The 53729-nt window shown below is 56.3% G+C and carries 62 protein-coding genes and 1 pseudogene (1 of these 63 running past the window's edge); 22 read left to right on the forward strand and 41 right to left on the reverse strand.

What is annotated here, in order from left to right:
• Nucleotides 1–76: 76 nt before the first annotated feature.
• Nucleotides 77–1168 carry a redox-regulated ATPase YchF gene (ychF, locus tag SynBIOSU31_RS04570; protein ID WP_186492293.1) on the forward strand — a complete coding sequence of 364 codons (1092 nt, stop codon included), beginning with the start codon at nucleotides 77–79 and terminating at the stop codon, nucleotides 1166–1168.
• A 79-nt stretch (nucleotides 1169–1247) separates the two neighbouring features.
• On the opposite strand, the gene SynBIOSU31_RS04575 is transcribed toward ychF, so the two are convergent.
• From SynBIOSU31_RS04575 to SynBIOSU31_RS04585, 3 genes are all read right to left on the reverse strand, one after another.
• Complete coding sequence (locus SynBIOSU31_RS04575) at nucleotides 1248–1826, reverse strand: hypothetical protein (RefSeq protein WP_186492294.1); 579 nt, start codon at nucleotides 1824–1826, stop codon at nucleotides 1248–1250.
• An 80-nt stretch (nucleotides 1827–1906) separates the two neighbouring features.
• Entirely contained in the window at nucleotides 1907–2476 is a 570-nt protein-coding gene (locus tag SynBIOSU31_RS04580) for a peroxiredoxin (protein WP_186492295.1), read from the reverse strand.
• A gap of 211 nt (nucleotides 2477–2687) precedes the next feature.
• Complete coding sequence (locus SynBIOSU31_RS04585; protein WP_255477361.1) at nucleotides 2688–3086, reverse strand: hypothetical protein; 399 nt, start codon at nucleotides 3084–3086, stop codon at nucleotides 2688–2690.
• Nucleotides 3087–3143: 57 nt separating this feature from the next.
• Here SynBIOSU31_RS04585 and SynBIOSU31_RS04590 point away from each other — a divergent pair, with 57 nt between their 5' ends.
• Nucleotides 3144–3413, forward strand: a complete 270-nt coding sequence (locus SynBIOSU31_RS04590) for a SemiSWEET transporter (protein ID WP_186492848.1) — start codon at nucleotides 3144–3146, stop codon at nucleotides 3411–3413.
• Here SynBIOSU31_RS04590 and SynBIOSU31_RS04595 read toward each other — a convergent pair.
• Together SynBIOSU31_RS04595 and SynBIOSU31_RS04600 are read right to left on the reverse strand one after the other, a co-directional pair.
• Nucleotides 3410–4087 carry a Coq4 family protein gene (locus SynBIOSU31_RS04595; RefSeq protein ID WP_186492296.1) on the reverse strand — a complete coding sequence of 226 codons (678 nt, stop codon included), beginning with the start codon at nucleotides 4085–4087 and terminating at the stop codon, nucleotides 3410–3412. The two genes, SynBIOSU31_RS04590 and SynBIOSU31_RS04595, sit on opposite strands and share 4 nt — an antisense overlap.
• Nucleotides 4053–5255, reverse strand: coding sequence for an MFS transporter (locus SynBIOSU31_RS04600; RefSeq protein ID WP_186492849.1), 1203 nt, complete (start codon nucleotides 5253–5255; stop codon nucleotides 4053–4055). Before SynBIOSU31_RS04600 ends, SynBIOSU31_RS04595 begins: the two co-directional genes overlap by 35 nt.
• Nucleotides 5256–5410: 155 nt before the next feature.
• Here SynBIOSU31_RS04600 and SynBIOSU31_RS04605 point away from each other — a divergent pair, with 155 nt between their 5' ends.
• A complete protein-coding gene (locus SynBIOSU31_RS04605) occupies nucleotides 5411–6961 on the forward strand; it encodes an alpha/beta hydrolase (protein ID WP_255477362.1) in 1551 nt (516 codons plus the stop codon).
• Between the two features lie 34 nt (nucleotides 6962–6995).
• Here SynBIOSU31_RS04605 and SynBIOSU31_RS04610 read toward each other — a convergent pair whose 3' ends face one another.
• The 9 genes from SynBIOSU31_RS04610 to SynBIOSU31_RS04650 all read right to left on the reverse strand — a co-directional run bounded on the left by SynBIOSU31_RS04610 (nucleotide 6996) and on the right by SynBIOSU31_RS04650 (nucleotide 14080).
• Nucleotides 6996–8015, reverse strand: a complete 1020-nt coding sequence (locus SynBIOSU31_RS04610; protein WP_186492298.1) for an ABC transporter permease — start codon at nucleotides 8013–8015, stop codon at nucleotides 6996–6998.
• Nucleotides 8015–9592 carry an ABC transporter substrate-binding protein gene (locus SynBIOSU31_RS04615; RefSeq protein WP_255477425.1) on the reverse strand — a complete coding sequence of 526 codons (1578 nt, stop codon included), beginning with the start codon at nucleotides 9590–9592 and terminating at the stop codon, nucleotides 8015–8017. Before SynBIOSU31_RS04615 ends, SynBIOSU31_RS04610 begins: the two co-directional genes overlap by 1 nt.
• Nucleotides 9593–9668: 76 nt before the next feature.
• Nucleotides 9669–9911, reverse strand: coding sequence for a hypothetical protein (locus SynBIOSU31_RS14735; protein WP_255477364.1), 243 nt, complete (start codon nucleotides 9909–9911; stop codon nucleotides 9669–9671).
• A 131-nt stretch (nucleotides 9912–10042) separates the two neighbouring features.
• Nucleotides 10043–11359 carry a homoserine dehydrogenase gene (locus tag SynBIOSU31_RS04625; RefSeq protein WP_186492300.1) on the reverse strand — a complete coding sequence of 439 codons (1317 nt, stop codon included), beginning with the start codon at nucleotides 11357–11359 and terminating at the stop codon, nucleotides 10043–10045.
• A 64-nt stretch (nucleotides 11360–11423) separates the two neighbouring features.
• On the reverse strand, nucleotides 11424–11870 hold the full coding sequence (locus SynBIOSU31_RS04630; protein ID WP_186492301.1) for a SufE family protein: 447 nt from the start codon (nucleotides 11868–11870) through the stop codon (nucleotides 11424–11426).
• A 7-nt stretch (nucleotides 11871–11877) separates the two neighbouring features.
• Nucleotides 11878–12342 (reverse strand): hypothetical protein, encoded by a 465-nt coding sequence (locus tag SynBIOSU31_RS04635; RefSeq protein WP_186492302.1) that lies wholly within the window; start codon nucleotides 12340–12342, stop codon nucleotides 11878–11880.
• Between the two features lie 66 nt (nucleotides 12343–12408).
• Complete coding sequence (locus SynBIOSU31_RS04640) at nucleotides 12409–13008, reverse strand: 5-formyltetrahydrofolate cyclo-ligase (RefSeq protein ID WP_186492303.1); 600 nt, start codon at nucleotides 13006–13008, stop codon at nucleotides 12409–12411.
• The gene (locus SynBIOSU31_RS04645; RefSeq protein ID WP_255477365.1) at nucleotides 13008–13787 is read right to left on the reverse strand and encodes a class I SAM-dependent methyltransferase; all 780 of its coding nucleotides are present in this window, start codon (nucleotides 13785–13787) and stop codon (nucleotides 13008–13010) included. Before SynBIOSU31_RS04645 ends, SynBIOSU31_RS04640 begins: the two co-directional genes overlap by 1 nt.
• An 80-nt stretch (nucleotides 13788–13867) precedes the next feature.
• Nucleotides 13868–14080 (reverse strand): hypothetical protein, encoded by a 213-nt coding sequence (locus tag SynBIOSU31_RS04650; RefSeq protein WP_255477366.1) that lies wholly within the window; start codon nucleotides 14078–14080, stop codon nucleotides 13868–13870.
• 841 nt (nucleotides 14081–14921) lie between these two features.
• On the opposite strand from SynBIOSU31_RS04650, the gene SynBIOSU31_RS04655 reads away from it, so the two are divergent.
• A complete protein-coding gene (locus tag SynBIOSU31_RS04655) occupies nucleotides 14922–15062 on the forward strand; it encodes a DUF2973 domain-containing protein (RefSeq protein ID WP_186492853.1) in 141 nt (46 codons plus the stop codon).
• A gap of 129 nt (nucleotides 15063–15191) precedes the next feature.
• Nucleotides 15192–15332: a hypothetical protein gene (locus tag SynBIOSU31_RS04660; protein ID WP_186492304.1), complete on the forward strand. Its 141-nt coding sequence runs from the start codon at nucleotides 15192–15194 to the stop codon at nucleotides 15330–15332.
• Nucleotides 15333–15422: 90 nt separating this feature from the next.
• Here SynBIOSU31_RS04660 and SynBIOSU31_RS04665 read toward each other — a convergent pair whose 3' ends face one another.
• The gene (locus tag SynBIOSU31_RS04665) at nucleotides 15423–15644 is read right to left on the reverse strand and encodes a hypothetical protein (protein ID WP_186492305.1); all 222 of its coding nucleotides are present in this window, start codon (nucleotides 15642–15644) and stop codon (nucleotides 15423–15425) included.
• A 354-nt stretch (nucleotides 15645–15998) separates the two neighbouring features.
• Between SynBIOSU31_RS04665 and SynBIOSU31_RS04670 the strand changes: the two genes are divergently transcribed.
• On the forward strand, nucleotides 15999–16178 hold the full coding sequence (locus SynBIOSU31_RS04670) for a hypothetical protein (protein WP_186492306.1): 180 nt from the start codon (nucleotides 15999–16001) through the stop codon (nucleotides 16176–16178).
• A gap of 163 nt (nucleotides 16179–16341) precedes the next feature.
• Nucleotides 16342–16731 (forward strand): lipopolysaccharide assembly protein LapA domain-containing protein, encoded by a 390-nt coding sequence (locus SynBIOSU31_RS04675; protein WP_186492307.1) that lies wholly within the window; start codon nucleotides 16342–16344, stop codon nucleotides 16729–16731.
• Nucleotides 16732–16900: 169 nt separating this feature from the next.
• Here the strand turns inward: SynBIOSU31_RS04675 and SynBIOSU31_RS04680 are convergent, their stop codons facing one another.
• From SynBIOSU31_RS04680 to SynBIOSU31_RS04715, 8 genes are all read right to left on the reverse strand, one after another.
• Complete coding sequence (locus tag SynBIOSU31_RS04680; protein WP_186492308.1) at nucleotides 16901–17242, reverse strand: hypothetical protein; 342 nt, start codon at nucleotides 17240–17242, stop codon at nucleotides 16901–16903.
• 370 nt (nucleotides 17243–17612) lie between these two features.
• Nucleotides 17613–19286 (reverse strand): DUF4114 domain-containing protein, encoded by a 1674-nt coding sequence (locus SynBIOSU31_RS04685; RefSeq protein ID WP_186492309.1) that lies wholly within the window; start codon nucleotides 19284–19286, stop codon nucleotides 17613–17615.
• Between the two features lie 377 nt (nucleotides 19287–19663).
• Nucleotides 19664–20128 (reverse strand): crossover junction endodeoxyribonuclease RuvC, encoded by a 465-nt coding sequence (gene ruvC / locus SynBIOSU31_RS04690; protein ID WP_186492310.1) that lies wholly within the window; start codon nucleotides 20126–20128, stop codon nucleotides 19664–19666.
• Nucleotides 20129–20147: 19 nt separating this feature from the next.
• Nucleotides 20148–21236: a magnesium chelatase ATPase subunit I gene (gene bchI / locus SynBIOSU31_RS04695; RefSeq protein WP_186492311.1), complete on the reverse strand. Its 1089-nt coding sequence runs from the start codon at nucleotides 21234–21236 to the stop codon at nucleotides 20148–20150.
• Nucleotides 21233–22591, reverse strand: coding sequence for a DUF3370 domain-containing protein (locus SynBIOSU31_RS04700; RefSeq protein WP_370593708.1), 1359 nt, complete (start codon nucleotides 22589–22591; stop codon nucleotides 21233–21235). Before SynBIOSU31_RS04700 ends, bchI begins: the two co-directional genes overlap by 4 nt.
• A gap of 65 nt (nucleotides 22592–22656) precedes the next feature.
• Entirely contained in the window at nucleotides 22657–23811 is a 1155-nt protein-coding gene (locus tag SynBIOSU31_RS04705) for a serine hydrolase (protein WP_186492312.1), read from the reverse strand.
• 24 nt (nucleotides 23812–23835) lie between these two features.
• Nucleotides 23836–24570, reverse strand: a complete 735-nt coding sequence (locus SynBIOSU31_RS04710) for an RNA methyltransferase (protein WP_186492313.1) — start codon at nucleotides 24568–24570, stop codon at nucleotides 23836–23838.
• 7 nt (nucleotides 24571–24577) lie between these two features.
• Nucleotides 24578–24964: a c-type cytochrome gene (locus SynBIOSU31_RS04715; RefSeq protein ID WP_186492314.1), complete on the reverse strand. Its 387-nt coding sequence runs from the start codon at nucleotides 24962–24964 to the stop codon at nucleotides 24578–24580.
• Between the two features lie 56 nt (nucleotides 24965–25020).
• Here SynBIOSU31_RS04715 and petG point away from each other — a divergent pair, with 56 nt between their 5' ends.
• Nucleotides 25021–25134, forward strand: coding sequence for a cytochrome b6-f complex subunit V (gene petG / locus SynBIOSU31_RS04720; RefSeq protein ID WP_006041770.1), 114 nt, complete (start codon nucleotides 25021–25023; stop codon nucleotides 25132–25134).
• Between the two features lie 10 nt (nucleotides 25135–25144).
• Here the strand turns inward: petG and rsmD are convergent.
• The 5 genes and pseudogenes from rsmD to SynBIOSU31_RS04740 form a co-directional block, all read right to left on the reverse strand.
• Nucleotides 25145–25687, reverse strand: a pseudogene (gene rsmD, locus SynBIOSU31_RS14740) (16S rRNA (guanine(966)-N(2))-methyltransferase RsmD); the annotation flags it as partial.
• Nucleotides 25684–26331 (reverse strand): imidazole glycerol phosphate synthase subunit HisH, encoded by a 648-nt coding sequence (hisH, locus tag SynBIOSU31_RS04725; protein WP_186492315.1) that lies wholly within the window; start codon nucleotides 26329–26331, stop codon nucleotides 25684–25686. The pseudogene rsmD and the gene hisH, both read right to left, overlap by 4 nt.
• A 44-nt stretch (nucleotides 26332–26375) precedes the next feature.
• On the reverse strand, nucleotides 26376–26699 hold the full coding sequence (gene trxA, locus SynBIOSU31_RS04730; RefSeq protein ID WP_066909933.1) for a thioredoxin: 324 nt from the start codon (nucleotides 26697–26699) through the stop codon (nucleotides 26376–26378).
• A 216-nt stretch (nucleotides 26700–26915) separates the two neighbouring features.
• Complete coding sequence (locus SynBIOSU31_RS04735; RefSeq protein WP_186492316.1) at nucleotides 26916–28079, reverse strand: GuaB3 family IMP dehydrogenase-related protein; 1164 nt, start codon at nucleotides 28077–28079, stop codon at nucleotides 26916–26918.
• 64 nt (nucleotides 28080–28143) lie between these two features.
• A complete protein-coding gene (locus tag SynBIOSU31_RS04740) occupies nucleotides 28144–28710 on the reverse strand; it encodes a CAAD domain-containing protein (protein ID WP_186492317.1) in 567 nt (188 codons plus the stop codon).
• A gap of 138 nt (nucleotides 28711–28848) precedes the next feature.
• Here SynBIOSU31_RS04740 and gyrA point away from each other — a divergent pair, with 138 nt between their 5' ends.
• Together gyrA and crtL are read left to right on the forward strand one after the other, a co-directional pair.
• Nucleotides 28849–31482: a DNA gyrase subunit A gene (gene gyrA, locus SynBIOSU31_RS04745; RefSeq protein ID WP_186492318.1), complete on the forward strand. Its 2634-nt coding sequence runs from the start codon at nucleotides 28849–28851 to the stop codon at nucleotides 31480–31482.
• A 2-nt stretch (nucleotides 31483–31484) separates the two neighbouring features.
• A complete protein-coding gene (gene crtL, locus SynBIOSU31_RS04750) occupies nucleotides 31485–32729 on the forward strand; it encodes a lycopene beta cyclase (RefSeq protein ID WP_186492319.1) in 1245 nt (414 codons plus the stop codon).
• Here the strand turns inward: crtL and SynBIOSU31_RS04755 are convergent.
• Complete coding sequence (locus tag SynBIOSU31_RS04755; RefSeq protein WP_186492320.1) at nucleotides 32719–34287, reverse strand: glycoside hydrolase family 57 protein; 1569 nt, start codon at nucleotides 34285–34287, stop codon at nucleotides 32719–32721. The genes crtL and SynBIOSU31_RS04755 overlap by 11 nt on opposite strands.
• A 129-nt stretch (nucleotides 34288–34416) precedes the next feature.
• On the opposite strand from SynBIOSU31_RS04755, the gene SynBIOSU31_RS04760 reads away from it, so the two are divergent.
• Both SynBIOSU31_RS04760 and SynBIOSU31_RS04765 read left to right on the forward strand, forming a co-directional pair.
• A complete protein-coding gene (locus SynBIOSU31_RS04760; RefSeq protein WP_186492321.1) occupies nucleotides 34417–36039 on the forward strand; it encodes a 2-isopropylmalate synthase in 1623 nt (540 codons plus the stop codon).
• Nucleotides 36040–36043: 4 nt separating this feature from the next.
• The gene (locus SynBIOSU31_RS04765; RefSeq protein WP_186492322.1) at nucleotides 36044–36904 is read left to right on the forward strand and encodes a carbohydrate ABC transporter permease; all 861 of its coding nucleotides are present in this window, start codon (nucleotides 36044–36046) and stop codon (nucleotides 36902–36904) included.
• On the opposite strand, the gene SynBIOSU31_RS04770 is transcribed toward SynBIOSU31_RS04765, so the two are convergent.
• Together SynBIOSU31_RS04770 and SynBIOSU31_RS04775 are read right to left on the reverse strand one after the other, a co-directional pair.
• Complete coding sequence (locus SynBIOSU31_RS04770; RefSeq protein ID WP_186492323.1) at nucleotides 36894–37316, reverse strand: signal protein; 423 nt, start codon at nucleotides 37314–37316, stop codon at nucleotides 36894–36896. The genes SynBIOSU31_RS04765 and SynBIOSU31_RS04770 overlap by 11 nt on opposite strands.
• Before the next feature lie 16 nt (nucleotides 37317–37332).
• The gene (locus SynBIOSU31_RS04775; protein WP_186492324.1) at nucleotides 37333–37809 is read right to left on the reverse strand and encodes a hypothetical protein; all 477 of its coding nucleotides are present in this window, start codon (nucleotides 37807–37809) and stop codon (nucleotides 37333–37335) included.
• 21 nt (nucleotides 37810–37830) lie between these two features.
• Here SynBIOSU31_RS04775 and SynBIOSU31_RS04780 point away from each other — a divergent pair, with 21 nt between their 5' ends.
• Nucleotides 37831–38130 carry a Nif11-like leader peptide family natural product precursor gene (locus SynBIOSU31_RS04780; RefSeq protein WP_370593680.1) on the forward strand — a complete coding sequence of 100 codons (300 nt, stop codon included), beginning with the start codon at nucleotides 37831–37833 and terminating at the stop codon, nucleotides 38128–38130.
• 76 nt (nucleotides 38131–38206) lie between these two features.
• On the opposite strand, the gene SynBIOSU31_RS04785 is transcribed toward SynBIOSU31_RS04780, so the two are convergent.
• Nucleotides 38207–38413: a hypothetical protein gene (locus SynBIOSU31_RS04785; protein WP_186492856.1), complete on the reverse strand. Its 207-nt coding sequence runs from the start codon at nucleotides 38411–38413 to the stop codon at nucleotides 38207–38209.
• 62 nt (nucleotides 38414–38475) lie between these two features.
• Nucleotides 38476–38946, reverse strand: a complete 471-nt coding sequence (locus SynBIOSU31_RS04790; RefSeq protein WP_186492325.1) for a hypothetical protein — start codon at nucleotides 38944–38946, stop codon at nucleotides 38476–38478.
• 85 nt (nucleotides 38947–39031) lie between these two features.
• On the opposite strand from SynBIOSU31_RS04790, the gene SynBIOSU31_RS04795 reads away from it, so the two are divergent.
• From SynBIOSU31_RS04795 to SynBIOSU31_RS04815, 5 genes are all read left to right on the forward strand, one after another.
• On the forward strand, nucleotides 39032–39289 hold the full coding sequence (locus SynBIOSU31_RS04795) for a hypothetical protein (protein WP_186492326.1): 258 nt from the start codon (nucleotides 39032–39034) through the stop codon (nucleotides 39287–39289).
• A gap of 68 nt (nucleotides 39290–39357) precedes the next feature.
• Nucleotides 39358–39657, forward strand: a complete 300-nt coding sequence (locus SynBIOSU31_RS04800) for an MTH1187 family thiamine-binding protein (RefSeq protein WP_186492327.1) — start codon at nucleotides 39358–39360, stop codon at nucleotides 39655–39657.
• A gap of 42 nt (nucleotides 39658–39699) precedes the next feature.
• Nucleotides 39700–40278, forward strand: coding sequence for a hypothetical protein (locus SynBIOSU31_RS04805; protein ID WP_255477368.1), 579 nt, complete (start codon nucleotides 39700–39702; stop codon nucleotides 40276–40278).
• Nucleotides 40279–40342: 64 nt separating this feature from the next.
• On the forward strand, nucleotides 40343–40744 hold the full coding sequence (locus SynBIOSU31_RS04810) for a hypothetical protein (protein ID WP_186492328.1): 402 nt from the start codon (nucleotides 40343–40345) through the stop codon (nucleotides 40742–40744).
• Nucleotides 40728–41405: an RluA family pseudouridine synthase gene (locus SynBIOSU31_RS04815; protein WP_370593681.1), complete on the forward strand. Its 678-nt coding sequence runs from the start codon at nucleotides 40728–40730 to the stop codon at nucleotides 41403–41405. The genes SynBIOSU31_RS04810 and SynBIOSU31_RS04815 overlap by 17 nt, the downstream gene beginning before the upstream one ends.
• Here SynBIOSU31_RS04815 and SynBIOSU31_RS04820 read toward each other — a convergent pair.
• Nucleotides 41402–43516, reverse strand: a complete 2115-nt coding sequence (locus SynBIOSU31_RS04820; RefSeq protein WP_186492329.1) for an HDIG domain-containing metalloprotein — start codon at nucleotides 43514–43516, stop codon at nucleotides 41402–41404. The genes SynBIOSU31_RS04815 and SynBIOSU31_RS04820 overlap by 4 nt on opposite strands.
• 59 nt (nucleotides 43517–43575) lie before the next feature.
• Here SynBIOSU31_RS04820 and folD point away from each other — a divergent pair, with 59 nt between their 5' ends.
• Genes folD through SynBIOSU31_RS04840 form a run of 4 tightly spaced genes read left to right on the forward strand, consistent with a single transcriptional unit; the run spans nucleotide 43576 to nucleotide 47445 of the window.
• On the forward strand, nucleotides 43576–44457 hold the full coding sequence (gene folD / locus SynBIOSU31_RS04825; protein WP_186492859.1) for a bifunctional methylenetetrahydrofolate dehydrogenase/methenyltetrahydrofolate cyclohydrolase FolD: 882 nt from the start codon (nucleotides 43576–43578) through the stop codon (nucleotides 44455–44457).
• Between the two features lie 53 nt (nucleotides 44458–44510).
• Entirely contained in the window at nucleotides 44511–45449 is a 939-nt protein-coding gene (gene crtE / locus SynBIOSU31_RS04830; protein WP_186492330.1) for a geranylgeranyl diphosphate synthase CrtE, read from the forward strand.
• Nucleotides 45449–45958, forward strand: coding sequence for a divergent PAP2 family protein (locus SynBIOSU31_RS04835; RefSeq protein ID WP_186492331.1), 510 nt, complete (start codon nucleotides 45449–45451; stop codon nucleotides 45956–45958). Before crtE ends, SynBIOSU31_RS04835 begins: the two co-directional genes overlap by 1 nt.
• The gene (locus SynBIOSU31_RS04840; RefSeq protein ID WP_186492332.1) at nucleotides 45955–47445 is read left to right on the forward strand and encodes an ATP-dependent DNA helicase; all 1491 of its coding nucleotides are present in this window, start codon (nucleotides 45955–45957) and stop codon (nucleotides 47443–47445) included. The genes SynBIOSU31_RS04835 and SynBIOSU31_RS04840 overlap by 4 nt, the downstream gene beginning before the upstream one ends.
• Before the next feature lie 38 nt (nucleotides 47446–47483).
• Here SynBIOSU31_RS04840 and SynBIOSU31_RS04845 read toward each other — a convergent pair whose 3' ends face one another.
• The 7 genes from SynBIOSU31_RS04845 to SynBIOSU31_RS04875 all read right to left on the reverse strand — a co-directional run.
• Nucleotides 47484–48170 carry a GAP family protein gene (locus tag SynBIOSU31_RS04845; protein ID WP_186492333.1) on the reverse strand — a complete coding sequence of 229 codons (687 nt, stop codon included), beginning with the start codon at nucleotides 48168–48170 and terminating at the stop codon, nucleotides 47484–47486.
• The gene (locus SynBIOSU31_RS04850) at nucleotides 48170–48763 is read right to left on the reverse strand and encodes a histidine phosphatase family protein (RefSeq protein ID WP_186492334.1); all 594 of its coding nucleotides are present in this window, start codon (nucleotides 48761–48763) and stop codon (nucleotides 48170–48172) included. The genes SynBIOSU31_RS04845 and SynBIOSU31_RS04850 overlap by 1 nt, the downstream gene beginning before the upstream one ends.
• Before the next feature lie 82 nt (nucleotides 48764–48845).
• Nucleotides 48846–49199, reverse strand: a complete 354-nt coding sequence (locus SynBIOSU31_RS04855; protein WP_186492335.1) for an acylphosphatase — start codon at nucleotides 49197–49199, stop codon at nucleotides 48846–48848.
• The gene (locus SynBIOSU31_RS04860) at nucleotides 49148–50542 is read right to left on the reverse strand and encodes a cobyrinate a,c-diamide synthase (RefSeq protein ID WP_186492336.1); all 1395 of its coding nucleotides are present in this window, start codon (nucleotides 50540–50542) and stop codon (nucleotides 49148–49150) included. Before SynBIOSU31_RS04860 ends, SynBIOSU31_RS04855 begins: the two co-directional genes overlap by 52 nt.
• A 58-nt stretch (nucleotides 50543–50600) precedes the next feature.
• Nucleotides 50601–51884 (reverse strand): glucose-6-phosphate dehydrogenase assembly protein OpcA, encoded by a 1284-nt coding sequence (locus SynBIOSU31_RS04865; protein ID WP_186492337.1) that lies wholly within the window; start codon nucleotides 51882–51884, stop codon nucleotides 50601–50603.
• 45 nt (nucleotides 51885–51929) lie between these two features.
• On the reverse strand, nucleotides 51930–53453 hold the full coding sequence (gene zwf, locus SynBIOSU31_RS04870; RefSeq protein WP_186492338.1) for a glucose-6-phosphate dehydrogenase: 1524 nt from the start codon (nucleotides 53451–53453) through the stop codon (nucleotides 51930–51932).
• 152 nt (nucleotides 53454–53605) lie between these two features.
• On the reverse strand, nucleotides 53606–53729 hold the final stretch of the coding sequence (locus SynBIOSU31_RS04875; RefSeq protein ID WP_186492339.1) for an FAD-binding oxidoreductase. The gene runs 1187 nt beyond the window's last position; the window shows 124 of its 1311 coding nt (coding positions 1188–1311); its start codon lies beyond the right edge, outside the window — the gene reads right to left on this strand; the stop codon is at nucleotides 53606–53608.

Below are 53729 nucleotides of genomic sequence, written 5' to 3' on the forward strand. Positions count from 1 at the left end.
CATTCTCACTCGTGGGCGGACCAAACGCGTTTTTACCGACGGTTGCGAAGACGCGCCTGCCGATAGATTTCACGCCATGCTCAAAGCCGGAATCGTTGGATTGCCCAATGTGGGTAAATCCACCCTCTTCAATGCCCTGGTGGCCAATGCCCAGGCCCAGGCAGCCAATTTCCCGTTCTGCACGATCGAACCGAATGTCGGGACTGTGTCAGTTCCGGATGCTCGGCTGGAGCAGCTGACGGATCTGAGCAAAAGCGCCGAAACCATTGCCACGCGCATGGAATTTGTCGATATTGCTGGACTGGTGAAGGGAGCTAGCCAGGGAGAAGGCCTAGGCAATAAGTTTCTGGCCAACATTCGCGAAGTGGACGCGATTGTGCACGTGGTTCGCTGTTTCGAGGATGACGATGTCATCCATGTTTCAGGTTCCGTTGGTCCGATTCGTGATGCTGAGGTGATCAATCTCGAACTCGGTCTTGCAGATCTGGCACAGATTGAAAAGCGTCGCGAGCGCCTCAAGAAGCAGATACGAACAAGCAAGGAGGCACAGGCAGAGGATGCGGCTCTTGAACGGATTCAAGTAGTCCTTGAGGCAGGTGGAGCCGCACGCAACGTTGAGCTGAGCGATGAAGAAGCGTTGATGATCAAGCCACTGGGGCTCTTATCGGCCAAGCCAATCATCTATGCCACCAATGTGAGTGAAGACGAACTAGCCGCAGGGAATGCTTTCTGTGAGGACGTGGTGGCTCTGTCGGCGAAGGAGGGCGCTGAAACCGTGCGCATCTCTGCTCAAGTGGAAGCGGAACTGGTTGAGCTTGGCGAAGAAGAACGAAAGGACTATCTCGATGGACTTGGGGTCAATGAAGGTGGCCTGAAAAGTTTGATTCGTGCCACTTATCGTTTATTGGGATTGCGCACTTATTTCACAACTGGTGAAAAAGAAACACGTGCTTGGACATTTAGGGCAGGGATGACTGCCCCTCAGGCGGCAGGAGTGATCCATACCGATTTCGAACGGGGATTCATCCGTGCTCAGACCATCGGTTGCGAGAAATTGCTTGAAGCTGGATCGCTTGCAGAAGCTCGCAACAAAGGTTGGTTGCGCAGTGAGGGTAAAGACTATGAGGTTAAAGAAGGTGATGTGATGGAGTTTTTATTCAATGTGTAACTGTCCAGTTCAATGCTGAGTCGGTCTGTCGATCGTGCAAATCAAGAGGTCTTCAATGAGTGATCTCGATGAACCATGGTCATCCGTCAACCGTTCTTCCTCCGACGCACTGGCTGGAAATTGACCAGATGCCCCCTGCGGCCTTCAACAAATCGCTGTTGTTTTTGAACACACTTCGCTGTTGTGCTGTTGTCCAATTCCAAAGCGCAGGTGCCAGTCCTGCAAAAAGAACCCGGTTGCTGTCTTGTGGTCGAGGTGATCGTCGATAGGGATTCCAGAGTTCCGTGTCTTTGAAGAAAATTGAAATGCCCTTGGAGCTTTGGGTGCCTTGCTGAAATGACCACCAAGGATCCTTTCCTTGCTTTGGTTTGCCCGAGTGAAAAACTCCTAATACTTGGTTGTTCTGAAGCAGCTCTCCTTTGAGCGAACCTGTTGTTCGTTCAGTGAGTCGAATCTTTACCGAAGACGACTCTTCACTAGTTAGATCGCAGACCAAAGGTAATGGTGTCGTCACTGCCGGTGCTCCAGCACAGGCAAAATAGGGGATCAGAATTTTTCTGACGATGTCGCCTCTCCTCATGTCTTGTCCTGACGCCTTTTGATGCTCAGCATCAATACAGGTGAAAGAGGGTTTACGGATTGAACCATCGATCTTCAACTCAAGCGATCAAGGCCTGTCTTTGATCAACAGGCCTTGTTTTTGAATCCAGTTCGGGCTGATGACGTTTTGCGTTGCAATTAGCCGACGAATGAATGCGGCTTGGCAATTCCTGATGATTTACTTCCTTTTAGGAATGCGATCATCGTGTCAGCATCAGAGGATTGAAAAGGATCTGTAGGACAGTTGTCTGAGAACTCAGGCTCAATAAACATTTTTTCAATGACCATGTCATTGACGATCATTGAATAACGCCAGGAACGCATTCCAAATCCCAGATTTGACTTTTCAACGAGCATTCCCATCTTTCTGGTGAACTCACCGTTGCCGTCAGGAAGCATGAAAATATTCTTGGTCCCAAGGTGCTTGCTCCATTGGAACATCACAAATGCATCATTCACTGAAAGGCAGATGATCTGATCAACACCGTGGCTTTTGAATTCGTCAAAGAGTTCGTCATAGCGCGGAAGATGGTTGGATGAGCAGGTTGGTGTGAACGCTCCAGGAAGTGCAAAAAGTGCAACTTTTTTGCCGCCAAAAATGTCTTTGCTGCTTAGCTCCTGCCATCGGAATGGATTATCTCCTGCGATGGATTCGTCTCGGACCCGTGTCTGAAATGTGGCGTCAGGAACGTGGGTTGGGTTTGACATGTTTGGGTGCAGCAGGTGTGGCAACTTCCCTCACGGTTTAATCATTCCGCTTCGCTCTGGAATGAGTATTTATTCTTAGGCCGTTAAGGCCTCGGCTTGGTTGCTCTGAATCTCAAAATGAGTGATGTGTGTGAATTTTGTGAGCAGCGGTTGAGCTTCCTCTGAGTACTGATGTGTTGTTGTTTGGGGTGTGTCAGTGTGGTGAATCGGTTCAGATGGCGTCGATCGCCTCCATGGCGGGAATGAACTGTGGGCTGTTCTGATCAAAGCCATTGCAGCTCTCGTTCATGGCTTCACTGGTCAGTGCGACAACCCGAATGGCTTGGGGTGATTGCAGCCATTCAGCTTGTTCCTCCAATCCCTTGTTTTTGATCCAGGTGTTCAGAATGTTCTGAGCTCTGTCTTTGCTGTAGCCGGCGTGCAGGACTTTGCATTCGGCAAAGGCAGCCATGGCAGCCATGGCGTGGCGTGTTTCTGTCTCGTTGGCGAGCAGTGGTGGTTGCAGTACTCCCAGAAGTGCGCTGAGCATCAACGCTGAGCGACAGCCAAGCTGCCAGCTTCGCGAATGGCCTTGCAGGAACCCAAAGCTGGCGTTGACAGCGATTGCCATGACTGCAGCAAGACTGGCGGCAGTTTATGGAGTGATTCCGCTCCAGTGACGTTCACGATGGATGTGGATTCAATCGGCTACCTGGCGGCGGCGCTGACCACCTTGAGTTTCTTCCCACAGGCGATCAAGACATTGCGCAGCGATGACACGCGCTCTATTTCTCTTTCGATGTACGGCCTGTTCACCAGCGGCGTTGCCATTTGGGCGGTGTTTGGTCTGCTCAGTGGGAATGGGCCAGTGATCCTTGCCAACGGCTTCACTTTGATCCCAGCATCATTCGTGCTTCAGAAGAAGATTCGCCATCGCCTGAAGGGTGGCGAGCGTTAATACTCAGCCCCAAACTCGCCGCCCACAGCGGGTTTGACCCCCAGCTCGTCGCGCCACTGATGGAGTGGTTTCTCCCAACCTTCCTCCCAGCGCTGCAGCACAAGAGGCGTCGCCTCGAGGCCGATGCGGCTGCCCACAGCGATCGATCGGCTGATCTTCTCAAACTCCTCCGGCTGGAAACGAAATGCGCGGAATCCAGCCAGTGTGTTCAGCAGAACGTAAGCCGGAAAACCGATCTGAGTTGCGGTGATCGACAGCACTCCCGACTCACCAGCCGGTTCGGTATTGAAGCCTCCGATTACGTGATGTAGATCATGGGTTGAGGCGATTCGTTGTGTCAGCCAGAGCGCTTCAGTGCTGGTATCTCTTGGCCGGAAAAAATCCGCGTCGTAGTTCAGTCGCCGGATCATTCCCGCATAAGCCCGACCCAGTGTTCCCTCCGGCAGTTTCTCTAAAGCCGGAATATCAGGTTGGAAGGGTGGATAACGCTGCTCCACCATGTCTTTGCCACCGGGCAATGCCTTAAAACGTTGCAGGCAGACCGTCATGGCCTCGCTGTCGATGAAGTTGTCGACTAGGTCACCGACGCTGCTGAGGCCGCCGTTGGTTTTGGCAAGTTCACGCAGGACGGAAAGATTTTTAACGGAGCGAAGCAATTCGCGGGCTCGGGACATCCTCGTCGCTCTCCAAGGGTGTTGCTTGTAGACCTGCTGTATAGCGAGGTCGCACTGTTTTGAGCAGTGGCATCACGGCCAGGCAGATCACAGCCATCAGCAACCAGAGCTGCACACCGTGACCTTGCTGGTCAAGCAAAGCTCCTGCGACCAAGGGAGCGCCTGTGGCACTGATGGCGAAACATTGGGAGAAAAGAGCCATGGACAGCCCTCTGTGTTTCAGAGGGGTTTCTTCGACCATGGCTTCGGCGGCACTAGGAAGGAAAGCCGCTTCTCCGAAGGCCAATGGCACCATGGCTAGAGAGATCAGGATCATTCCCCCGCTCCAGAGCGCGGAGCTGGCCAGAAGAAGGCTTCCGACCACAAAGCCCGTCAGTCCCATTCCTAGACCGAAGCGCAAGCTGCGCTTGGCAACCCAGTTACCGACAGGCCACTGCAAGACGACCAGTAGAGCTAGCTGTAAAGCGATGAGTGCACCGCTTCCGGCTTCGCTCACTGCTGGACGCGACAGTCCTCCGCGCACCAGATCCAGAGGCAGGGCGCTCTGCCTCAGTGCAATCATCCCTGTGGCAACGATGCTGATTGCTAAAACAGGCAGGAGCGGCGTCAGCCAGCGCCATCCGTCTGCTGCAGGAGCCCTCGCTGTGGATTGATCTTCACCGGATTCGTCGAGATGCAACAGGGCTGCTCGCCCATCGGGTAGAGGACGCCAGTTCAGCACCAGCAACATGACAACAACGGCCACAGCTTCCACCAAATAAATGGCGCGGATCAGGCCAAGAGCTGTCACGACGGCCCCGATCAGCGCGCCCGAGGCGACACCCAGTGCATCAGCGCTGCGCGCTAGTGCATAACCGCGGCTGGATTTGAAGCCCGCACAGCTGAGTGGAACAGCCAGCTCAATAGCTGGGAAGTACAACCCTGCAGCTAAACCGATCAGCAGTTGACCCGTGAGATAACCCCCAAAACCTTGAGCTTGCAAGAGGATGAAATCGGCGATGAAGGCCAGTACTGCCGCAGCACGTACCGGCCAGGAGCAGCAGAGGCCCCGATCGAGCAAGACGCCGCTCAGTAGGCGTGCAGCTGTTCCAATCAGGGCTGCAGCTGCCAGTCCCTGCCCTACTTGAGTCGCCGTAAAGCTGGCTTGATGGAACACGATTGGCGTCATGTAAATGACTCCACCCGCTCCCAGCGAAGCCAGAAGCCTGATTGAAGCCACTTCCTGCAAAGGTGCGGGAAACTGGTTCCACCAATGAACTGGCCTAGGCCTTGCGAAGACGCTCAACAGGACAACGGTTAGCCGTAGGAATGGTGTGCAGTCTGATGCTCGGTGCCCTGTCACCGCGACCAGCGCGTACAGCCTCCGAGTTGGTTGTTCGTTTGGATGGGATGGATCTTCCCTTCTCAATCAATGATTTGGGCGGATGGCTTCGTGGTGAAGAACGAAGCTCATCGGAGCTCAGTGTGTGGCTGAATTTGCTCGAGGAGGACAGCCGTCAGGGAGTGGTTGAACTGCTCAAGGCACCGCTGATCAATGACCGCAGCATGGCTCGCCAGATTCTCAACAGCTGGGCTGGTCGACGTTTGCTTGATCAGGTCAGTGATCTGGTGCTTGTTGATGAGGATGCAACAGGGAAAACCGTTCAGGTGACACTCGAGTCATTACTCGACAAACGCGCACAGGTGACGACACTGGATCTGCTTGAGGCACTGCCAGCGAAGCGCGTACGCCTCGATCTTGATGCTCTGCTCCCCGTTGCCAGCAGCTGGCGGCGTCAGCTGCAACGGCAGCAGGCTCTGGTTAAGACACTCAATCAACTTCCGGTGTCATCCCTCACTCAGAGGCAGGATCCGGCCTCTGACGCTGAGGCCGCCTCAGATCAAGCGCTTCAGCGATTGACGTTGCCTGTTGGACATCGAGATCAGCCGCTGCAGATTCAGCTGTGGCAACCGCTGATTGAAAACGGTCACGAGCGCAGTCATTGGCTGGTGCTGATGCCAGGTTTGGGCGGTAGTCCTGATCATTTTCGCTGGCTGGGACGAGCCCTTAGTCGTCAGGGATGGCCGGTTCTTGTCCTTGAGCATCCAGGAAGTGATGCGCTGGCCATGCAGGCTCTTCTGGAGGGGCGTCGTCCGCCGCCGGGTGCTGAGGTGTTGCCCGATCGCCTGCGAGATCTGGATGCGGTGCTGGCTGCTCGTCAAAGAGGGGTTTTTGAGCTTCCTGGGACCCGCCTGGTGCTCGGTGGACATTCCCTGGGTGCATTGACCGCGCTTCTCGCGGCTGGTGCTGGGCCGGAGGCAGGTCTTGGGCGACGCTGCGGACAGGATCTTGATGACCTTCCCCTCAGCAATCTGTCGCGACTTCTGCAGTGTCAGATCGAAGACGTCCCCCTTCCCGCCGTGCGTCCCCCCCAGGCGTTGGCCGCGGTCGTGGGTCTCAACAGTTTTGGCAGCCTGCTCTGGCCGCGGCGGATTCCCCTGCCGGGGGATGTTGCTGTGTTTTTGAGCGGCGGAACACTCGATTTGATCACCCCTCCGCTGAGTGAGCAGCTGGGACTTCTCCGGTCATTGCCAGCCAATCCTGCAACCCGGGCTGTGCTTGTAGAAGGAGCCAGCCATTTCTCCCCGGTGCGCGTGGAGGGGCAAAGCGGCGCTGGACAGGGAGATGATGTTTTCCAGCTCGGCGAAGAACTGGTTGGAGTTCAGCCTCTGCGGGTTCAGGCCCAGTTAGAGAGAGAAATCGTGCGCTTTCTTTTGGATCTGGAGCGTGGTCGTGTGTCGGGTTCCGTGCAGGGTGGTGTTGAGCACCTGCAAGTAGGAGATCTCCATTTGCACCGTCTGGATCAGGCTGGCGCATCCCGCTTATTGGATTGATTCGCAAGCCTGAAGATGGCCTCACTCCTTCAGGTCAGTAACGAACTCTTGGATCCAGAAGGGCGACGAGAAGATCGACCGCAACACTGATGAGTACGACTAGAGCGGCAACCACCACCACAATCCCCTGCACCACTGGGTAGTCGCGCTGGTTGATGCTTTCTTGCAAGCGCAGTGCGATGCCCGGCCAGGAGAAGGTCACCTCAATGAGGAGTGCACCTCCAATCAGAGAGGCGACGGTGATTCCGGCAATCGTCAACACCGGCAGAAGTGCATTGGGCATTGCGTGACGAAGAATCACCTGTGTTTCACTCAGTCCCCTGCTTCTGGCGGCCTCCACATAATCCGAGCGAAGACTGCGATTGAGATTCAGCCGCAGGGCATTGGTGAAGACACCGCTCAGGAGTAGTCCAAGGGTGCAAGCGGGAAGAACCAGATGCCGCAGAGTGCCCTGAAGCGCTGCCCAGTTACCGCTGATGACGCTGTCGGCGATCAAAAAGCCGCTGCCATCGGGCGCCATCATGCCTGGGGGGAAACGACCTCCAACAGGCAGCCAGCCCAGGGTTACGGCAAACAAAAGCTGGGCCAGCATCGCGACCCAGAAGGGAGGTAATGCGTAGGTGCCGATGCCGTAAAAGCGTCCTGCCAGATCAACCTTTCCCTCTGGTCGGGCAATCGCTGTGAAGCCAACCGCCAACCCTGTCACCGCTGCTATCAGCAGAGCGGTGACGCTTAATTCCAGACTGGCCGGCAGTGCCTGTCGGATGATTCGACTCACGGGTTCCTGATTGATCAGCGCCTGGCCCAGATCGCCATGCAGCAGTCCACCGAGGAAATCCAAGTATTGCTGCGCCAGTGATTGATCTAACCCCAAACGCGCCCTGAGTGCGGCCTTGGCTGCTTCCGGAGCTCGGCTTCCGAGTACGGCGTCCACGGGGTCGCCAGGAGCCACCCGCAACAGCAGAAATACAAGAGTCGCGATCAGCCAGAGCATCACTGGAGCTAGGGCCAGTCGCGTCCCTGTGTAGCGAAGCAACTCCCGACTTCGTCCCATCAGCGCACCTCCTTCAATCGGGCCAAAATCAACTGACCGTTGCCATCGAACTCAGGGGTGGCCACTGCGTTACTGCTCCAAGCCCTGGGCGTCACCAGCCAGACCGGGATATAAGCAGCACCTTCAGCGGCCAGCTGTTCCACATTCTCCAGATCGCGCTGTCGAGCATCCCCTCGGCTGCGGTCTGACTGCAGCAGTGTCCTTTCAAGCCCTGGCGCAGTCCAGAAGCTGCCGCTGATGGCGGCTTCCCCACGTTTGCAAATCGATCCCTGCGAGTCCTTGCAGCTGAGCAGAGGCGCCAGGTAGGCCTCTGGGTCTGGATAGGCGCCCCGCCAGTCGAGCATCACGGCCTGGAAAGCTCCCTCACCCAGCTGTCGGTACACAGTCGTTGATTCCACGCCATCGAGTTTGAGGGAAAGACAATCGGACAGGTCGCGTTGGACCTGGGCTTGCCAGGTGAGTGCCATCAGACGGTCCGCGGGCACATTCGATCGGTAAGTGAAGGGCAGATTGAAGACCTTTCCGTTGCAGTAGCCCGCCTCAATGAAAAGGTTCCTTGCCCGAGCGGCATCGTGACGTGGCCAGGGTTTGAGATCCCCTCCCGGCAGGCCTGGTGGAACCAGTGAACGAAGCGGGGGGCGCAATCCGTGGCTGACCCTCTTGTTGATCAGCTCTCTGTCGAGACTCAGTGCCAGAGCCTGACGCAGAACTGGATTCTGAAGTGGTGGAGTATTGCTCAGCAGCGTGATGTAACCGATCACCAGTGCGGGACCTTGTCCTTCCCGCAGGCGTCCCTCCGCCGCCATGCGATTCAGCGCAAGGCGCTGATCTTCGTCGATGGAGTCAGAGAGCAGAACATCCACTTCGCCGCTTCGCATCGCACCAAACAGAGCGGTGGAATTGCTGAGATAAATCAGGTCAAGGCCCTTGTTGCTGGGTGAGGGCCCCCAGTACTGCTTGAAGGGCTCAAGGCGTTGCTGAACTGCTCGGAAGCTGGTCAGCTTGTAGGGGCCCGTTCCAATGAAACGCTCGTTGAGAAATCGATCCTGATGATCCTGGTAGGCCCTCGGTGATACAGGAGTCAGGTTGGTGGCGGTGAGCAGATTCTCAAGTGAGCTTGAAGGGCGGCTCAAGCGCAGTCGTAATCGATACGCCTCGGGTGCCTCAACGGCAGTGATGCGATCTCCGACCACGTAACTGAGAGTCCCGATCTCCAGAAAACGGCGCAGGCTGAAGGCCATCGCCTCAGCATCAAAGCGAGTGCCGTCATGGAAGAGCACGTCCTCACGTAGGGGGATCGTCACGGTGAGGCCGCCGTCGCTGATTTCCGGTAGCCCCGACGCCAACGCCGGCGTTAACTCTCCTTCAGCAGTTCTCTTGTAGAGGGTGTCTCCAAGAGCACTGAGTAATTGCAGGGCGCCGAATGTGCTGGCCTGAGCCGGGTCTAATGAGGTGATGCGGCCTGCACTGGCCACCGTGATCCGATTACTTGGTCTGCCTGGCTGACAGGCGTTCTGGCTGACGCATAGAGCTAGGACTGTGCTGAGCGGCAGCAGCTGTTTGCAATGCCGTCTCACAGAGGCCAGGGGTGACTGTCTGGGTTGCTTGATCACGCCACTGGAGTCAGACGCAGCTATTCAAATGCCCTGCGTCTTAATCGTGACCTGCGGCTGGAGTGATCTGGTTGAGAGGGACCTCGAAGACTGGCGAACCCTGGGGCTTCAGCGGCCATTGGCGAACCCAGCAGCGATCGTGGTCGCCATCAATGCCGATGACCTGAAACAGGCCTGCATCAGTACGCAAGGTGATGCAGTCCCCCTGATGGAGCTTCATGACGGATCGAGATTCCGACTGGGTGCAGCGTTGCCCGTTAAGTACAGAGAGATCGTTCGGCATGAACGTTTTGCAGCATGAATTCGCGAATGCGAACCCAGGCTGTGATAGTTCTTACAACTCTGCCTCATCCAGGGGTGCGTTTGCCAGGGGTTGCGAAAATCCGTTGATCTGCCAACAAGCTCTTGGGCTGTTTAGAAGCAGCCGAAATGGGCAGCTAAAGAACGGACTCCAGGTAAAGACGCAATGGCATTTAGGGCGTTTTGCATGGCTCCGTTGCCGACCTCGTGTGTGATCACAACGATCTCAGCACCTTCGTCGCAGGCGTCGAATTGGACGATGGATTGGATGGACACGCCCTGTTCTCCAAAGCAGCTACCAATCCTGCCGATCACGCCGGGGGCGTCTTCCGTGTTGAAACGCACGTAGTTGCGCTGCCGGATACGGCTGGCATCCACGAGGCAGCAGGAGCGCCAGCTGCTGGCTGCTAGCAGAGGGTCCAGGCCACCATCGATGCTGTTGAGCTGTCGGATGCCGGCAATGTTGAGAATGTCGGCAACCACTGCAGATGCTGTTGGTCCTGATCCTGCGCCGGGACCGTAAAACATCACTCGGCCAATGGGATCGCCTTCCACAAGGATTGCGTTATTGACACCGCTGACGCCGGCCAGTGGGTGATCCTTCGGCACCAGAGTGGGCTGAACACGAACGCCCAGTGGCAGGGCTGCCATGGGATCGCCATCGCTTTCCAGGCGTTCTGCAACAGCAAGCAGTTTCACCCCATATCCAAGTTGTGTTGCGTAGTCCACATCCTTTCCCTGCAGATTGCTGATGCCTGTTGTTGGAACTGCACTGCGTTCGATCGGGCCGCCAAAGGCCAGTCCAGCGAGGATGGCGATCTTGTCCGCGGCGTCATGACCGTCGACATCAGCGGCTGGATCGGCTTCTGCGTAACCCAATTCCTGGGCTTCCTTCAAAACTGCGTGATAGTCAGCACCTTCGTCAGCCATCCGACTGAGGATGTAGTTGGTGGTGCCATTGATGATGCCGCTCACCCTGTCGATGCGATTGCCTCCGAGCGACTGCTTGAGCGGTTCGATGATCGGAATGCCCCCGCCTACGGCTGCTTCGATCAACACGTAGACGCCGGCTGCTGCTGCCGCGGCTGCGATTTCTTCACCGTGTCTTGCGATCACGGCCTTGTTGGCGGTCACCACCGATTTTCCGGCGGTGATGGCACGCATAATCAGGGTGCGAGCCGGTTCAATGCCGCCGATCACCTCCACAACCACGTGCACATTGGGATCGTCCACCACCTCATTGGGATCGGTGGTGAGTCGCTCAGAGGGGATTGCGACAGGGCGACTCCGTTGCAGATCTCGGACAGCCACCCTGATCAGCTCAAGGTCGGCAATCAGAGGGTGGCGACCTTCCGGACTGTTCAGGATGCTTGCCACGCCTGCGCCGACGGTGCCGAGGCCCAGTAGGCCGATGCCGATCCTTGTCGCCATGGAGCGGGTCCGTTAGTTGCGCTGAGGTGTCGACTTTAGGCAGCGGTCGGTCCGCTGGTTTTGTTCAACTCGATGCATTCAGAGCACTGGCTTGCTGCTGCATCATCCGCAGGATGTTGAGGAAACCGTTGGCGCGTGATGGTGTGAGGCTCGCTTGAAGGCCTGTGGCCGCGATGAAGCCTGGATCAACGGCCATGACTTGTGCAGGGGTGAGGTCGCCGAGACCTTTGATGAGCAGAGCTAGTAACCCCTTGGTGATCAGGGCATCGGAATCTCCCTGCCACTGAAGACGCCCATTCACCAGTTCCGAGGCGATGAAGACCTGTGACACACACCCTTTGACCTTGCGTTCGTCGGTTTGTAGCTCGGAGGGCATGGAAGGCAGCTTTTTAGCGAGCCACAGCACATATTCGTAGCGCTTACGCGGATCAGATGTGCTGTTCAGTCGCTCGGCGAGTTGGTCAAGTGACTGGCTGCCGAAGCGAGTCGTGGAGCTGCCTGGTTCAGCCATGGCAGGGTCAGCGTTGTCGAAGGCTGCGCACCCTAACCATCAGTCCCACCACGCCGACCAGGGCAGGTGCAACAGCCCAGTTCAGAGCAGTTCTGCTGCCGGGGCCCATCACCACTTCGTCCAGGTTGACTCGCCCTTGTTGAAGCGGAAGGGTGAGGTAGTCGCGGTGGCCTGGTCCTCCATCCACCTGCAGGTCCACCAGACCATCGCCAAGCTCTGGAAGGGTCACCTCCAGCCGGCCTTTGGCATCGATATGACCGAGTTCCTTACCGGGTGTTCCATCAGCCTGCAGAAGCCTGACCACCGCTCCTTTCACCGGCTCTCCGGTGGAAAAGCTGCTAGTGAGTTCAAGTTGCCCATCGAGATAGCGAAGGCTGCTTTCCACTCCATGGGCTTCAGCAGGGTGTGGCTGAGTCAGAGCCAGCCCCAGCGCTGTGGTGGCTATCAGTGCAAAACGGGATCGAATGTCCATGATGCGCCGGTTGTCGGAGGCGCCCATCGTGCTGGAAATTGCGGTACTGAACCAGCCCTGTTTGATTCAAGACAACGTTTGCTGGAAACCCTCTTCGCTTAACCAACCCTGAAATGGTCTGTCCCAGGAGTCTGAAGGCAGTGGCTGAGCACTCACGCAGGCTCCGGGGAGGACAACGAGTGCTGGTACTTCGCTCCAGGTCTCTTGGCAGCGCAGGCGGTCGTAATAGCCACCCCCGTAGCCGAGTCGGATGCCCATTCGATCGACAGACAGAGCAGGAACGAGCAACAGAGACAGGTGCTCAGCACTCAGGACCGGTTGATCCAAGGGAGCTGGAATACCGCAGCCGTCTTTCGTCAGCGGGGTTGCGGACCAGTGTCGATAGGTCATGCCGCCTTGTCCATCCGCAACAGGCAAAGCTGTGTTCAAACCGAGCTCGTTGAGAAGTTCAAGACGCAGAGGTGTCAGATCCACTTCTCCAGGCAAGGGCCAATACAGGCCCACGGACTGCTGCAATTCACCCTGTTGGTGCCGTCGCCTTAGGACCTGTCTGGCTTGATCTCGGATCCTGCTCTGCAAGGTCGGTTCAGCATCGAGGGCCAGCCGCCTTCGTGTTCTGAAAACCTTTCGCAGCGTGGATTTACTCTCGTCATCAAAAGCCTGCATCAGGGCAGGACCCCCCAGCGCCCCATCAGCGGCAACTGCAGGGTCAGTTGGTCTGAGCTCTGGGGCCAGATCTGACTCAGCTCGTCAGAGATGGTGTTGATCAGTGAGCGGGACTGGTCATTGTCATCGGCCTGCTGGTTGGCTTGCCTGAGTGCAGACCAGGTGCTGATGAAGCCCAGAAGGTCGCTTTGCGTCCAGTGCTCGGTGATGAGCAACCCCTTGGGTAGCGGTTGAGCGCAAACCGGGAAGTTCAGGTGTGCGTAGCAAGTGTCCACATGGATGCGTTCAGGTGGCCAGAACGGGTTGAGCCGCTCGTGATAAAGCCTGCTGAGCCAGTTTTGTAAATCCTTGGGTGCGCCCTGGATCGGTTCATAGCCCAACCAAACCAACAGCCCCCCGGGTCGGAGCACACGACGCACTTCTTGATTGAAACTCTCTACATCTAGCCAGTGAATGGCGGCTGCAACAAGCACCGCATCCACGCTGTCGCTGCGCAAGTCAGAGTGTTCCGCAGCTCCCTGACGGTAGTGAATGCGCGGGTGTGGCTCTGCTGCCGCAATCTGCTCGGGGCTGAGGTCTGTGGCTTCAACATGGTTGAACCAGCGGCTCAGTCCAATGGAGGCCTGGCCGCTACCACAGGCTGCATCCCAGCAACAATCCAATGCTGGTGACTGGTCTGCCATCCAGGCGAAAAATGCATCCGGGTAACGGGGCCTGCAGCGCGCATAGTCAATCGCCACAGAATCAAACCAGCCTTTGTCATTCGCTGGCATCAGCATTTGAACGGCATTTTCAGAATCGTTTCAACGCCTGGCGTTTTTGAATTCTTTTGTAGTTCAGCTGCCTCAAGCTTCGATCTTCAGTTGTCCTGAAAGGTGCATTCCAGAAGTGCAGCCGTCAGCAGTGTCTTCATGTCCTGCAGATTGTTCTGCTCAACAGGATCCCCGCCTGACCACCGATCGAGCTGATGACTCACTGCACCAAGAAGCAGGCGCAGCCCTGTGGCATTGAGGGTGAGATCAATCGTGCTTTCGGTTCGGTCCATCACAGCCCCACCAGGCGTTGCAACCATTGTGATTCTGCACCCTGCTCACAACCTCACCCTTCACAAAGAACAGAGCTTCATGACTCATGCTCTCTGCGCTCGCCTCATTGTCTTTGGGCTCGATGATCTTGTTCAACAGACCTGCTCAACAACCCTGCTTAATGATCTATTTCGGCTGTTAAACAGGTGATGATTGCGTTTTCAGTGCAAGATGCCCAAGTTGACAGATAGCTTTATGGTTATTTATGCGCTCTCTTCTCTTTTGTGAAAGGTATTTAAAGCATCAAAAAGAGCGCTGACTGTCAAGACTTACAATGATCAAGCCTAGAGTTGTTTTTTGATGTCCAACACTTTATCAATTGCCTGACTGCGCTAGTCAGTCAATTGATGGTGAAAATCCGGGGTAGCTGCTTCGTTAAAAGTCTGTCTTGAACAGATTGATTCCATGGATTGTCGCAGCCTGAGTCACGCAATCAAAAGCCATCGGCTTCCATGCCACCTCTGTTTCAGTGTCTGATTTGCGGGCGGTCAATCGAGCGCTCCAAGCGCTCTTACTGGAAGCGAAAAGGGCACCTGCTCTGCTCGACTTGCCGAGATCGGAGTAACAGCAGTGAAGACAATCCAGTTGATGATCCAACTGCGCAACGCAGCCAACGGAATTGATCAGAGCGAATGCTGCCTGCTGAACTCACTCAAAAGTCAGCTGATGGTGTCATTTGCATGATGGCCTTGAAAACATTGCTGCCAAGGCTGAAGGCTTGGTTTCACTAATGTTGCTCAAAGCACCTGTGAGTCAGTGTTTTCAGCTATTAACGCACTTGCATACACGGCATTTCTCACTTTTGTGGTTGTTCAGGCGGTTCGTTTGATGCGTCTATCCATCAAGGCAAAAGATAGAACTGGTCTCAAAACCACCCACCCAGAACTCCTCGACCAAAACGGCAGCGTGACCAAGGAAAAACTGCTTGTCGTTCGTTTCGATAGGCCGAAACCAGTCCTTCCCTCTTAGCTCCAGCTCCCGAAAGTCTGGTCAAGTGTCCTTCGATTCTGCTTGATCGACTGACTGTTGTTGCCACGTCACCATCTCGTCGGTTTGGATGGTCTATCTCGACTGCTTTGACCCGGGCATAATGGAACCATGATCAAGATCATTTGGCTGGTAGCAACGGTTTATTTCATGAGCCGCCTGGTCAAAAGGCTCATGTCTTCGATGAAGGAGATCAAGAGGGAAGAAGATTTCGATGCAGGCAATGCGGTTGTGGATGTGGAAGCGGAGTGAAGGCTCAGGCATCGGCTTTTTAAGGCGATTGGTACCTGATCAGGCGATGTTTGCTGCGATCGCAGCCATCGAATCTTTGGTGATATGCCTTTACTGCCAGGTGACGGTGCAGCGATAACGGATATTGAAGCCAGCGGTTCCAATTTCATCGCAAGATGTGTTTGTCAAAGTTGCTCCTTGAGGGATTTTTGACATCAGCCTGTTGATTGTCACGTCTTTGTCGACACCTTCTGCAGTGGCAGATTGGGTATTGGCGAATACATTTGTTCCTAGAAGTATTGACATTGCAAAAATATGAATGAATGCTTTCATGTATGCCTTGGCTCATTGGTTGAAAGTTAGCAGGTATTCCTAGGGTTCAACATCAGAACTGCTTTAAAGCATCAATATTGCTTTGCCCCTCAGTGATCAGCTGCTTGTTGTTGTCCTCTTTCCAAGGCCTCTGGCGGCCTTGGTCGATCCTTCTCAAGCTTTGCAACCCTGTTCTCGGATGCTCGAAGGAACAGAGCCACCTGTTGCTGGAAGACAACAATCTCGCCAGGCCTTTGTCTTGATTGGCAAGTGTTTGAAGCACCTTTGCGATTTTTTTCGTTTTTCTTAGGGCGTAGCTTCCACGGCTGAGGGGTTGTACTCGCCAGATTTACGGAAGTAAAAGACATGGTCGACGTGTCGTCCTCCGAGATTCCCCTGACCATCGAGCAACAGTTCCGCGTCGAACGTGCTTGTCGCAAGATCAATGAGTGCAATGACGTGGAAGCTCTCAAGCAACTATCGAAAGCGCTGATTGTCACCGCTGCTAGGGAGCGTGCTTTCTCGCGCGTTGTGATGGATCGTCTTAAGGAATGACCACACCTCGTCCATGCAGGTCGTGTGTTTCGGGGTCTTGCCCTGAAGCCACCTTATTCATGAACGATCTTTTCGCTGGTTAACGATCTTCATCCTTTCAGCAGACGTTGGCTCCCAGCTCGTCATGGCTTACGTAGTTTTTGGTCCTTAAGCAACTCGGGCCATGCGTCAGATCAATTTCACCCTGATCTTCGTGTTCGTCCTGAGCATGGTGTTCTTCACTCTGGAGAACACTGCTTCCACAACCGTTCATGTTCTGCCTGGCCTGAAGTACACCACGCCTCTTGCTGCTTTGTTGTTGCTGTCTGCGGGGATTGGTGCAACGTCTGCCTGGATGTTTGCTGTATGGAGTGGAATGCTTAATAGCGTGGATCGCTTCAAGCAATCAAGTAATTTTGATGCTCAGCAAGTGCGTATCCAGGAATTGGAGATCGATCTGAATCGGTACCGGGCAACCGTTGAAGCCCAGTTAGGTCTTCTGCCTTCAGCCAGTTCCGAAGACGAATCAGAGGCGGCAGAAGCTGTCCAGCTTTCGGATATAGAATTAACCTGAGTTCAACTTCTTGAAAGTTTTATTCTGTGGTTGACTGGCGATCTGTCTCCAGCGTCGTAATTTAGTTCCAGTCAAAATCCTTGTTGAGCGGAAAAATCTGGCTGGAAATGTGTTGCTTTTGTCTATTTTTGTAGAACGTTATACAGGTAAAGCCATATTCTCATGATGTTTATATTCCTAGACTCTGGATGTATGGATCCTGGATTTGAAGCATGTCTTTTACCGACAAAATGTATTTCTTATTTCTCTCGGGGAGTCCATTCAGGTATTCATCCAAGGGTGTTGCTCTGGTGATGCGAAGCTTTTTCAGACACCTGATCAGCGGGGCTTTCCCCGAGGAAATGTAGTAAAGCTCCTTAACCCCGGTTCGTTCAACGGGGGCCCCATAAAATCTATAAACTCCAGGGCAGGAGTTCACCGCTGCAATCTTCTCTGCATGAGCTGTATTCATGCAGAGTTCGAGAAGGGCAAGCGCAATCAGTGTCTTCACTGGGTGGGATGAGTAATTCATCGCTGAAACCATCCGATGACCGGTAAATTGTGGCTTTGACATACGTTGCTATGACTGGGTTTTGTTTGGCCGCGGCCTTGGTCTAGCCGCAACGTTGTCGCAACGGTTGTCGCAACAGGTTGTCGCAACAGGTTTGCTCAAATGTGTCTTACATAAAGCTTCTAAAATAGATTTACTGCCCGTAGTCTAGATCTCATATGGTTGGTTGCAGGAGCGGGTCAATATCTTTTAGGACTAACCAAAAGGTTTGGCGGCAATATTGGCTCTAATTTTGCTCAAGCTAGGAGAGACATGGGTACTGCGTAAAAATTGCTGCATCAATTATTCCTGGTATAGAGATTGATGATTTCTATAAAGCAATATATGGATACTAAAGAATCTCAAGAAACCGAAATGAAATCTCAAGATCATTGAAGTCCATATCACCTCCTCCTTGAGTATCTTCCATGCCAAATGAGTTTGTAGATAACTGTTTGAAATGGCTAATGCCATCTGAATTGGCAGCTGCGTAGCTGAAGAAGGTGTTTTCTTGGCCAGGTTCAGTGATCACAGCAAAAGGAGCCATCATTACCCCTCCGTTGATATCAATTGAATAGGAATTTGCGCCGTCCTTATTCAGAGAAATATTGCTTAAATTATTAATTATATTTTCACTCGACAATGCGGCTTTCTTGTATCCCGATTCTCCAGGCACAATTAATTGGCCAGTGACTGGGTCTTTTACGGTTCCAGCGGCATCCTGAACACGGTAAAAACCTGAGTAAGACTGATGCTCAGCTTCGCGACTTGTATTAATTGATATTTGAACTGAGTTGGTACTAGCTAGCGTTGTTAAGTCGATTGCACGATGACCTCCCCCAGTAGCATACTGATATTGACTTGCGTTTACGGAGATTAGGTGTTTGGGAACTGGCGTGAAGTATTGATCCGGTTTCAACGCCAGAAAATCATCTTTACTTTTGTCGTGAATGAAATACATTGCTGAATCGAGTGGCATCTTGCCATGGAAGCCTATTTGGATTTTATTGTTTAACGTCGGTGAATTGGGCATGTCTGCACCATCGCCATTCCAGTAGCCCATTAATGCGTAGGGAATATCATACGTAAGATTGAATGGAGCAGCGTTTGAATTTATCGACAGCTCATCTCCAGGTTTCAAAGTTTGCGATCTTGTTTCTTCACTAATAAAGCCATCGATAATACCATTCATCTTCAGATATGACAAAAGACTCCATGATGTTCTTTTATGAGGGCCTGCTGGCGGTACATCTCCCTGTTTAAAATATTTAAGACCATTTCCTTCCTTGTCTGTCAAAATGGGCTCAACCATATCGTGAACGGTTTTCAAATTAACCAGCTCATCGCCTGTATTATTCACTAAATTGGTCAAAACACTTTTTGAAATTACGGGTATGATTTTGAAGTCTGATCCAAGATGATGCCGGCCAGCCCATAGGGCTGCAATGATTCCAGCAAATTGCTCGTTTATTGTTTTGATTTTCGTCGAGCCTGCTTCAATATCTTGAGTCCAAATGCAATATCCTCCTTTGGCTGATTTCTGCTGTTCAGATGAATTAAGTTGATCCTCTGGCCACGCAAATATGCTTTCTTTGTTATCCCCAGCGGGACCCATTAGAACTCTTTTAGCTTTCTCGGCAGCGGTTAAAGAAGACCATTCTGGTGTGACGACACCTTGAGCATTTGTGGATTGCTTCAATGCATATCCCCAAGCATACTCATAGGTTGTTGTTACTGTTGTGTCTGCGTTTTTGCCGGTAATTTTTTCAGGGTATTTAGCCATATCGGAATACATTCCAATAATGAAGCCATTATCCCTGAGGTTATCTCTAAATTTAGTTGACTCATTTTTTTTTGCGTATGATTTTTGAGAATTAGCGACCTCTGCTAAAATAACATTGGAATTAACATTGAAATTTACTTTGCCGTTTTTTTTGGTGTAGAGCCACTTGTAATCAGCTAGCGGATATTGGCCACCATATATTTCCTTTGGTCCGGGGAAATCTGCGAATAAACCAGTAGTCATTTTTTTTGTTTTCTCACGTTTTAGCTATTGCAGCCTTTTTGGCATGATTCAACGGACGATTTGTAACCTTTCTGTTTGGCCGGCTTGTTCCTTTAGTGCTGAGAGAAGGGCTTCGAACTCTGTATGAACTGATGCATAGGCGCTCAAGGCATTGTGGTTGTTCATATCTATGGAATCGAATCGTCCTGCTGTGTTCTGCGAACACGCGCCTTGCCCTTCAATAAATGGCCGAAGCCTGGGCGGAATTCTGCGTTCGTCAGTGAACTTCCTGTTCTTATCCAACGAGTCGAAAGGTAGATGCCCGTTTTGCCTTGGAGTCAAGCGCTTTAGCCGCAATTGGTTGCTATGTCTTGAGCTTGCCTGTAATCACTAGGTTTTTATCGCTGAAACCAGCCCGTCAAAGCAACGGCCAGTGCATCTGCAGCGTCGTCGGGTCTGGGCGGAGACTCAAGGTTGAGCTCGCGCATCACGGCTTCAAGAACCTCATCCTTGTCGGCATGGCCGTGGCCGGTAAGAGCCTGTTTGATCTGCATCGGCGGAAACTCGACGATCGGCAGTCCGAATCTGCTCAGGGTCATGATCACCACACCGCGAGCCTGGACGACGGCAATGGTGTTGCTGGATCGGTAGAAGAAAAATTTTTCGACAGATGCCAATTCCGGTCGCCAGGCCCTGATCAACTGCCGCAAGTCTTGGGCGATCACAACCATCCTCTCGCCTTCTGAATACCCCGGATCGGTGCGGATAATGCCGCAATCGAGCATGGTCTGCTGACCATCAGAGGTATCAATCACCCCGTAACCAACTCGGGCGAGACCAGGGTCGATGCCGAGAATGCGCACGGCTACTGCTGAGAGCCCATCAAGCGACCAGAGCTAGTTCGAATTCGGCTCTGTCGCTGGTCTCACTGCGTTCGAATACTTTGCAGAACACCTTCACCACACGATCTCCGGAATCAATTTGCTCCAGAGGATCTTTGCGAAGTCGGTGTCGAAGACAGCAAGACACCACGCGAGCAACATCGTCTTCGGTGACTTCAGTGCGGCCTTCAAAAGCCGCCAGTGCTCTTGCAGCCCTGTTGGTCACGATGTCGCCCCTCAGACCGTCGACATCCAGTTCGCCGCATACTGCGGAAATCCGCAAGCGCAGGTCATCGTCGATTTCCACCTGGTCTAGCCTCTGCTGGGCTTCTACGACCCGTTCCTGAAGTGCGTGTTGTCCAGCTTCAACCGAGGAGCTGAATGCATCAGGATCGGTATCAAAGGCTGTGCGCTGATCCACCACCTGAACACGCAGCTCAGGGTCTCTGACTGTCCGCACCTCAACGCTCATGCCGAAGCGGTCGAGGAGCTGAGGACGCAGCTCTCCCTCTTCAGGGTTGCCGGAACCGATCAGCACGAAGCGGGCTGGATGTCGCACCGATACGCCTTCTCGTTCAACTGTGTTCCAGCCCGAGGCGGCAGAGTCAAGCAGGACGTCTACCAGATGATCGTCCAGCAGATTCACTTCATCGACGTAGAGCAAGCCCCGGTTTGCCTTAGCTAGCAAGCCAGGTTCAAACGCCCGCACTCCCTCGCTAAGGGCCTTCTCAATATCGATAGTGCCGCAGAGTCGGTCTTCGGTTGCGCCTAGCGGAAGATCAACCATGGGCACTTGGCGATCCTCTGTCGCGAGAGTCTCCCCGTGCTCGAGGCGCTGACGTACGTCGCTGCTCTGCAAATCAGGATCGCTTGGTGAGCTGTTGTATGGGTCTCCGGCAACAACCTCAATGCCAGGGAGTAGATCCGCCAGTGCCCTGATCGTTGTTGATTTCCCTGTGCCTCTGTCGCCCATGATCATCACTCCGCCGATGCGGGGATCGATCACGTTGAGCAGCAGAGCAAGTTTCATCTCCTCCTGACCGATCACGGCAGTGAATGGAAAAACTCTGCGCTTGCGCGGTGAACTCACTGACGGTCGTCTGATGCTCCTGTGGATTGTTTCACAGGTAGGAGAGACAGCACCTGGGGAGGGGTGGCATCTGCTGGATACACCAGTCGTACCCTCACCGAACGTTGTTCCCCAGGAGAGAGAGTGATTTGCCCAAGCAGGGGGCCCTCCTGACCTCGTCGGAGCACCAGGTGGAACCTTCGTCGTCCACTGGGGCGTCCTTGCTCTCCATCCAGCCCGCTCACCTCGATTGGTCCACGGAACATCACTGCTCCGCTGTGACGACTGCTGAACGCCAACTGGCTCTTGCCGCTTTTGTTCTTGTCAGGAGATTCCAAGCTGATCGCCACTGTTCGCTGCTGTGATCCCTGATTGCGCAGGGGCAGTGTCAGGTCGTATTCAACGCCGTAGTTCCCGTGTGCGGCCCAGGCGGTGCCTTTATCAAAGGCCTTCAGCTCTGCTGTCTGGATTTGTCCTGTCTGCAGCTCACCGCGCTCCAGACTGCTGATCGGCCAGGAGACGGGCGCATCCTCAATGTTCAGGTGGCTGGAACCTGGATCGGTCAGTGATGCCCTCCAGGTGCTGCCGATCTGGATACCGCTAACGCGTGAATAGATGATCCTGCCGCGTGCACCGCGCGGCGTTGGTTGATGCTCTTTTGGACTCTGCCGGCCCTGACTCAGTAGCTTCCTCCACTGGTCTGGGTCTGGCACCTTGTCACCGCTTCCGTAGGCGGCCAGGGTGGCGATATGGACCGGACCTGTGCTTTGCAGTCGCAGCTGCAGATTGCGACCGTTAAGAAGTGGGTCTAAGCCGGCGACCGGGATTGGAAGCACCACCAATGGGCTGACCGATCCAGGCGCAATGTGCCATTCCTGCTGCAGTTCACTCGCGATATCCCCCCGAAGCAGATCGCCTGCCACCCTGCTGCCGGGACCGGAGGCAATGACTGTGCCAGATTCAGCCATCACTGCGGGTAACGGCAGAAATGGTGAGGCGGTTTGGCCTTTCAGGGTTGCCTGTGAAAGGGAGGTGCTGCCACTGAGAAGTCGCAGATTCACCGGGGCGTCTCCAGCTGGCTCAGCTACAACCGCGAGCCAGAGAGTGGAATCGAGCTGATCGGGCTGGCCGGCGTAAACGTGATGGCTGAACAGATCGAAGCGACCGTTCAGCGCAATATTCAGACCCGGCGACTGGGGAAAGGTCGAGACAAGGATGCCTTCCCCGGTGATCAGTTCCGGGTTGTTGTCATTCACCATCAGCACGTCATCCAGCTGTCCTGAAAGTGCACGCACCTGGCTTGGGCGTGTCAGGGTTGGGTCAGCCGGTTTCTGCTGGTCCGCAGCAAATTGTGGAGATGCAAACACCGTTGCCATGGACGCGGTGGCCATGGTCAGAGCGGCCACGGTCCGCAGGCGGTGGAGATGGCGATTGAGACGTGTCATGGATTGATGCTGGCGCTACCTGCGCTGGAACGGGTCACGGCGGGTTTGGGTTTGAGAACTGGAGCCATCGCCGCTGCCAGCTTGCGAATCAGCTCCGTCGAGCGGGGGTCATTGAACGGTCCTTTCACGAGGAAGGCAGCAACGGCTCTACTGCCATCAGGCAACTCAATCAAGCCGGCATCGGCGTAAGCAATACCAATGTCGCCGGTTTTATTGAACACTTTGTAGCCCTTCACCATCAGGCTTTCGTCCGGTTCTCCCTGGCGCCCGCCCAGACCACGCAGCAGCCCGCGTGGCAGAAGGGTATTAGTGATCGATGTGCCCATCACCTCACGAAATAGATCGCGGCTGCGGATTGAGAGCGCTTCACCGGTGTCAACCAGAGCAATCGATCGAGCCAAATCCCTGGCGCTAGTGCTGTTGGTGCCCTTGAGATCTGGGAGCCAATCATTCACCTTTGTGGCGCTCAGGCCCAGAGCATTGAAACGGGCATTCAGTATCTCTCGACCTCCCAGGCGTTCGATCAGAAGGTTGGTGGCGGTGTTGTCGCTCACACGGATCATTTCAGTGGCGACTTCATGGGTCGGGAACCGCGTGCCGAGCGGCTTGGAGGCCATCCAGCCGGCTCCCCCACCCACAACGGTTTGACTCAGCTGCAGAGGCTCGTTCCAACTCAAACGACCCGCATCTAGCTCTTCAAGGGTGACGAGCAGGATCGGCGTTTTGATGGAGCTGGCGGCGGGCAGCTCAGTATCAGGCTCCAGCTGCGCGTAGCGCCCGTCGTCTAGCACAAGCATGAAGGCGCTCACGTCCAGATCGGGCTGTGCTGCAGCCAGTGTCTGCCAACGCTCACTCAGCGGCTTGAGTTCATTGCGGGTCTCGAAGCGACCAAGGGATTCGGTGCGATTGAGGGAAGTCGTTCCGCTGGTGTCGGCAGCCGCTCCTTGTTGGACTTGGCGTTCTGGACTCTGCTCGGATAGTGGCAGCCACGCAGGCAGTGTGAGATCTCCTGTCTCAACTGCTGGGCCAGCCAGTTTCAGCAAGGAGCCCGTAATCACGCCAAGGCCGACGCCCATCAGAACAAGTCGCAGCACGAGCCGCAGAGGACTTCCCCAGCCAGGGTTTTGGCGTCTGGATCGACTGGAGGCCAAGGAACTGTGCAAGAAAGCCAGAGATTACGGGCGGTGGCAACGAATCGCCCAACGAAGTTGTCGGACCATGCCGCGCAGCATCGCTAATTCTTCAGGACGAACTAGCGCCCGTTGAAGCAGCCCCTTGACCTTGGCCATTCGTGCTCTTGCGGTGTGCTGCAGCAGGAAACCAGCCTCGAGAAGCAGATCCTCCGCATCATTCAGGCAGTTGATCAGCTGTGTTGGCTCGGCTGTTTCCACCTCCTGGAGCACTGCGTTCAGTTGGCCGGTCGGTTGCCTGCGAACCCTCTCCAGCTCGTGCAACATCACGGCAACCGCATGGGACAAATTCAGGGATGGATAAGCTTCGCTTGAATGAAGCCGTACAACGCGTTGGCTGAGCAGCAACTCTTCATTGCTGAGTCCGCGATTCTCTCTGCCGAAGACCAGTGCGACTTGCGCAGCTGATTCAAGTCCCTGTTGCACCCAGGGCATGACCTGTTCGGGAGCCTGAAGAGGAATCTCCCCGTGGTCGATTCGTCCGCAGCTGGCCACAACGCGCTGGCAATCGGTCAGTGCGTCGAACAGTGTTGGGAAGTGGCGTGCACGTTTCAAGACCTGGTCACCATGGACGGCCATGCGTTGGGCGTCCAGATCACCTGGATCACATCGAGGAGCGACCAGCCTCAGATCTTCGACGCCGAAATTTGCGCAAAGCCGAGCCACGCTTCCAAGGTTGAGCGGACCAGCAGGTTCCACCAAAACCACGGTGAGACTCACGATGGCATCAGTTCAGGGTGTGTAGATAGCTCAGCAGGTCAGCCATTCCTTCCGGTTCGATTTCAAAGCGTGGCATCGGCGGCGTTTCTCCGCTCACGATCTGGTGAATGATGGAACGGTCCGGTCGTCTCTCGGTTACAGCCTGAAGGCTTGGACCCACCAGTCCTTGTCCAGCGATGCCATGACAGCCAGCGCAGTTGATCCGGAACAATTGCGCCCCATGCTGAACATTGCCATTCAATGCCAGCGCAGATCTGCTGTAGGGATCGAGACGGGTGCTGACATAGAACCAAGCCCCGAGCGCTACCGCTGTGATGACAGCCATGACGATCAACGCCGTCACCAAACCACGGCGTCGTTCCGACGTTGCAGCAGTTGATGACGGTGTCGTCACAGTTGAGTCATGTACATGGAACAATTGTGGTCAATCCTTCCACTCAGCGCGACGCCATGATCGAACCTCTGCTTTGTGGCATCGTTCTTGGACTGATTCCGGTCACTCTTCTGGGTTTGTTTGTCGCAGCCTGGAATCAGTATCGCCGCGGCAGTGCTCTGGGGGGTTGAGAAGCAGCAGGCTGCTTCCTCCGTAATGACGCTTATCGACTTCCTTCCAACCGGAAGGTATGTCGAGGACCTGCTTTGTGGCATGTTCACAGATCACCAAACCCAGGGGTTGTACCCAACCTCCGCGATCGAGCATCTCGAGCACTGGTCGATAGAGCCCTGAGGCGTAGGGCGGATCCAAATAAACGATTGAGAATTTGCGTTCGTTTTGAAGGCAACCTTCCTTCAGGAAGCAGATCAAATCTTTCTTGATCACTGTCACCGTTGCATCGCAGGCATCTTTAGAGGCCACCAGTTCCAGATTGTTTCGACAGATCGCTGCAGTCCGCGCATCTTTCTCGACAGCTACAACCTGAGAGGCACCTCGGATCAAGGCCTCACAGCTCATGATTCCGCTGCCGCTGCAGAGGTCCAGCCAGCAGCAGCCTTTGATCTCAGAACTCAACATGTTCATGAGCGCCTCACGCACGCGAGACGGAGTGGGTCGAGTGCCCTGACCTTCAGGGCTACGAAGTCGTCTCCCACCAATCAATCGCAGCTGTGCACCTTTCACCTGGGCAGCTCAGCGCCGGACTGAAGCCATCCGACCCAACGCTTCAACAATTGAGCGCCGGCTTGCGCAGATTTTTCAGGGTGAAACTGACAGGCTCCAGTGCGGTGCTTCCAGACCATTGCTGTGGCTTCCCCACGTCCGAAGGACACGGTGGCGGCCAGATCAGAGGGTTTGTTAGGGACTGCGGCATAGGAGTGCACGAAATACACCCACGGTTGCGTGTCGCCCTCCTGCAGAAGCGGACAGAGTTTTTGGGGTTTTAGTTGACCCCATCCCATGTGTGGAATCCGTTCTCCCTGTTGGTCAGGGAGACGTTGAACGTTCCCTTCAAAAACTCCCAGGCCTTCGGCTTTGCCTTCATCGCTGCGTTCGAACAGCAACTGGAGGCCCAGGCAGATCCCAAGTAGAGGGCGTCTGTTGTCGTGCCAGCTGCGCAGATGTTGCACGAGTCCAGACGACTGAAGCTTTTCCATTGCCGGATCGAAAGCACCGACTCCCGGAAGAATCAGTGCATCGCAGGGCTCAAGATCCTCAGGTTTGCGAACCTGAACCAAAGGCTGGCCCAATCGCTTGAAACTCGTCTGGACGGAATGCAGATTGCCCATCCCGTAATCAATTAAACCGATCTTTTGAATCGGTTTCATTGCGCCTTCGGGAAACTGGTTTGCTGACGAGGTCAGTGGTGGCCTCAGAGGTACTTGGCAATCGTGCCGGAGAGGGTTGCCTTGGGAACGGCTCCAACCACAGTGTCGACTTTCTGCCCGCCTTTGAACACCATCAAAGTGGGAATGCTGCGAATGCCGAACTGGCTGGCAACGTTGGGATTTTCATCGGTGTTGAGCTTGAACACCTTGATTTTTCCTTCGAACTCCTTGGCGATTTCATCCACGATGGGAGCCACCATGCGACAAGGGCCACACCAGGGGGCCCAGAAATCGACCAGCACGGGGACGTCGCTCTGAAGGACGTCCTGTTCGAAGGAGGCGTCGGTGACAGCGGCAGCGCTGGACATTCAGGATCGGTCGAATTGGGCGAAATTTAGCAACCGTTTCTGAGGTTGCTGCTCAATCACCCAGGTCTTCGCCTGAACTGTGATGGATGACCTAATGACAGAAAGCCCGAACGCGTCGGGCCAGGGGGTGTGAGGAGTGTGTGAGCCGAGGCTCGCACGAACTGATTTTACCCACGCTTCCACAGCTCTATCTCTGTCTCGTTGCGAGAACTTCGACTATTTGCCCATGCCGAGATGCTGAGCTTTCTGATAAACCTTGCCCTCGGTGAGCAGTGACGGAGCCACTACCACCTCCACCTGTTGCATTTCATTGATGGTGCGTGCTCCAAGGGTTCCCATCGAGGTTTTCAGGCAACCCAGCAGGTTGTGAGTTCCATCATCAAGTTTGGCTGGCCCACGAAGGATGCGTTCCAGACTTCCTGTGCTGCCGACGTTGATACGGGTACCGCGGGGCAACACCGGACTTGGAGTGGCCATGCCCCAGTGAAAGCCCCGGCCGGGTGCTTCCTCTGCACGGGCAATCGGCGAGCCGATCATCACGGCATCCGCTCCACAAGCGATGCATTTGCAGATGTCACCTCCGGTCACAATGCCGCCGTCGGCAACGATGGGAACGTATCGATTGCTTTCCTTTTTGTAGTCCTCTCGTGCTGCAGCACAGTCCGCCACCGCTGTGGCCTGAGGAATGCCAACGCCTAGTACCCCTCTGGAGGTGCAGGCCGCTCCAGGGCCGATGCCCACCATTACGGCAGCTGCTCCAGCGCGCATCAGTTGAAGAGCCACGTCGTAAGTGACGCAATTACCAATCACAACGGGAACCCCCATCTCCCGACAGAGGGTTTCAAGGTCGAGTGTCTCTTGGCCTTCTGGTCCGACGTGATTCGTCGACACCACAGTGGCCTGAACAAAAAATAGATCCGCACCTGCCTCGGCGATCGCCTTGCCGAAGCGCAGAGCGGCAACTGGGGTTCCGCTGACAGCGGCGATACCACCCTGAGCCTTGATGTCCTGAATGCGCTTGCGAATTAATGACTCCTGCACCGGCTGGCTGTAGATCTCCTGCATAAGAGGAACGAACTCGTCCTTGCCGACCGAAGCAATCCGGTCAAGAACGCTATTCGGATCTTCGTAACGGGTCTGGACTCCCTCCAGGTTGAGCACACCGAGCGCTCCCAACTTGGTCAGGTTGACCGCCATACCCACATCCACAACCCCGTCCATGGCACTGGCGATGATCGGAATCTCGCGCTCGATGCCTCCAATCGACCAGCTGGTGTCGGTCACCTCTGGATCCACGGTTTTGCCGCCTGGCACCAGTGCAATCTCATCGATGCCATAGGCCCGGCGTACAACCTTGGAGCGTCCGAGCTGAATGTCCACCGCAGGAGCTAACAGAGTTGGATCAAGCTACCAATCGGTGCCTCACGAGTGGTGACGATTCGGGTTAGGACTTTGAGCCTCCACGCAAGCTGCTCCAAAGATCGTTCGCATTGGCCGAAATCTTTTTCCGCTCTTCTGCGCGAATCAAGCGTGTCGCTGCAAACCAAACTGCATAAAAAGCACCGACCAGCTGAAAGAGCCTGGGAGCCAGTGGAACTGTGGCGATGGCGTCGAGAATTCCTCCATAAATCCGCAGCGTCAGAATCACAACAATGAGTCCGCCCAGCAGAAACAGAGGCTGGCGGAGGCTCTGCCACTGATCTTGGAGGTTGTTCTCCTCAAAAAATTGCTTGATGCGGTTGGAGAGCAGCTCCCATTCGCCTCCTGCCTCTTCACCACTATCAGCAGATGCCTGAGCGGGAACGCTGACGCGCTCCGCGATTGAAGGTGAGGTTGTCGCTGCAACGGGTTGTGCCGCTGGTTCAGCAGGTGTGGACGTGGGGGAGGAGTCTGCAGCTACTGGGGTTTGCTCCGCCTCTGCAGCTCGGTCAGTGATGTCGCCATGAGCCGGAAGATCCGGATTGATGGATTCGGCAGGAGCCTGGGTTTCGGAGGGCTTGTCGGACGACATCAACTTCAGTCCAAGTGGCGACGCCAAAGCGTAAGGGCCTGATCCGTGATTGATCCAACACAGACAGCAAAAGGTGACGCGCCTGGTGTCATCCGATCACGAATCCGCGATAAAGTGAGAAGGATCTAAAGGTCTTATATGGCGGATTCAGTGGGGCCCGGCAGCGGCGGTCCCGGCGATTCCGACGATCGGATCATCCAGACCGACCTTCGAAACGAGATGTCGCGCTCGTATCTCGAGTACGCGATGAGCGTGATCGTCGGTAGAGCTCTGCCTGACGCTCGAGATGGTCTCAAACCTGTTCATCGCAGGATTCTTTACGCGATGTACGAGCTGGGTCTCACCAGTGACCGCCCCTATCGCAAGTGCGCGCGTGTGGTGGGTGAAGTGCTCGGTAAGTACCACCCCCATGGAGATACAGCCGTCTACGACGCGCTGGTGCGGATGGCCCAGAGTTTCTCGATGTCGATGCCTCTGATCGACGGGCATGGCAATTTCGGTTCGGTGGACAATGATCCGCCGGCTGCAATGCGCTACACCGAATCGCGGCTGCAGGCCCTCACGACCGATTCTCTGCTCGAAGATATCGAGGCGGAGACCGTCGATTTCAGTGACAATTTCGACGGTTCACAGCAAGAGCCCACGGTTCTGCCATCACGGATTCCTCAGCTGTTGCTCAACGGCTCAGCAGGAATCGCCGTTGGCATGGCGACCAATATTCCTCCTCACAACCTTGGAGAGCTGATCGCTGGTCTTCTGGCCCTGATTGAGAACCGCGACATCGGCGATCAGGAGTTGATGGCCCTGATTCCTGGCCCCGATTTTCCGACCGGAGGCCAGATCCTGGGTCGCACCGGAATCAAGGAGACCTATCTCAGTGGTCGTGGTTCGGTGACCATGCGCGGTGTTGCTGGCATCGAAACCCTCGAGATTCCTGGCCGTCCTGATCGCGATGCGGTGATCATCACTGAACTCCCGTATCAGACCAACAAAGCAGGGCTGATTGAGCGCATTGCCGAGATGGTCAATGACAAGAAACTTGAGGGGATCTCAGATATCCGCGATGAAAGTGATCGCGACGGCATGCGGATTGTCGTGGAGCTTCGCCGCGATGCCTATCCCCAGGTGGTGCTGAACAATCTCTACAAGCTCACCCCTTTGCAGAGCAATTTCAGTGCCTACATGCTGGCGCTCGTAAACGGTGAGCCGATTTTGCTCACCCTGCGCAAAATGCTGGATGTGTTTCTCGACTTCAGGGTCGAGACCATCGAGCGCCGCACGCGCTACCTGCTGCGTAAGGCTGAGGAACGCGATCACATCCTGCTTGGTCTGCTGCTTGCCCTCGACCAGCTTGATCCGATCATTGCCCTGATCAGGGCTGCTCCCGATACCGCCACAGCGCGACAGCAGCTGCAGGACCGTCATGGCTTGAGCGAGGTCCAGGCAGACGCGATCCTGCAGATGCAGCTGCGGCGACTCACCGCCCTTGAAGCCGACAAGATTCGCTTAGAGCATGAGGATCTGGTCGCCAAGATCGCCGACTACAAGGACATTCTTGGTCGTCGAGAGCGGGTCTTCGGTCTGATCAAAGACGAACTCAATCAATTGAGGGATCGTCACGCCGTTCCACGCCGAACTGAGATTCTCGACCTTGGTGGCGGCCTCGAAGACATCGATTTGATCGCCAACGAGCGGTCTGTCGTGCTGGTGACCGAAACCGGTTATCTCAAGCGCATGCCGGTAAGCGAGTTTGAAGCCACCAGCCGGGGCACCCGCGGTAAGGCCGGCACCAGAAGCCAGGGTGAAGATCCGGTCAAGCTGTTCATTGGCTGCAATGACCACGACACCTTGTTGCTGTTCAGTGACCGTGGCGTGTCGTATGCCCTTCCGGCGTATCGCGTTCCTCAGTGCAGCCGAACGGCCAAGGGAACACCCGTGGTTCAGTTGCTGCCCATTCCCAGGGAGGAGGCGATTACCTCGCTTCTCGCTGTGTCTGAATTCAACGACGACACCGATCTGTTGATGTTGACCCAGGGGGGATTCATCAAACGAACTCGCCTGTCGGCGTTCAGCAACATTCGCTCCAACGGTTTGATTGCCATTGGCCTTGAGGAGGGTGATGCGCTCACATGGGTCCGACTCTCTGTGCCCGGCGACAGTGTTCTGATCGGCTCGAAAGCCGGAATGACGATTCACTTCCGCCTTAGCGACGATGAACTTCGCCCTCTGGGTCGTACCGCTCGTGGTGTTCGCTCGATGAATCTCCGCGCAGGAGATGAACTGGTGAGCATGGATGTGCTGCCGGTAGAGCTTGCTGATCAGATCGCTGCCAGTGCTGATGACAGTGATGATGAAGGCACCCCTGCCAGTGAGGGGCCCTGGGTGTTGGTGGCCTCGGCAGCGGGCCTCGGCAAGAGAGTTCCGGTGACTCAATTCCGTTTGCAGAAACGCGCTGGAATGGGACTGAGGGCGATGAAATTCCGCACGGATGCCGATCAGCTGGTGGGTCTCAGCGTTCTTGGTGCTGGTGAGGAGTTGCTGCTGGTGAGTGAAAAGGGAGTGATCGTCCGGACCAGTGCCGATGCCATTCCTCAGCAATCCCGGGCCGCTACGGGCGTTCGCCTTCAGAAGCTCGACAAGGGTGATCACCTTCTCAAGGTCGTGCTGGTTCCCCCGGAAGCCGAGACGCATGAGCTCGATGATGCTTCAGCGGACTCTGATTCCAGTGATGCTGTTGACGTCAACGCCGAGAGTGCGCCTGCGGACAGCTGACCTTGGCTAGCTGCGCTGATGTTCTGGTGCTTGGGGGCGGTCCGGCCGCCCTCTGTATCGCCTCGGAGCTTCACCAGCGTGGAGTGGTTGTCGAAGGCATCGCTCCCGAGCCTGTGGATGCACCATGGCCCAACACTTACGGCATCTGGGTCGATGAACTAAAGGCCCTCAACCTTGAACATCTAATTGAGCACCGCTGGAACGATACGGTCAGCTACTTCGGTGCCGGTGGCTCAGAGGTCGCAGATCAACCGCTCGTTCATGGCATCGAGTACGGATTGTTTGACCGCGCTGCCCTTCAGAACCATTGGCTGCAACGAGCGCTCGGGGTTGTCTGGCATCGGGACACTGCCGATCATTTGGAGGCAGGAGCCGACCACACACTGGTGACCTGTGCCTCAGGAAAAGTGCGCAAGGCCAGGCTTGTCATTGATGCCTCCGGCGCCGGTAGTTCGCACATTCTCAGGCCAGATCAGGGCCCGGTCGCTGGACAGGCTGCCTACGGCGTCGTGGGGCGTTTCTCAGAAGCCCCTATTAGCAGTGGACGTTTCGTCTTAATGGATTATCGCAGCAATCATCTCAGTGAGATACAGCGTTTGGAACCTCCCACGTTTCTCTATGCCATGGATCTAGGCGATGGGGTGTTTTTCATTGAAGAGACATCACTTGCATTGGCACCGGGGGTTCCCTACGACGTGCTCAAGCAACGTCTGCAGCAGCGCTTGGATCAGCGCGGTGTGCAGATCACTGAGGTAATCCACGAAGAGTTCTGCCTCTTCCCCATGAATCTGCCGCTACCCGATCGCAGCCAGCCAGTGCTGGCCTTTGGTGGTGCGGCGAGCATGGTGCATCCCGCTTCCGGCTACATGGTGGGGGCGCTGCTGCGTCGTGGCCCTGGATTGGCGGATGCCCTGACTGCAGCTCTGGCGGATACATCGCTCGGATCAGCCGATCTTGCCCGGCGAGGCTGGCAGACGCTCTGGCCCACTGAGTTGGTACTGAGGCATCAGCTTTATCAGTTTGGTCTGGGTCGTCTGATGGGATTCAACGCAAGCCTGCTTCGGACCCATTTCGCCACCTTCTTTTCGCTGGCCAGAGCGGACTGGTTTGGCTTCCTGACCAACACCTTGCCCCTGCCCCGGCTGATGGCGGTGATGTTGCGACTGTTTGCCCTGTCCCCGTGGGAACTCAGGCGTGGGCTTGTGCTGGGAGCAGAGAAGAGTCAGGCGCCAGACTTCAGCCGTTGAGGCTGCTCCAGTCAGCTGGCTGAATCAAGGGGAAGATGGCATCCTCCTCTTCCAGTTCCTGCAGCCATCCTTCAGGCAGTGGTTCATGTTGCTCGATTGCGTCGATCAATCGCCAAAAGCGTTCGAGGTGGCGCTCGATGCGCTCCCTGGCGAGTTCCGTTGTGGTGCCTGCTCTGAGAATGAAACTCCAGTCCGATGACTGGGCCAGCAGCAGTTCACGTGCGGCCTGATGCAACAGACGAAGATCTAATTCGCTCCCCACACCTCGGCTGCATCGGTCCACCATGGCTCGACCTGCGCGGCTCCATTCAGGAATGATCCAGGCGTTGGTTTCGTTGAGCCAGTAATCGTGAAAGCCACCCCTGCCCCAACTAGAAGGGCAGGGATTGCAGATCTGAAGATTCGGTTGATCGTTCAGCACGCCACGCAGGCTGGTGAATCGGATGTTCTGCTCTGGTGCCTGGCGAAACAGTTCGGCCAGAAAGCCTGGACCTTCAAACCACCAGTGGCCGAAGAGCTCAGCATCAAAAGGCGCAACGAGCAGAGGTTCAATGGCCATGCCCTCGCTCAGCCGATCGAGCTGCTGGCGTCTGCCTTCTAGGAAATGCTTAGCGTGGTCTCGGGTGCGTGCGATGGCTTGGTCGGGCTGATAGGGCTGCTTTCCATCCAGACCACCGGCCGGATCGCTGACCCGATGAAGCTTCAGTCCTAGCGGACGCTTGGTGGGCAGTCCCATGGCCTCGATCTGTTCAGCAGGTAGATCCCAGCCAAGATCTCGGTGAAATTCGCGATACCAGGGATCGCCTGGATAGCCGTCCTTCGCTGACCAAACAGGAAGGGTGGCATCACTGTCGCGACCGAAGAAGGCGACTCCCTGACGGCTCACAATCGGTGCATAAACCCCGTAGCGCGGTCGGGGTTCCGCATGCAGCAGTCCGTGACCATCAAGGACGGCGTAACGCAGTCCTGCATCGCGCATCCAGCGATCCAGTCCTTCGTAGTACGCACATTCTGGAAGCCAGATGCCAAGAGGTCTCTCTCCCAGCAATCTGTGGTGCTCTCTGACAGCAGTTCGTAACTGAGCACGCACGACCTCGGGGTGCTCTCTCAGCAGAGGCAGATACCCATGGGTTGCTCCACAAGTGAGTAGGTCGAGAACGCCCTGGCGCTGGAGTTCTGCGAAGCGTGGAATCAGGTTGCCGTCACAGCGTTGCCATGCACTGAGGTGGCGTTGGAAGCTGCTGGCCAAATGCTCTGCTGCCGATTGCCGATCAGCAGGGGCATGCAGCAACAGCTTGAGTCTCGCTCGGATCCAGGCGGGAAAGCGCTCTCTGAGCGTGGCATCTGCCATCAGTGACAGCAGAGTGGGTGACAGCCCCATGGTCAGAAGTGGGCTCTGCCCCGGATCAGCAGCAGCTTTCTCCAGCGTCTCCAGGAGGGGGAGATAGCACTCAATTAGGGCCTGGAAGAACCAGTCCTCTTCAAGTGAGTGGGCCTCCGCACCGCGGACGAACGGCAGATGGGCGTGCAGAACAAGAGCCAGTGCCCCATTGGCCACTTTTTTGTCCCATCAACCGTGTGAATGTACCGGGATTCCGGGCGGGATCTACAGGATTGGCACTGGCTTACACGCTTAGAGTGCCTTTACCCATAGTCATTCCGACTAAATCGCGTCGAGGCTTTTGCCATGGCCCACGACCCAGGCCGCGTTTTGATCTTCGACACCACCCTCAGGGATGGTGAACAATCTCCGGGGGCCAGCCTCAACCTTGAGGAGAAACTGGCGATTGCGCAGCAGCTGGCAAGACTGGGCGTGGATGTGATCGAGGCGGGCTTTCCCTTCGCCAGTCCAGGGGACTTTGCTGCTGTCCAGCGCATTGCCCAACAGGTCGGGGGAGAGAACGGGCCAGTGATCTGTGGGCTGTCGCGGGCGTCGAGAGGCGATATCAAAGCCTGCGCTGAAGCGGTGGCTCCAGCCCCTCGTAGACGGATCCATACGTTCATCGCAACCAGCGATATTCACCTCGAGTACAAACTGCGCAAAAGCCGTCAGGAGGTGCTGGCCATCGTGCCCGACATGGTGGCGTATGCCCATTCCCTGGTCGATGACGTCGAGTTCTCCTGCGAAGACGCAGGGCGCAGCGACCCAGAATTTTTATATGAAGTCATCGAGGCTGCAATTGCTGCCGGTGCCACCACCATCAATATTCCCGACACGGTTGGCTACACCACACCCACGGAGTTTGGTGAGCTGATTGCGGGAATTGATCGCCATGTTCCCAACATCGGCGATGCGGTGTTGTCTGTTCATGGACACAACGATCTCGGCCTTGCTGTCGCCAACTTCCTGGAGGCTGTCAAGAACGGGGCGCGACAGCTTGAATGCACGATCAACGGCATTGGTGAGCGAGCCGGTAATGCTGCCCTTGAGGAACTGGTCATGGCGTTGCATGTGCGCCGCCGTTATTTCAATCCCTTCTTGGGTCGTGATGCGGAGTCGCCGACTCCACTTACGGCGGTGCGCACTGAGGAGATCACTAAAACCTCACGTTTGGTTTCCAACCTCACTGGCATGGTGGTGCAGCCCAACAAGGCGATCGTGGGCGCTAACGCTTTTGCCCATGTATCGGGAATCCATCAAGACGGTGTCCTTAAGAACCGGCTGACCTACGAAATCGTCGATGCCCGCACAGTAGGACTCAGTGACAACCGCATTTCTCTTGGCAAGCTCAGTGGTCGTAGTGCCGTGCGTGCACGTCTCGAAGAGCTGGGTTATGACCTCAGCCGCGAGGATCTTGATGATGCCTTCGCTCGTTTTAAGGACCTTGCCGATCGCAAACGTGAAATCACCGATCGTGACCTTGAAGCCATCGTCAGTGAGCAGGTTCAGCAGCCCGAGGCCCGCTATCAGCTGAAGCTGGTGCAGGTGAGTTGTGGCAGCAGCACCAACCCAACCGCCACAGTCACCCTGGCGGATGAGGATGGCAAGGAGAAGACCATGGCATCCATTGGCACCGGTCCAGTGGATGCCGTTTGTCAAGCACTCAACGGTCTGGCTGGGGTCCCCAATGAACTGGTGGAGTTCTCAGTGAAATCTGTCACTGAGGGCATTGATGCCATCGGTGAGGTGACCATCAGGCTGCGACGAGACGGTGAGTTGTATTCAGGACATTCCGCCGATACTGATGTGGTGGTGGCTGCGGCTCAGGCCTTCGTCAATGCTTTGAACCGTCTGGTGGCTGGGTCTGCGCAACCGGCTTTGCATCCCCAGAGGGATACCGCACCCCTTGATGCCCGTCCCACCCTCTGAATTGATGCAGTCCTCCGTCATTCGAGACCCTGCTGGCAAAGCTGGGCTTCGTGCCGGGGCGTTAGTTCAGCTTCTGCTGCTGATTCTGCTGGCACTGTTGGTGCTCATTCCACTTCTGTGGCTGGTCAGCACGTCTTTGAAAGGTCCTGCAGAGGACATTTTCACGAGTCCACCGGCTTTGCTGCCTTCGCAACCCAGTCTTGATGCCTATGGACGGCTGTTTCGAGATAACCCTCTGGGCCGCTATCTCTTCAACAGCTCAGTGGTCAGCCTGTTGGCTGTGGTGGCCAATCTGCTGTTCTGTTCCCTTGCGGCTTACCCATTAGCGCGCATGCGCTTCTCAGGGCGTGGATTGGTTCTGGGCCTGGTGATCGCCACTATCCTCATCCCGTTCCAGGTGGTGATGATTCCTCTGTATCTCCTGATGGTGCAGCTGGGTCTTCGCAACACCCTGATGGCTCTCGTGATTCCACAGGCAGCAACAGCCTTTGGCTTGTATCTGCTTCGTCAGAGCTTTCTCGGGGTTCCCGCAGAGCTGGAGGAGGCTGCCCGCATGGATGGCTGCAGCAAGCTCGGTGAGTGGTGGAACGTGATGATTCCAGCAGCGCGAGCTGATCTGATCACTCTGGCCATGTTTGTGTTTATCGGCACCTGGAGTGATTTTCTTTGGCCACTGGTAATCCTGGATGACCCTCAGTTGTTCACCCTTCCGCTGGGTCTGCAGCAGCTGGCCAGCAGCTTTTCCCTCGATTGGAGAATTGTGGCCGCCGGCTCTGTGGTTTCCATTCTTCCAGTGCTGTTGCTGTTCATCCTTCTGCAGCGTTTCATTCTCCCCAGTGCCAGCGGAGATGCCGTCAAGGGCTGATCACTGGCTGTTGAGATGACTGCTGTTGAGATGAGGGCAGTCCTGGTGGTGCTGTTCGTTCAAGGTCCCGGTCTTCCCGAGGTTCGAGATCACGATTGGATGGGAACGGGGTCTCGATCCTGTTCCAGAGGGCCCGTTCCCGATCGGCGGAAGCGCGCTGCCAGCTTTCCAGATTGCTGATCTTCCTCTGAAGCGATTGTTGTCGTGTCTGTAAAACCCCAAGCTGCTGTTCGATCAGCTCTCGGCTTCCTGTCCTGTCACGCAGCTCGACACTGTTCAGTCTGTCGAGCTGCTTCACCAGATCCTGGATGGTGTGGCTTTGTTGTTGCAGAGACTGCCAGAGAACAATGAACAGAACCAGCAGGAATGGAAACCCCGCTGCAGGGATAACGATCCAGAGGCGATCACGCACTGCTCTCTGGGATGACTCAGTTGCAGCCCTGAACGGAAATGCGATAGCTGAATCCTGTTGAGTTGGGATCGCTGCCTGTACCGATCTTGAAGTTCACCTGGTTGACCTGTTTGCCCTGGGGAATTGTGAACGGTCCGAATTGCTTGCCTGTGCCGATTGGAGGAGTCATTGATTCCTTCACCACGCGCAGATTGCTTCCGTCAGTAAATTTCAGGAATGCTTCCACGGGGTAGGTGCCGCTGGATGTGGAGTCCGCTGTGAAGAAAAGCTTGAAACTGCTGTATGGAGCATTCACAGCAAAGTCCGTGTTCCAGTTGCTGCGGCCGATCAGTTTCTCTCGACTGACCCGTTTTTTAACGATGTTGCTGCTGCCGTTTCCGCCGATCGGGGGGAGAAATTTGCAACCAGCCTGGGCTGCTGAGAAGCCTGCTTCAAGGCTGATCAGGCCAACGCTGAGGCCGAGCAGAGCAGTCGTGAAACGGGGCGTCCTCATGGTCTTCCAAAGTTCTTTGCAATGTCTAGCAATGGTCTGGTGGAATGGGGTTGTGACCATTGCACGCTGCTGTTCATGTCTCTTCAGGATCTTGATACTCTTCTCCAGCAACGCCGTGATGAGCAGGAACTGGCACAGCGCCTCTCGGAACCGGTGTCTGTTGAAACCTTGATCGAGCTCGGGCGTGAGCGTGGCCTCACCATCACTGAAGATGACGTTTTCAGCGCACAGTTAAGGGAAGATTCCGATGTTCCGTCCGCAGAATTGCAAAAGCGTATGGCTGATGAGTCCAGGCGCCTCAGGCATTTCATTCAGGGCTAACTAAAATTCAGATTTCAATGTCATACGTGCCCACAAGTTGATTGTGGAATGTTCGAAATCATGATGTTGAACACACTTAAATCATTTTCACCACGTCGGGCGTTTGACCGAATACTTCACCGATCCAGAGTGCGTGGGTGACTGCGCCTTCATGAGTATGAAATTCCCATGCTGATTCGGGGCTGGAGCTGCGTTCAATTTTCTGGCTTTCGTCGTTGATACGCAGGTAATGACCGGTGCTCGCATAGCGCAGAACATACCTCTCAAGAAGTGATGATCTCATCATGATTTTCTGCGAGTCTTGAACTCTGCCTAGCCAGCTTTGTGCAGCTGGTGACGATGACTTCAGCTTTTCGTGGGTTTTTCATGAACGGGTTGATTTTCAATGTCCTGATAGCGGCTGCTCCGGACCCAGATCAGAGGCTGCTGCAAGGTGATTCGTAGTTGAAAGCCGCCGTTGCGGAACCAGCTTTCTTCGGCTGGAGCGATTAAAGAGGATTCGAGTTGCCAGCTCTGCTGCAGGTATGTCTCAAGCAGGCTCTGCCCAGGGTGCTCGTCTCGCTGCCAGTGAACGAGCGCCAGCTCCGTCGTGCTGGATTGAAGTGTGACAATCCTGCCGAGAGGGCCTGCCTCCTGATCTGCTTCCACTGTTTCGTCGAGGGCCTCTTGCACCACAAACAGGCGCAGAGGACTTTGGGTGTTCCGCCCATCCAGACAGTATTTGTTGAGATAGAGCTGTCTTGCTCGTCCGAACAGAGGTGCGGGAGCGCGGCTCAGAAGTGCTTCATAAGCGTCAGTGAGAGCTTGACTTGGCATCGAACAAGGATGGCTTGGCACGCACTCTGTGATGGCGCTTCGCTCTGCGCCGTGGAACACTGTAGACAGATGCAAAAGTGGACCGATGTCTGAGTCCGGCTGCCCCCTGTACAGGCTTGTGGCGTTGGACGGGCAGCCGCATCCGGTTTTAGACGCTCCTTATGAGTCGATCGCTGCGGCGGAGGCGGCGGCCAGTCGCTGGTGTGCTGGGCAGGGGCGCTCGATGTCGGTGGTTGAGCGAGGGATCGCTCTCGAAGTGCAGACGCGTTGCGGGGAATGGCGCACCTTGGGCTATCCCAGTGCCTGCCTTTTGGAGTCGGGGGCTGGAGCCGCAGCGCTCTGAGAGCCTCGTAAGGGCTTGCGTTCAGCAAGGGTCTCGATCAACCATGACGGACAGTGGTGGAGTGACTGATGCGGGTCAGTGTTGATCTTTGTTTGGTTCCTCTGGGGGTCGGTGTGTCCCTTGGTCCTTCAATCGCTTTGTGTCAACAGGTGATTAAGGCATCCGGGCTCGATCATCAGCTTGGACCTAATGGCACGGCCGTCGAAGGGGAGTGGGATGACGTTTTCGCTTGCATCAAGGCCTGTCATGAGCGCTTGCATCAAGAGGGAGTGCAGCGAATTCACGCCACGCTTCGCGTCAATACACGTATTGATCGGGTCCAGTCGTTTCGCGACAAGGTGGACAGCGTTAACCGTCTGATGCCGTGAATTACGGCGAAGGGGATGCCAATCCAGTCTTGCGTGTCTTGAATGAGACCAGGAACTGGAGATGTTGGTTTGCTGGGTCTGGGACCGTCGGTTCGAGTGCGTGCTGTCGCGGCACTGGCGCTGACTCTGTTTGCTCCTTGCTTCGCTGGATCATCAAAAGCTGAGACCTGGGATCGGGTTGGAAGCTATGCCGCTCTGATCCGTCAAGCAGGAACCCACACCCTTGTGGCCAAGGATTGTCCGTCCGCCCTTCTGGGTGCCTTTCATGCGCCCCGTAATGCCCTGCTGATCTGTGCGAACAATATTGAGGACGATCCAGGGCAGGTTTGGGTGGTTCTTGCCCATGAGTCAGCCCATGTCATGCAGCACTGTCATGGAGGGCCATTGCTCGCTGATCACCAGGTCGGCAATGCTTTAGCGCGCATCGAGTCTCAATCCCAGACAACTTTTCAGGAGCTGCGTCTTTATCACCAGTCGCAGCGCAGGGATGAAATCGAGGCACGTCTTGTTCAAGGGATGCCCCCCGATGAAGTGGAAGCTCTGTTTCGCAGTTTCTGTGCAGAACGTCTGAGTCATCGTCAAGTTCCTCCACCTCCTGCTGTTCCTCGATCTGCTCCTTGATCAGCAACGAGCTGAAGTTGACGAGGCACGGACCTTACGGTGTGCAGATGTGTGGCATCTCTCCATGGGTCCGCGGCTCAACGGCTATTGGTTGATGACCTGGCTAGGCCTGGTAGCCAACCTGATTGCTTTGCCTGTGATCGGTCTTCTGGCATTTCGAGAAGGAGCCTCCTCCGGCATCGCCATCACCAACATCACCCTTGCCTTTTCTCTGGCTTGGCCCGCTGCGATTGTGGGCATTGTTGCTTCAGCGGGCTTACTAGCGCAGCGACGCTGGGGTGTGATTCTGGCCATCGTGGCTCTGTCCATGAGCCTCGCAGGAGCCATTCCCTATGGCCTCGTTCGGCTGGTCCTAAGGCTTGAGCCTCAGACCATGGGTTTGGGGCCTGTGGTGCTCGGGTTGATCAACGTTCTGGCGCTGATCTATTGGTGTCGCCCAGCCCACCGTCGTGGCGTCAGGCTTTGATGACTTGGCAGCAGCTGTTCCTCAGCTCGCTGGCTGTTCGGTTGTGCTCGAGCATCCTCAGTACCTGGTGGTGGACAAGCCATCTGGCCTGCTGAGCCAGCCCGGTCTTGGTTCGCATCAAAGTGATTCCTTGATCACACGACTCCAGGACTGTTGCCCTGAGCTCCGTTTGGTGCATCGCCTCGATCGGGATACGTCTGGACTCATTCTTGTGGCCAAAAATCAGAGCAGCCTGCGATCTCTCAGTGCTCTGTTTGCTGCTCGCAGAGTTCACAAGCTTTATCTCGCTGATGTGGTTACGCCTTTGATAGGCAGGGGTGGAAGTATTCACCTTCCCCTGGCAAGGCTGCGACGCCAGCCGCCTGAATATGGACCGCATCCAGATGGCAAGCCTTGTTGCACGCTTTGGCGCAAGTGGACGCAGTTAACCGATTGCACACGTCTTTGGTTGCGGCCACTGACCGGCCGTTCCCATCAGTTGCGGGCTCATCTGGCTGCTGTGGGTGCTCCGATCTTTGCTGATCGCATCTATGCCCCCTCCGCGGCTCTGGGCCCTATGCATATGCATGCTCATGTGCTGAGCTTTCAGGACCCTTTTGACCAGCGACGGGTTCGTGTGCGCTCTGCCCTTCCATCATGGGCTGAAGCGAACCTGGTTTAGGCGGAGAAGCTGCGCTTTGCGGGGATGGGATAGGGAATCCGGCGATGACGCATTCTTCGCCAAACGCGGACGAACGAATGCATCACTAGTTCAAGTTCGGCCCGACTGAGGCTGCTTTGGCTGAGTTGTCCGTCGCTGATTCGCGCCTCAACGATCCGTTTGACCGTGTCGCGAGCTTCCTGGTCACTTGTGTCTGGTGGCAGTGAGCGCAACGCGGCCTCACAACCGTCCGCCAGCATCATGATCCCTGTCTCTTTGGAGCGAGGCGTTGGTCCGTGGTAGCGGAAGCGTTTCTCGGAGACGTCAGGATTCTGCTCTCGGGCCTGATGCAGGAAATACCCCATGCGCAATGTGCCCTGATGTTCAGGAATGAAATCCGCAATCGGGCGGGGAAGCCGATGTCGTCGTGCCAGTTTCAGCCCTTCATCCACATGCGCTTGAAGCACTCCTGCACTGGCCAAAGGGTCGTTCAGCCGAGTGTGCGGATTTTCTCCACTGGTTTGATTTTCGATGAACCAGTTGGGGGCATGAAGCTTTCCGACATCGTGATAAAGGGAGCCTGTTCTGATGAGGTCCACATCGGCGCCGATCGACCGCGCACCCTCCTCGGCCAACCCGCAGATCATCAGTGTGTGCTCAAAGGTGCCTGGGGCTTCTGAAGAGAGCCGCCTTAGCAATGGGCGCTCCTGATCGGCCAGTTCCATCAACCGCGCCCGTGTCAGCAACCCGAAGGAGCTCTCCAGCAGAGGAATTATCAGGATCGCCAGCATCATCGCCAGCCCCATCAGTAGTGCTTCAGACGCGAGTTCACCTGCATCGGACGGCAAGCGAATCCATGAGCCGGCAAGCGGTTGGCCATTGCGGCTCATCAACACCAGCTCGGCCAGCCATGCACCCACTGGCAGCAAGACAGCGAGTTGCAGCAGCTGTGCTCTGCTACGTAAACGACCTGCTTGCAATGCCGCGACGGTGGCCGTGGCCGCGGCAATCAGCAGGCGCCCTTCGCCCAGACCAGTGACGGGGGTGGGCCAGAGAAGACTGGCTACAGCCATCCAGGCCAGTGCACTGGTTGTGCCCAGGCCCTGAGCCAGGAGAAGGGTGGGCGGCACGATCACCGCCAGGGGGCTCACTGAGGCACCGAACCAGAGTTTGCAGGCCTGGCTCAGCAGCAAAAGCCCCAGCGCCAGCAGGCCATGGGGTGCCTCCAGGCATGGACGTTCGCGGCGCATGACGAGTAACAGAACCCCGCAGCTGGCCAGCGCTTCAGTGAAACGGATGATCCAGATCCCCAACTTTGGTCGGCGATTCACCATCCCGAAGAAATTGAGAACGTCGTAGGCCTGTGAGCTGATCGACTCACCCTTGCGGGTGATGAGATCGCCTTGATTCACCTCAATGGTGGGGATTCCTTGTTGGGTGATCAGCTCCTCAATCAGTCGCTGGCTCCTCAGTGGATCGGTTTGAAGGTTGCTGGCGCCTTGAAGCGTCGTTGTCAGCACCTTGCTGCCCAGGCTGCGGGCAGGTTTCGAACCATTGCTCAGATCTTCGAGCTGCAAGTCGCTGGCCCGTTGAAGCTGTTCCAGAGCGAGGGTGTTGACAAGCCCCTGGGTGAGCATTCTGTCGAGCGCCCTTCGCAGACCCATATCCCAATCCCGGCGCTCATCCTGAGTTCGTTTTTGCAGCCATAGCTGCTCGTTCAGAGACAGATTCACCGGTCCGATGCGCTCGGCATCGTTGCTGTTCGCGACCCGTTCCAATTCGCTGAGGTGTCTCTCCAGCCGCATGCGGATCTGCTCGTTTTCCTGAGGATCTAGAACCTGCACGAACGTGCTGGATCCGAGACTTGAACGCCTCTGCTCCAAGGCTTCGCTGTCAACAACCCTGGCGTCCTTTGGAGCTTCTGCATCGAAGGGCGCTGCCATGCCTGGCCGTAAGTCGGGTTCCACAAGCCAGGGCCAGCTTGAAACCAGCGCCACCAGAACACAAAGGATCAGCAGTGTGGCTTTCTGCAGCCTGTTCCAGCGAAGCACCGGGCGGCGAGGTGATTCTCTCCTGAGCCAGGCCCTCCAGAGACGTGCTAAGCGATGCGAACGCAAGTCAGCAGGAAGCATGCAGTACAAACGCTAGCTCTGCCGGGGCGGCATGCTGGATTCACATGCATCAGATGGCAATGGCCCTCAGGTTGGATGGCAAGGCCCTGGCCAAGACGCTCGAGCTGCGGCTGCAGTCTCAGGTCCAATCTGTGAGCCAGTCTGCTGGTCGCCCGCCCGGCTTGGCTGTTCTGCGTGTGGGTGACGATCCTGCCAGTGCGGTCTACGTGGCTAACAAGGAAAAGGCCTGTGCTCGTGTCGGTGTTGACAGTTTTGGATCTCATCTCCCCGCAAATGCCTCACCTGAATTGGTGTTGCAGGCGATCCACTCTTTGAATGACGATCACAGGGTGGATGGGATCCTGTTGCAGCTCCCGCTTCCTCAGGGACTGGATGAAACACCTTTGTTGGCTGCTATCGACCCTGAAAAGGACGCCGATGGTTTGCATACGCTGAATCTGGGCCGCTTGCTCAAGGGAGAACAGGGTCCCCGGAGCTGCACTCCTGCCGGAGTGATGGCGATGCTTCGCAGTGCAGATATCGATCCTGCGGGACGTCGTGCCGTAGTGATCGGACGCAGCATTTTGGTAGGGCAGCCGATGGCCCTGATGCTGCAGGCCGCTAACGCAACGGTGACCGTTGCGCATTCACGCACGAAGGATCTCGCTGCATTGACACGTCAGGCAGACATCCTTGTTGTCGCGGCCGGTCGTCCGGAAATGCTTGGTCCCGAGCATGTGAGTCCAGGCACGGTTGTGGTGGATGTCGGGATCCACCGGCGACCGGAGGGAGGTCTCTGTGGTGATGTAAAAGCTGCAGAGCTTGAGTCGATTGCCGCCGCGCTTTCGCCCGTGCCCGGAGGCGTTGGCCCTATGACCGTCACGATGCTGCTGGTGAACACCGTTGTGGCCTGGTGCCGTCGCCACGGGGTGAATCATGATCTCGCAGATTTGATCATCTGATGGTGCTTGTGGGCCCGTCGGCCTGACAGAATTCGCCCAGCATTGCGCTCCCCATGACCGCCACGGCGACCAGCCCTGAAGGCGTTCCGCCGCCGGGTGAGCCTCAGCAGAGCTTTGATTTCAAGGCTTATTTGAACCAGGCCCGCGAGCGGGTTGAAGTCGCTTTGGATCAGTCGATGGGGCCTGAGCGGCCGGAATCCCTCAGGGATGCGATGCGCTATTCCCTGTTGGCTGGAGGAAAGCGACTACGCCCGATTCTTTGTCTGGCTGCCTGTGAGTTGGTGGGTGGTGATCCCTTACAGGCCATGCCCACGGCGGTCGCTGTCGAAATGATTCACACCATGTCGTTGATCCATGACGATCTGCCAGCAATGGATAACGATGACCTGCGGCGTGGCAGGCCTACCAATCACAAGGTGTATGGCGATGCCATGGCGATCCTTGCCGGAGACGCTCTGCTCAGCCGCGCCTTTGAAATGGTGGCCGTGCGCAGTGCCAATGTTCCTGCCGAGAGGTTGGTGAAGGTGGTCGGAGAACTTGCCATGGTCTCTGGAGCACCTGGCCTTGTGGGAGGACAGGTGGTTGATCTGGAATGTGAAGGCAAGCAGGTTGACCTGGAGACGCTGGAGTACATCCATCTGCACAAGACGGCCGCGCTGCTGAGGGCCTGCGTGGTCACCGGCGCCTTGATCGGCGGCGCCAGTGATGCTCAGGTCCAAGCTATGCGTACCTATGCCAATGGCATCGGCCTTGCGTTCCAGATCGTTGACGACATTCTCGATGTCACTGCCAGCAGTGAGGTGCTGGGCAAGACGGCGGGCAAGGACCTGCTGGCAGATAAGACCACCTATCCAAAGCTGCTCGGTTTGGAGCCTTCGAGAACCCGCGCTCTTGAGTTAGTGGCAGAGGCCAAAGCTGCTCTGCAGCCTTGGAAAAATAAGGCTCAACCTCTGCTGGCTCTGGCCGATTACGTAGCTACTAGGGACCGTTGATGATGAATGACGTCCCTCTGAGCATCCCCAATCAGATTCTTGATAATGCAGTCCTGGCTTGGGGCCTTGCCGCTTGCGGTCTGGCTCAGCTCTCGAAGTTGTTGATTGAACTCGTCGTCTTTCGCCGCTGGAGGCCTGCGGTGCTGTTCGAAACCGGTGGGATGCCATCGAGTCATGCAGCACTTGTGAGCGGCACGGCTGCGGCGGTGGGGTGGCAAGAGGGATTTGCATCTTCCGTTTTTGCTCTGGCCGCCACTGTGGCGTTCGTAGTGATGTACGACGCCAGCGGTGTAAGGCGTGCAGCCGGTTTCACTGCTGAACGCGTCAATGCATTACCGGAGTCTCTCTGGGAGGCACCCTTCGAGAAACCACTTAAGCAACGACTTGGACATTCCCGAACGGAAGTGTTGGTTGGAAGCCTGCTGGGCCCGATGATTGCCTTGCTCGGCCTCAATTTTCTGGGATCACCGCTTCAATTGACGCAATTGATCGCCAACGCTCTGGGGTGACGTCATTTCCTCACGCTGAACTGAGCCTCACAGAGGATCAACACAAGGCAGCAGAGGCCTTCTCCGACTGGCTGCAGCAGCAGGATGTGGGCCTTCCCTTCGTCCTCAGCGGCTACGCCGGCAGTGGCAAGACCTTTCTGTCGATGCGCTTGCTGAGGCAAGTGGAAAGCAGTGGGCTCTGCTGGACCGTTGTGGCTCCAACCCACAAGGCTGTGGGGGTATTACGGCAGGCCCTCAACCTCGAGGGGCTTCAGCCCACCTGGTATCCCTCCACGATCCATCGCTTGTTGCGTCTGAAGCTCAAGCGACAGGGTGATCGGGAACTGTGTGAATCCACAGAGCAAACGGCCGGAGCTTTGGAGCATCTCGGTCTGGTGCTGATCGACGAGGCCTCGATGGTCGACAGCTCTCTGCTGTCGATTGCCTTGCAGTGTGCCCACCCATTCAAAACTCGACTGGTGTTCGTGGGTGATCCGGCCCAGTTGCCACCGGTCGGTGAAAGCGAAAGCCCGGTGTTCGGCATGAATCGTGCTGTCTCCGCCTGCTTGCGTGAGGTGGTTCGTCACCAGGGCCCGGTTCTGCAGCTCGCCAGTTGTCTGCGCGATGGTCGCTTGCCCTGTGAAGTACCACCGCTGTTGCCTCCCGTTCGCTCGGATCTTGGTCAGGTTGGAGTGCTGAATCGAGGCGACTGGTTGTCGCGTGCTCAGGAGGGTCTGCGCCAGGCCGCGGCCTGTGATAACCCCGATGCGGCGAGAATCCTTTGCTACACCAATCGCCGCCTGGAGGCGTTGGTGCCCCATGCGCGCAGGGCTATTCATGGGGAGATGGCTGACCAGATGGCTGTGCTGCCAGGTGAAGTTTTGATTACGCGAACAGCGGTGATGGCACCGGCCTCCAGCGATGGAGGGGAGACGGGCGAGGAACCCGATCTGGTGTTGGGTTCCAATCGAGAACTTGTGGTTGAAGACGTTTCTCCAGAACGCTGCGATTTGGCGGAATTCGGTGTTGCTGGTGAGGCGCAGCTGTCGTTGGCCGGACTAGGTGTTCCAGTGATTGAGACCCTCAATGCGAAAGTCCGAAGTGGGGAGCTTGAGCTCAATCTGCGCCTTCAGCCGCCTTCCGGAAGCCAGGCGAGGGAGCATTTGGATGCACTACTGAAACGCTTGGCGCAGGACGCACGGAACGCAGGTAAACGAGGTGGGCGACCGCTGTGGCGTCGTTATTTCCTGGTGAGGGATGCTTTCGCATCACTTGGGCCTGCTGCGGTGCTCACGGTGCATCGCAGTCAGGGCAGCAGCTTTGGGGAGGTTTTTGTTGCTGATGATGTGTTCCCACGCTGTCTTGATCGCCTTGCACCTGAGCGGCAGGTGTTCCATCAACAGCTGGCTTATGTGGCTGTTAGTCGTGCCAGGCATGGGGTGTACCTGGTGGGTGATAGCCAACGCAATGCTGCGACCTGGAGCAAAGCTTTGCGAGGAATGGGTTAGCTGGTCGCGGCGTTCCCAAGCGGTGCTCGTAGTTCGGTTCAGATCATCGTCAGGCCGCTGACACCTTGCCAGCCCAGGTAAAGACCCAGTCCCAGGCTCACCCCACCAACTAGAAGGCTGCCACGGGCAAACAGCACTGCTTTGCCTTTTTCAAGAAGGGGAACGACTTTGTCGCGGCCAAGGACAACCGCAACAAAAGGTGTGAGCAAAAACAGACTGGCTCCGAATGTGAAAGCGATTAATCCCACGACTTCCTGCCAGGTGGGCAGCTGGGCAGACAAAACAACACCAGCCGACTTGGCGAACAGCACGATGTCGTCGGGACTGATGAGTTCACCAACCGATCCCAGCAGCAGCAGCAGTGGTAGTGGCATGGTTAGGAAACGATCGATCCCCTTGGTCCAGGCTGGTGGCTCTGAGCCTTCGGTCAGTGATTTGATCAGTTCTCGGCCGCCAATCGCGACCAGTGCTCCGCCGGCCAGCAGATCCAGGCCCGTGCGGTGATGGGAGCCATGACTCATGTCCAGAAGCAGGGAATGACCGACTGTCACTAACAGCGTGGCTGCGAGCAGCGTGGTGATCACCCAGGTTGCGAGGAACCATCCACCTCTTTTGATGGGGTTCGGGCCCAGGAGCAGCAGCAACAGAACGGCGATATGGATCGGCGAGAGGCCAATGCCGGTGCCATAGGCCAGGAGTTCCGCCCAGAGGGTTGTGTCGCTCATCAGAACTGGCCGTCAGCAGGCGCATTCCAGCGCACGATCGCATGATTTCCGTGCTCAAAACCCAGCACACAGAGACTTCCAGTGCTCAACATCAGCAGCCGGCCGCCGATAGCTCCCATCCCAACCCAGGTGCCTGCCAAGGCCCGTAGCAGATGTCCATGGGCGAAGAGCGCCACATCTCCGTCTCCAGGCGTTTTCATAGCAATCCCAATGGCGGTTTCACAGCGTTGTTGCACTGCTTGGGCGTCTTCGCCATTGGGGCAGCCATGGGTGAAGACGTTCCAGCCAGGCACCGTGCGCTGGATATCCAGAGTGGTGATTCCCTCGTAATCACCGTAATTCCATTCCAGCAACTCGTTCATCACCGTCATATCTGCGCCCAGACCTGCCAGTTCGCAGGTTCGCTGAGCGCGTTGTAGAGGTGAGCTGAAGACGGCAGCGAACCGCTGATGGCTCAGGACAGGAGCTAATCGACGTGCCTCGTCCTCTCCTTCTGGAAGCAAAGGAATGTTGCTGTTGCCTGTGTGACGTCCGTCGCGAGCCCACTCGGTGGCTCCATGTCGAAGGAGCCAGAGCTGGCGGTGAGTGGCCATGGCCGGATCGAGCTGCCTCTGTCCTGATTGTGATCATCAGAGGTTGATTTGGCTTCGCGTGCAATAGCTAGCGAGCCCTTTGTTATTGCCGGATTTCGAACCAGTCTGCACCGGTGATCGGCATCTGACAGGGCCTGACCAGACGAACCCTCGCTTCGCTGGGTCCCTGTTCACACCAAAGCCTCAGCTCGTTGAGGGGGAGCTGATCGCCTTCCGCTTGCACCTCCACTCGGCCGTCCTCCAGATTTCGGACCCAGCCGCTGAGACCCAGTTCCAGAGCACGTCTCCGACAGGCCTGCCGGAAGCCAACGCCCTGAACGGTCCCTTCCACCAGAAAACGCCAGCGTTCCTGAAGAGTGATAGATCTCTGCCGGGTACTGCGGGTTACAAAGCGGCGACGCTCTGCCTCGCTGCGAAGCCGAGCGCGGCGCGCCATCTGCAGGGGATCGTCGAGGATCCGCCCCAGTGGAGGTGAACCCAGCTTGCGTGCAGATTGGGCAGGTTCCATCCCTCCACTCTCCGCTCAACTTTCCAACCTTCAACTTGCCACAACGGCTTCCAGCTGCCAACGCTTTCCCCCGATTCACAGCACAGCTGCCAGCGGTGAAATTCATGGCCCCTGAGCCGTTCACCCCTGCGCAATAGCAAACTGTCACTGCGAGCTTCCAGCTGTCTGTAGCCCACCTGCAACCGTCCTCGTTTGGCTTCAAATGGCAAGAGACCTGCCATGGCATGCCGTCTCCCTTCCGGGTCGGCCAGACCTCGACCCAGTAGCAGCATCCCTCCGCATTCGGCGTAGATCGGCTTGTCGCGAATCCATGTGTGCAGTGATGAGAAGGTTGTCTTGCATTGACTCAGTTGGTCTGCATGCAGCTCCGGGAATCCCCCCGGCAGGATCAGGCCGGTCGCTTCCACTGGTGGTGCGGCATCGCTCAAGGGACTCCAAGGCAGCACTGGCATTCCCAACAGCTCGAGGCATTCCTGCATCTCGGGGTAGCGGAAGTGGAAGGCTTCATCCTGTGCAACAGCGACAGGCAAAGAGTGTTGTCGTGAGGTCTCCAGCTCCGGAGATAAGACGTGTCGAATCGGGTCAGGGCCGGGTCTTGGTGCTCGCAGAAGTGTCTGGAGTATTTCCATGTTGAGGTGCTGCTCCGCCAGAGCAGCCCAGCGTTCCAGCCGCTTGTGAAGAGCGTTCAGTTCATGGGCTGGAGCAAGCCCGAGATGCCGGTTGGGCAGCTTTAGGTTGGGATCCACCGGTAGGCAGCCCAGGCAGTGCACTCCGATGTCCGTGAGCACCTCTTCAAGCAGCTCACGATGCCTTGGACTGCTGACTCGATTCAGCACGACGCCAGCAAGGTTGAGGCGTGGATCGAGATCTCTGAAGCCTCGAACCAGTGCCCCGAGAGAACGGGCCTGACCTCCGGCGTCCACCAACAACACCACAGGAAGGGCAAGGTTCACAGCTACATCGGCTGTACTCCCATCGGAACTGGAACCAATGCCATCGAACAGCCCCATGACGCCCTCAACCAGGGCCATGTCACAACGCCCCCCGTAACCGTTGAAGCTGAGCTGCACCCAGTCCTCGCCACACAGGGGCAGGTCAAGGTTTCTGCAGGGCTGGTTTGCTGCTAGCGAAAGCAGCTGGGGGTCGAGATAGTCGGGTCCGACCTTGAAGGGCTGAATGCTGTGGCCAAGTTGGCGGGCCCAGGCAATCAGGCAGAGGCTGAGCAGAGTTTTTCCGCTGCCGCTGGCCGGAGCAGCGATCACGCAGGCCATGGTTTGAGCGGAGATTGTTTGAGCGGAGTGACAGGAGAGACCCCGCTCAGGGGGGGATTCAGCTGATCAGCTTGGCAGCCAGTGGGGCCGCCGCAGCGAGTAGAGGGTTGGTGGAGTCATGGCCGCCTTCCAGCTGGCGAGAAACATCCGCCTCCACAGGGGACTGCTGCACTGGAACGACTTCTTCAATCAATTCCATGCTGGCCATTCCACCAGCTTCCAGGCGCATACAGCCCCCAGACTCAGCGCAGAGAATCACGCAGATCGCAGGCTGGTTGTCTGGTTTACAGATCAGGCGAAGCCCCACAATCTGACCGGGGTGAATACTGGGCTGCCCCATAGGTACTGGCGACACGCGCATTTGAATATCAGTGCCGTCAGGTCTCTGGAAGTTGGCACTGATGCTCTGGTCAGGGTTGCTTTGAGTGTGCTGCAACTCCCAGCCCAGACGGTCAGCGATCCAGGATCCGAGCAGGAGTCCTTGCACTGGATGGTCGCCTTCGACATCAATGTCGAGCTGAACCACGTGGCCAAGGGCATCGCGCCGATGCGGTGAATCGAAGACCATGGCCAGGGTCTGATGCCAGCTGCCAAGTCGTAGCCAGTTCAGGTCGTTGACCGCTTGCCCTGCTTCGATCCTTGAGGCCAACAGGTTGAGGCAGAAACCAGGCTCTCCAAGTGCGGAATCGAGAATTAGCCGCCGGGGTGAGCTGGCGAGTTGCTGTAGGAGCTCAGGTGCTTCATCAAGGGCTCCGTTCCACCAGACCCAGGAGGGGAGTTCCTCCGGCAACAGAGGATCGAGGATTGTTAAGCCCTGCTGCAGTGCAGGCTTGCCTCCACGCAACACCACCACATCGCCGCAGGCCACCGTTCCACCGCCTTCTTCTGGGAGCGGACAGTACGCAGCCACCAGGGTTTCAAGAGGGAGTTCAGCATCAAGACTGGGCGCCAAGGTGATTAGTCGCCGAGGGCGCAAGTTGCTGAGAGCTGCATCCACATGCTGGCCGCGTAGATCCTCGCTGGTATGCCCCCCGTCCATCTGGCTGAGACAAGTCGCCACAACTTCTGTGAGAGGTGGTGTGCTGATGGGCAGATCGCCATCCACCACGGCCTGACGACCTGCAGCAATCAGCTGCGATCTCTGCACGCCGGTGATTGGGCCATCCAGGCGGCCGGTGCGGACAAGCTGTTGCTCAACCCAGGCCGGTTGCCAGATGAGCAGGCAGAACGTGTGGGCACCGACGTTGTTGGGCTGGTCACGCGACCAGAGCTGTTCCAGGTAGCCGGGTACTTCAGAGGGAGGAAGTTCAAGAGGGGTTTGAAGCGTGAGCTGGGGGGACATGATGCAGCCGGTTGAGTGGGACAGATGGTGGTCAGTCGGATCGGGTTATGGACGTCGCCAGAGCAAGCCATCTCGGGCAAGAAGGGCATCGGATGCAGCGGGACCCCAGGTTCTTGATTCATAGGGGTGGATCGGCAGCTGCCAAGGGCTGTCTTCAATCAGCTCCAGCAGAGGTGTGTAGAGACGCCAGGCTGCTTCTACCTCATCACTGCGGGTGAACAGCGTGGGATCGCCGAGCATGGCGTCTGCGAGCAGGCGGACATAGCCCTCATCAGAGGGCTCTCCAAATGATTCGTCGTAGGAAAATTCCATCTCCACCGGTCGGCTGCGCATTCCGGAGCCGGGAGATTTCACCTCAAAACGGAATTCAGCCCCTTCATCCGGCTGAATTCTCAAGACCAGTTGATTAGCAGTTGGCCCTCCTCCGGCGGCATCAAAGAGATGTACCGGTGCTTCCCGGAAAGTGAGCACCACCTCGCTGAGGCGCTTCGGCAGTCGTTTACCTGTGCGCACATAGAAGGGCACGCCCTGCCAACGCCAGTTGTCGATGAACAGTTTCATCGCCACATAGGTTTCTGTGGTGCTGTTGGCATCGACGCCATGTTCTTGGCGGTAGCCGAGCAAAGGTGAGTCTTGAGTTCCACCGGGGCCGTACTGCCCACGGATGCAGCAGTTCCATGGTTCGTTTTCATCTGCCAGACGAGCCGCTTGCAGAACCTTGGCTTTTTCACTGCGGATCGCTTCTGGGTCGAACCGTCCAGGTGTTTCCATGGCCGTGATCGCCAGCATCTGGGTTAGGTGGTTCTGCACCATGTCCCTGAGAGCGCCGGATGTTTCGTAGTAGCCGGCCCGTTCTTCGACACCGACAGTTTCAGCGGCAGTGATCTGAACACTCGAGATGTAGTTTCGGTTCCAGATCGGTTCGAAGATGGTGTTGGCAAACCTCAGAACCATGATGTTCTGGACGGTTTCCTTGCCTAAGTAGTGATCTATGCGGAAGATCTGATTTTCTTGTCCACAGCCCTGCACCAGGCGGTTGAGTGTCTGAGCACTGCCGTAATCCCTGCCGAAGGGTTTCTCGATCACCACACGACTGCGATCAGGATCCTTTAGCAGTCCTGCGTCGGCCAGAGAGCGGCAGCCACTGCCATAAAACTTGGGTGAAACTGATAGATAAAACGTACGGTTGCTGCGGGTTGCTCGTGTCCTGTCGATTTCGTCGAGCCGATGGCCGAGTTTGACGAGATCCTCAGGTTTTTGAAGATCCACCGGTTCATAGAACATGCCTGCCGAGAATTGTTCCCAGGCCGCACGGTTCTCGTTCACGGTGGTCTCCATGGCCTCCGCCATTTTTTGGCGGAATTCCTCATCACTCCATGGGCGTCGAGCACATCCCAGCAGTGCGAATTCACTTGGCAGACGGCGCTGTTTGAACAGCTCAAATAGCGCCGGCACTAATTTGCGATGTGTGAGGTCACCGCTTGCGCCGAAGATCACCAAGCACTGAGGGGCGATGACTCGCTCCTGACGCAGGCCGACCCTCAACGGGTTTGTCATCGTTTCGCTCATGACACCGGAAGCTCTGACGAAGGTTTAACTAGGAATCACCGCGCTGACAGTGCTCCAGAACATCAGGCCACGTTTTGTCGTCGTCTCGGGACAACCCAAATAAAAAAGCCCACCTTTCGATGGGCTTTGATCTGGAAGGTTTGAGTGAAAACTCAGTAGGTCTCCACGTGCCAGCGATCCGCTTTCTTCAGTTGAGGACGCAGTTCAGCCCAATCCAATCCTTTGGAAGCAGCTGCAGCTGTCATGGCTTCATCGATGCCGGGTTCCATGCCGCGT

Origin of the sequence: Synechococcus sp. BIOS-U3-1 (assembly GCF_014279975.1) — a bacterium.
Taxonomy (GTDB): Bacteria; Cyanobacteriota; Cyanobacteriia; order PCC-6307; family Cyanobiaceae; genus Synechococcus_C.

Bases quoted from the DNA above. Each gene is read 5' to 3' on its own strand.
- ychF (WP_186492293.1), top strand. From the start codon at position 77: ATGCTCAAAGCCGGAATCGTTGGATTGCCCAATGTGGGTAAATCCACC.
- SynBIOSU31_RS04580 (WP_186492295.1), bottom strand. From the start codon at position 2,476: ATGTCAAACCCAACCCACGTTCCTGACGCCACATTTCAGACACGGGTC.
- SynBIOSU31_RS04585 (WP_255477361.1), bottom strand. From the start codon at position 3,086: ATGGCAATCGCTGTCAACGCCAGCTTTGGGTTCCTGCAAGGCCATTCG.
- SynBIOSU31_RS04590 (WP_186492848.1), top strand. From the start codon at position 3,144: ATGGATGTGGATTCAATCGGCTACCTGGCGGCGGCGCTGACCACCTTG.
- SynBIOSU31_RS04595 (WP_186492296.1), bottom strand. From the start codon at position 4,087: ATGTCCCGAGCCCGCGAATTGCTTCGCTCCGTTAAAAATCTTTCCGTC.
- SynBIOSU31_RS04600 (WP_186492849.1), bottom strand. From the start codon at position 5,255: ATGACGCCAATCGTGTTCCATCAAGCCAGCTTTACGGCGACTCAAGTA.
- SynBIOSU31_RS04605 (WP_255477362.1), top strand. From the start codon at position 5,411: ATGCTCGGTGCCCTGTCACCGCGACCAGCGCGTACAGCCTCCGAGTTG.
- SynBIOSU31_RS04610 (WP_186492298.1), bottom strand. From the start codon at position 8,015: ATGGGACGAAGTCGGGAGTTGCTTCGCTACACAGGGACGCGACTGGCC.
- SynBIOSU31_RS14735 (WP_255477364.1), bottom strand. From the start codon at position 9,911: ATGCCGAACGATCTCTCTGTACTTAACGGGCAACGCTGCACCCAGTCG.
- SynBIOSU31_RS04625 (WP_186492300.1), bottom strand. From the start codon at position 11,359: ATGGCGACAAGGATCGGCATCGGCCTACTGGGCCTCGGCACCGTCGGC.
- SynBIOSU31_RS04630 (WP_186492301.1), bottom strand. From the start codon at position 11,870: ATGGCTGAACCAGGCAGCTCCACGACTCGCTTCGGCAGCCAGTCACTT.
- SynBIOSU31_RS04635 (WP_186492302.1), bottom strand. From the start codon at position 12,342: ATGGACATTCGATCCCGTTTTGCACTGATAGCCACCACAGCGCTGGGG.
- SynBIOSU31_RS04640 (WP_186492303.1), bottom strand. From the start codon at position 13,008: ATGCAGGCTTTTGATGACGAGAGTAAATCCACGCTGCGAAAGGTTTTC.
- SynBIOSU31_RS04645 (WP_255477365.1), bottom strand. From the start codon at position 13,787: ATGCTGATGCCAGCGAATGACAAAGGCTGGTTTGATTCTGTGGCGATT.
- SynBIOSU31_RS04650 (WP_255477366.1), bottom strand. From the start codon at position 14,080: ATGGTTGCAACGCCTGGTGGGGCTGTGATGGACCGAACCGAAAGCACG.
- SynBIOSU31_RS04655 (WP_186492853.1), top strand. From the start codon at position 14,922: ATGCGTCTATCCATCAAGGCAAAAGATAGAACTGGTCTCAAAACCACC.
- SynBIOSU31_RS04660 (WP_186492304.1), top strand. From the start codon at position 15,192: ATGATCAAGATCATTTGGCTGGTAGCAACGGTTTATTTCATGAGCCGC.
- SynBIOSU31_RS04665 (WP_186492305.1), bottom strand. From the start codon at position 15,644: ATGAAAGCATTCATTCATATTTTTGCAATGTCAATACTTCTAGGAACA.
- SynBIOSU31_RS04675 (WP_186492307.1), top strand. From the start codon at position 16,342: ATGCGTCAGATCAATTTCACCCTGATCTTCGTGTTCGTCCTGAGCATG.
- SynBIOSU31_RS04680 (WP_186492308.1), bottom strand. From the start codon at position 17,242: ATGAATTACTCATCCCACCCAGTGAAGACACTGATTGCGCTTGCCCTT.
- SynBIOSU31_RS04685 (WP_186492309.1), bottom strand. From the start codon at position 19,286: ATGACTACTGGTTTATTCGCAGATTTCCCCGGACCAAAGGAAATATAT.
- SynBIOSU31_RS04700 (WP_370593708.1), bottom strand. From the start codon at position 22,591: ATGGCAACGGTGTTTGCATCTCCACAATTTGCTGCGGACCAGCAGAAA.
- petG (WP_006041770.1), top strand. From the start codon at position 25,021: ATGATCGAACCTCTGCTTTGTGGCATCGTTCTTGGACTGATTCCGGTC.
- hisH (WP_186492315.1), bottom strand. From the start codon at position 26,331: ATGAAACCGATTCAAAAGATCGGTTTAATTGATTACGGGATGGGCAAT.
- trxA (WP_066909933.1), bottom strand. From the start codon at position 26,699: ATGTCCAGCGCTGCCGCTGTCACCGACGCCTCCTTCGAACAGGACGTC.
- SynBIOSU31_RS04740 (WP_186492317.1), bottom strand. From the start codon at position 28,710: ATGTCGTCCGACAAGCCCTCCGAAACCCAGGCTCCTGCCGAATCCATC.
- gyrA (WP_186492318.1), top strand. From the start codon at position 28,849: ATGGCGGATTCAGTGGGGCCCGGCAGCGGCGGTCCCGGCGATTCCGAC.
- SynBIOSU31_RS04760 (WP_186492321.1), top strand. From the start codon at position 34,417: ATGGCCCACGACCCAGGCCGCGTTTTGATCTTCGACACCACCCTCAGG.
- SynBIOSU31_RS04765 (WP_186492322.1), top strand. From the start codon at position 36,044: ATGCAGTCCTCCGTCATTCGAGACCCTGCTGGCAAAGCTGGGCTTCGT.
- SynBIOSU31_RS04775 (WP_186492324.1), bottom strand. From the start codon at position 37,809: ATGAGGACGCCCCGTTTCACGACTGCTCTGCTCGGCCTCAGCGTTGGC.
- SynBIOSU31_RS04780 (WP_370593680.1), top strand. From the start codon at position 37,831: ATGTCTAGCAATGGTCTGGTGGAATGGGGTTGTGACCATTGCACGCTG.
- SynBIOSU31_RS04785 (WP_186492856.1), bottom strand. From the start codon at position 38,413: ATGAGATCATCACTTCTTGAGAGGTATGTTCTGCGCTATGCGAGCACC.
- SynBIOSU31_RS04790 (WP_186492325.1), bottom strand. From the start codon at position 38,946: ATGCCAAGTCAAGCTCTCACTGACGCTTATGAAGCACTTCTGAGCCGC.
- SynBIOSU31_RS04795 (WP_186492326.1), top strand. From the start codon at position 39,032: ATGTCTGAGTCCGGCTGCCCCCTGTACAGGCTTGTGGCGTTGGACGGG.
- SynBIOSU31_RS04800 (WP_186492327.1), top strand. From the start codon at position 39,358: ATGCGGGTCAGTGTTGATCTTTGTTTGGTTCCTCTGGGGGTCGGTGTG.
- SynBIOSU31_RS04805 (WP_255477368.1), top strand. From the start codon at position 39,700: ATGAGACCAGGAACTGGAGATGTTGGTTTGCTGGGTCTGGGACCGTCG.
- SynBIOSU31_RS04810 (WP_186492328.1), top strand. From the start codon at position 40,343: ATGGGTCCGCGGCTCAACGGCTATTGGTTGATGACCTGGCTAGGCCTG.
- SynBIOSU31_RS04820 (WP_186492329.1), bottom strand. From the start codon at position 43,516: ATGCTTCCTGCTGACTTGCGTTCGCATCGCTTAGCACGTCTCTGGAGG.
- folD (WP_186492859.1), top strand. From the start codon at position 43,576: ATGGCCCTCAGGTTGGATGGCAAGGCCCTGGCCAAGACGCTCGAGCTG.
- crtE (WP_186492330.1), top strand. From the start codon at position 44,511: ATGACCGCCACGGCGACCAGCCCTGAAGGCGTTCCGCCGCCGGGTGAG.
- SynBIOSU31_RS04835 (WP_186492331.1), top strand. From the start codon at position 45,449: ATGATGAATGACGTCCCTCTGAGCATCCCCAATCAGATTCTTGATAAT.
- SynBIOSU31_RS04845 (WP_186492333.1), bottom strand. From the start codon at position 48,170: ATGAGCGACACAACCCTCTGGGCGGAACTCCTGGCCTATGGCACCGGC.
- SynBIOSU31_RS04850 (WP_186492334.1), bottom strand. From the start codon at position 48,763: ATGGCCACTCACCGCCAGCTCTGGCTCCTTCGACATGGAGCCACCGAG.
- SynBIOSU31_RS04855 (WP_186492335.1), bottom strand. From the start codon at position 49,199: ATGGCGCGCCGCGCTCGGCTTCGCAGCGAGGCAGAGCGTCGCCGCTTT.
- SynBIOSU31_RS04860 (WP_186492336.1), bottom strand. From the start codon at position 50,542: ATGGCCTGCGTGATCGCTGCTCCGGCCAGCGGCAGCGGAAAAACTCTG.
- SynBIOSU31_RS04865 (WP_186492337.1), bottom strand. From the start codon at position 51,884: ATGTCCCCCCAGCTCACGCTTCAAACCCCTCTTGAACTTCCTCCCTCT.
- zwf (WP_186492338.1), bottom strand. From the start codon at position 53,453: ATGAGCGAAACGATGACAAACCCGTTGAGGGTCGGCCTGCGTCAGGAG.